This window comes from Pseudomonas gingeri, assembly GCF_013386165.1.
GTDB classification, from domain to species: domain Bacteria; phylum Pseudomonadota; class Gammaproteobacteria; order Pseudomonadales; family Pseudomonadaceae; genus Aquipseudomonas; species Aquipseudomonas gingeri_C.
Genome location: NZ_JACAOS010000001.1, coordinates 284467 through 341317 on the forward strand (window position 1 = coordinate 284467; position 56851 = coordinate 341317).

The following is a 56851-nucleotide window of genomic DNA, read 5'->3' on the forward strand; positions in this document are numbered from 1 at the left end:
CACCAGTTTCACGCCCTTGGCCTTGAGGGTTTGGCGCACGCCTTCGACCAGGGCGTAGTTGTCCTGCAGGTTCTGCTGCTCGCCGGCGATGGGGTTGAATTCCTCGTCGCTGTAGAGCCACTGGTCACGGCCCAGCACCACGCCGGGACGGCCTTCGTTGAACAGCTTGAAGTCCAGCGCGGCCCAGAGGTTGGTGCCCAGGCGCTTGATCGGGAATTCGCCGTCGTAACGGGTTTCCACCGCCTTGGTCCAGCGCCCGTCGAGCAGGGTCGCGTCGGGGTTGGTGCTGAAGCCGATGAAGCTACGCAGGGACCATAGCCCCAGCGCCAGCAAGGTGGCGAGGAACAGGGCGATGTAGAGGATGCGGAATGAGCGGGTCATGGTCGGCGGCCTCAGAACTGGAAGTAGAGGAACGGCGAAAAGCTTTGCGCCGAGAGTTTGAGAATCGAGGCGATAAACAGCAGCAGCACCAGGGCGCGCATCACATAACGCGGCCCGTTGGCGACCCAGTAGGCCGGTTGCACCTGGGCCTCATGGCCGACGCTGTAGCCGGGTTCGTGAATGCTGCTGGCGACTTCGCCAGGGGCGGCTTTGATCAGGCCGGGTGGGTTGAAGCGGGTGAGCGCTGCGCCCTGGGTCAGGTCCGGTTGCGCAGTGGCGGGGCCGTCTGCGGGCGTGGCTTTCGGTGCGGGCGGCTTGCTGTAGAAGTCCCGCAGGCCGAAGAACGCCAGGGTGGCGTAGGCCAGCACCAGGGTCGCCACTTGCAGGCCGGTGAGGCTGGCGCGGTTGAGTTCCGACAGCGACCACTCGCCGAAGCTGAACATGGCGCCGTACATGCGTGCGGCGACGTGGAGGTTTTCAGCGCGGAAGGTCACCCAGCCCATGATCACCAGGAGGAAGGTCAGGGCCCAGCGGATCGGGTTGAAGCGCCGTGGCGAGGTGTTGATGCCCAGGGCTTTTTCGATGGCCAGCCACACGCCGTGCCAGGCGCCCCAGACGATGTAGGTGAGGTTGGCACCGTGCCACAGGCCGCCGAGCAGCATGGTCAGGAACAGGTTGCGGTAGGTGATCAGCGTGCCTTTGCGGTTGCCGCCCAGGGTGATGTAGAGGTAGTCCCGCAGCCAGGTCGACAGGCTGATATGCCAGCGCCGCCAGAACTCGGTGATCGACTGGCTGATGTAGGGCTGCTTGAAGTTCTCCATGAAGCGGAAGCCCATCATCAGGCCCAGGCCGATGGCCATGTCGCTGTAGCCGGAGAAGTCGAAGTACAGCTGCGCGGTGTAGGCCAGGGCGCCGAGCCAGGCATCGCCGGTGGTCGGGTGTTGCAGGGCGAAGCAATGGTCGGCGACCACCGCCAGGGTGTCGGCGATAAAGACTTTCTTGATAAAGCCCTGCATGAACCGCGTGGCGCCCTCGGAGAATTTGTCGAGGGTGTGGGTGCGGTTGTTGAACTGGTCGGCGAGGTCGCGAAAGCGCAGCACGGGGCCGGCGATCAGGTGCGGGAAGATCGCCACGAAGGCCGCGAAGTCGATCAGGTTGCGGGTTGCCGGGGTGTCGCCACGGTAGACGTCGATGATGTAGCTGATGGACTCGAAGATGTAGAACGAGATGCCGATCGGCAGCAGCACGTGGGTCAGGATGAAGGGTTCGAGGCCGAACGAATGCATGATCGCATTGAGGCTGTCGACGCCGAAGTTGGCGTACTTGAAGTAGCCGAGGATGCCGAGGTCGATGGCCACGCCGAGCAGCAGCCAGCGTTGCGCGGGTTTGCTGCGCACGCCAGCGGCGCCGACCTTGAGGCCGATCCAGTAGTTCCACAGGGTGACGCCGGCGAACAGGGCCAGGAAGTCGACTCGCCACCAGGCGTAGAAGATGTAGCTGGCGATCAGCAGCAGCAGGTTGCGATAGCGTTGCCCGCTCAGGTAGTACAAGCCGAGAAAGATCGGCAGGAACAGGAACAGGAACACGTTGGATGAAAATACCATCCCGATCTCTCCTTGTTTCATCAACGGTCAAGGGCCAACGGCCCCCCCAAACCCCCCGTGAAGACTTGGGGGATGTATTGCCTTCAACAGCACTTATGGTTTTGCGACTGACACTGATTTGTGGCGAGGGGGCTTGCCCCCGTTCGGCTGCGAAGCGGCCGTAAAACCGTTCACACCGACCTGGCTGATACTCCGCGCCGTCTGGATCTAGGGGCGCTTCGCACCCCAACGGGGGCAAGCCCCCTCACCACAATGAGTTCGCGTTTACTCAGTACCGTTCTTGTTGCCCTTCTCATGCGCCGGGTCGTAGACCTTGGTCAGGTCGCCGCCCAGGCGAAAGGTCTTGAACGGCTGCATCGCATGCTTGTGTTCGATCACTTCCGGCGGGCAGGTGTAGAGCGTGCAGAAGGGCTCCAGCCAGGCGAATTTCGAGTCGACCTTGAGGTCGGTCATGTCCTGTTCCTTGCCGTTTTTGGCCTGGAACTCCGCGGGGTTCTTGACCCCGGCCAGCACCCGGTCACCCAGGCGTTTGAGCGCGCCATTGTTTTCCTGGCGCAGGTCGACGCCGTTGGCCAGGGCAAAGCTGGCGATCATCGCCAGGGGCGGCAATGCATAGTTGTGATAAGCCAAGGCCCGCTGCTGACGCTTGAGTTCGTTGGGCAGGAAGCCTTGCGCATCGACCTGGTTGGCGCCGACCTTGTATTCCTTCACCGCCCAGTCGAACAGGTCGCGACGGTCGGTGGCGACGGCGGTCGCCATCACCGACCAGGCCGCCCAGTACGAGTGGTTGTTGGTTCTTTCCAGCGGCAGGTTGTCCCAGTCGCTGATCACCTGGTCGGCCAGCTGGCTGAACCAGGCCTCGATCTGTTGCGCTTCCTTCTGGTGGGTCGCCAGCGGATGGGAGTCGGAGAACTTCAGGCGGATATAGGCCGAAGCCATGCTGCCCAACGCCCATTTGCGCATGGACTTGCCGGTGTGGTTGAAGTCCTTGGACATCAGCGCGTCGGCCTGGGCCCAGGCGGTCAGCCAGTTCAGGGTGCAGTTCAACTCTTCCGGGCGACCGTCACGCATGAACTGCATCACCCGCTTGCTGGTACCGCGCTCCATCTTGGTGATGTCGGAAGTGGTGTCGCGAAAGGCCTTTTCCGACTGCACGTTCAGGGTCGAGCGGGCCTTGTCGGAACCCTCGTATTTGCTGCGGAACTGCAACGAGCCGGTGTAGGGCGGGGGCATGGTGTCACAGCCATCGCTGTTGTCGCCGCTCTTGAACTTGTCGACGGCGGCCAGGTAACCCTGGGGCGGACGCAGCGGCGCAGCGGCCTGGACGGAACCGGCGAGCATCGCCAGGCCGAGCAGTGAAGGGGCAAGCAGTGTGCGCAGTTTCATCGGTAGGCTCCTCATAACCCGGCCTGTGCCACGTGGGGCTCGGCGCTGGGGAATACGTTGCGTTTGCAGATCTTCGCCTCGACTTGTTGCGGGGCGCCGCCGGCTTCCGGGCCCTGGACTTCGACGGCCAGCAGGTTCTGCTCGGCCCAGTCTTCGTCGGTGCGCAACTCAAAGGCGAAACGTCCATCCGTCTCGGAGGTTTGCGGTTTCTCGATCTTGATGTCCTCGTGGCGCCCGTTCATGTACCAGAGGGTGGCGTGCAGGGTTTTCACCGAGGTGTCGGCGAAGCGGATGTCGACCTGGTGTGCGCGGTTGCGCAGGTCGCGGTTGTTGCTGTTGACCAGCAGTTCGTTCTTGCCCGGTTTGACCGTGGTGCTGGCCGTCATGTCGGCGTTTTTGCCTTCGCAACCGTTGTCGAGTAGCGACATCATCTGCCGGTAGATGGTTTCCTGGTCCAGGCGATACAGCGGCGAGAATTCCCAGATGAGGATCTTCGGCGGGGTCTTCTGGAACGCTTCGCTGCCCAGGTACTGCAACATCGAACCTTCCAGGCCGCCGCCGGGGAAGGCGACGTTGAGGATGTCGGCACCGATGTACTGTTCCAGGAAGCCGGCGAAGTTGTAGTTCTTGCCGCTGTGGCTGGTGCCCACCAGGGTGATCTGCGGGTTGCCGGCATCGCCGAACAGGTCACCGTCCGCCGCTTCGCCCTTGGGCTCGGTGCTGAACTGTTCCATGTACTGGATCGCGTAGCTGGTGCCGCACAGTTGGCCGGCCATGTTGTGCAGGGTGCCGGTCTTGCCCATGCGTCCGGAGACCTTGGTCTCGAATTCACGCTGGGGAATCTCGGCAAAACCCGGGATCTTTTTCACGGTCTCGGCGACGATCTTCGCGGTGCGCTCGGCACCGTACGGGGTCCAGTGCTGGTCGCCGCGGAAGTAGAAATCGTGGGCCTGTTGCTCGTTGGTCAGCGGTGACAGATCAGGCACGTGGTAGCCCATTCTGGCGAAGCGTCCGAGCATGGCCTGGTAGTTGCCCAGGGCTTTTTCATAGTCGAACTTGGCGCGTTCGGCCGGGAACAGTTTGTTGCGGTCCACCAGGCCACGGGTCGGCTGGTAGACCACCACCAACTCGACGCCCCTGCTCTTGAAGGCATCGTGCAGTTGTTGCAGGCGTCGGTAGCCGGACGGTGTGGTGTCGAACTCGGTGCGCAGGTCTTCCTGGGTGCGGAACAGCCAGTCGCCCTGGGCCTGGACCAGGGTGGTGAAGTTCTGCTGGTAGCGGCTGACGTAGTTTTTCGCGTCATGGGCTGCCGGGCACAGGCTGCAGCAGGGCTCGGCGCTGAAGCTCGGCGCCTGGACTTCCTCGGCCTTGAGGCTGCCGCTGGCGGCGAAGATCGCCGCGGCGAGGCCCGACAGGCCGAGCAGTTTGATCAGATGTGGGTTCATAAAGGTTGTCCTCAATCCCGCAGGGGCGTCTGGCGTTCGACGGGGTCGATCAGCACGGCTTTCTGCTGGCGCACCAGCAGGTCGAGAATTTCATCCTGGCGATCGCCCAGAATCCCGGTGAAGCTGATGCCGCTGTTTTTCGCCGGGGCGAGCATCGACACGCGGTACAGCTCGATGCTCAACGGCGAGTCGATGGACAGCGGGCCGCTGCCGTTGCCGGCGAGTTCACCGCCGACCACGATCAGCGAGACCTCGGCATCAAAGGGGTCGAGCCTTATGTCGCGGTCGGTGTCGCTCAGGTCCTTGATGTGGCCGTAGACCCCGGTCAGGCCGTTGGCCATGGAGATGTTCTCGTACAGGCGGATATTCACGCTGTTGCGGATCCGGATGCCGTGGCGCCGGTTAGCCATGACCTTGTTGGCGTAGATCAGGTTGTCGGCGCTCTCGTAGAGGGTGATGCCGTCGGTGTGGTTCTGGTAGATCTCGTTGTAGGCGATCAGGTTGTTGACGCTGTTACGGTCGATCACCAGGCCCGAGAGGTGGTTGTCGTAGCTGCGGTTGTTGAAGATGAAGCTGTCGTTCACTTCCCGGGAAATGATGATGCCGTGCTTCTTCTTCGTCCCGTATACGCTGTTGTCGGCGATGATCAGCCGGTGCGAGCGGTCGTGGGGGTCGATGCCGTAGACGATGTTGTCGCGGTAGGTATTGCCCTTGAGGACGAAGTCGCGGGTCTCGTAGCAGTAGAAGCCGTACCACATGTCCGAGAACTCGGAACCGAGGATCCAGCCGGTCGGTTCGGGCCGCTTGAGCACCTGGGCCATGTTCGGCGTGTACTGGGAAATACTCACGCCATAGGACTTGCTGTTGGCATAACCGAAGCTGGCCATTTTGCTATTGACGATATAGGTCTCGGTGCCGCCCCAGGCCAGCAGGAACGGGCGGAATTCCTTGGGCGAGCGGAAGGTGGCGGGGCCGTTGTCGGCTTCGCGCCAGCCGGTCACCCGGGTGTCACGGATAAACAGCTGTCCGTCGTTGACCAGGAACGCACCGCCTTCCTGGGACAGGCGCAGTTCCTGGGTTTGCTGGTCGATTTCAAGGATGCCCTTGCGTCCGACCACGATCGGCAACCTGGCCAGGAACACCCCCGGCGAGGTTTCGCTGATGTACTGCTTGGGCAGCGTGCGGGTCAGTTCCTTGAGGTTGATATAGCCGTCGTCGATGAAGATCGCCTGGGGAATGCCGTGCTGGCGCACCACCCACTCGGCCATCTTGTTGTCGCCGCCGATAAAGTCCTTCAGGGCATCTTCCTGCATCATCCGCCGCACGCTGATCTTGCCCGGCTTGCTGCGCACGATCTTCGCCGCGACGGCCTCGGCGGTGTAGCCGCTCAGGTCCGGCAGTGTTGGTTTGTCCAGGTGCAGCGGCTCGGTCGGCGCGCTGCTGACGGTGTAGGTCTTGGCCTGTTGCAGTTCCTTGGCCAGGGTCGGTGCGTGCGCGGTTTTCGCGAGCGGCGCTTCAACGTTGGCAAAGGCCGCGCTGCTGGCCAGCAGCAGGGCGCCGGCCAATACGCTGAACGAGCCTTGCAGGGCGCTGTGGTTCATCTCGGTCACTCCCTTGGCGGTCGGCATCAGAAGCGCCAGATCACGTCGACAAACGCGCGGTGCATATAGGAATCGACGCTCTTGCCGTAGGCATCGCCGGGCTTGAACACGCCGCCGCGAAAGCGCACCAGCGCCGAAGGTTCGTCGATGGATTGGCTCAGGGCGGCGGGCAGCAGGCCCTGTTTGAAGTACTTGGTCAGCACCAGATCGACTTCCTGGCCCATGTCGGTCTTGCCATCTTGCAACGGCAGCGAGGTGCTGGAGAGCAGGGCGTCGGTGGCGTCGTCATAGGTGTTCTGCACGGCGTTGATGCCGTTGCTGCCGACGTCCTTGTGCCCGTCGACACGCCAGAACTTGTGGTAGATCAGGCTGGCGTCGTAGTCCTCGCGCAACTGCCAGGAGCCGAACAGGGTGGCGGTCTGCAGGTTGTTCAATTCACCGCGAAAGGCTTCGCCGAAACGGTGGGTCCGCGAACGGGTACCGGTGAAGTTCGAACGATTGCTTTCCAGGCCGTTCTGTTCGTAGTCGCCGCTGGCGCGGGCATAGGCGGCGCCGACCTGCCAGTTCGGGTCGAGGCGCAGGCGGATGCCCAGGTCGGTGGCCCAGCCGTTGATATGGCTGTTCTGCGTGGCTTGCGCCGGCTGGCTGCCGTCGGCGTTGAGCGGGTTGACGCTGTCGCGGTGGCCGCTCATGCCGGTCAGGCTGGCCCAGTAGTTGACGGTGTTGGTGTTTCTGAAGTTGTAGGCGTCGCTGTTGGCTTCGAGGCCGAGCCAGGTCAGGTCGCCGTTTTCCCGTTTGTCGAGCGGGTCGGCGGCGACACCGGGTGTCGGGTAGTCGAGCCTGCCGTCGTCGTGGGTGTGGTGGGCGCGCACGCCGACCCATTGCCCGGGCGTCCACTGGTAGGACGCGTCGGCGTAGACATGCAGGCGGTCCTTGTCCTTGGGCGCCAGTTCCGTGAGGTCGGTGCGGTACTCGCTGAAACGCTCGGCGGTGCCCAGGTTGGCCCGCAGCAGGGTGGTGTCGAAGGTCCAGTTCAGGGCTTCGATATTGGTGTCGCGCCATTGCCCGTCGTCATTGCGCAGGCGCTGGCGGCCGACCTTGAGGAGCTCGCCGGGGTAGGGCGTCAGGCCCTTGTAGCCGACCCAGAATTCGCGCAGGGCCAGGTAGCTCTTGTCCGGTTTGCGCGCGTCGTTGCTCGAGGTGTCCTGGCTGCTATCGGACTGTTGCAGGGTGTCGGTCTCGATGATGTCGGTGGCGGTCACCGCCTGGCCCATGGCGTAGGCGCTCCAGTTGCCGCGCTCGCCGTAGGCCCAGGGCCGCAGGTCCAGGCCGATGCCGTTGGCCTTGCCGCCGTTGAGGGTGCCGAGGTCGCGGTCGTCTTCGGATTGGCCAGTGATTTTCACTTCGAGGCCGAAGTTCTGGGTCTCGGTGATCGCCGCCAGGCTCGGGCAGGACCAGAGCAGGGCGCAGCTCAGGCCAATCCCGGCCTTCACGAAAGGATTGAGTGTCATAAGGTTTTTTCCTCGCGATCGCCTTCCTGCAAGACTTGTTGCAGGTCCAGCGGATTGCGGCTCAGGGTCCCGCGCAGGCGCTGCTCCTGTTGCAGCAGGCGCTGGGCGTCGGGGCGTTGGGCCGGCGGCAGTTGGGCGTCGAGTTGTTGGGCCAGCTCATTGGCCAGGGGCGTGTCCTGGACCTTGGCCAACTGACTGAAAACATAGGCGTTGAGCGGGTTGGGTCGGGTGCCACGGCCCTGGGAAAACAGTTGGGCGATGGCGAAGTCGGCGCTGTTCTGGCCATTGCGGGCGGCCTTGAGCAGGTGGTCGAGGGCCTTTTGCGAGTCGACCTGGCCGAGGTAGCCACGGCGATAGATTTGCCCCAGGTAGTAATCGGCGGCGACTTCCTGGCCGACGGCTTTCTGGAAATGTGCTTCGGCCTGTTTGGCGTCCGCCGGCACCCATTTGCCTTCGTAGTAGAGTTTGCCCAGCAGCAGCTCGGCGCGGGGCTGGTCGGCGGCGCGACCGTTGTCCAGGTATTCCATCATCTGCTTGACGTCGCCGAGGGCGGGGAAGTCGTAGAGCAGTTGCGCCAGGCTGACCCAGGATGCCGGGTAGCCGGGGGCGATCTGTTCGAGCAGCGCTTGCGCGGTCTTTTCATCCGGCTGGCCGAGGCTCGCGTCGCTGAGCACGCGGGCGACGCTGTCGACCCGTTGGGCCCCGACGGCGCCACGGCTGTAGGCGGCTTGCAGTTGCTTGAGCAGGGCGGCCTGTTGCTCTGGTTGGGCGCGCTTCTGGTAGACGGTGGCCAGTTCGACGTAGCAGATGTCGCTGCTGTTGAGTGCGGCCTTGCAGATTGTTTCCACCTCGTCGAGGTGCTGGTCGTAGGTGTTCTGGGTGCGGTAGAGCAGCACTTGGGCCAGGCCCGCTTCCGGGTAGCCGGCGCTGCGCCATTGGCTGATCTGCTGCTGGGCATTGACGTCGGGGAAGCTTTGCGGGAATTGCAGGTAGAGCATCGCCAGGGCGATCAGGGTGTTGCCTTCACCGTTGGCGAAGGCTTTTTTCAACAGGCCTTCGGCTTCGCGGTGCTCGGCCTCGCTGGCGCCGGGTTTGGCCACCAGCAAGCGGCCGAGGCGGGCCTGGGCACGGGGCGATGTGTCGGCGGCGGCGCGGTAGGTGGCTTCCGCCAGTTTGATTTGCGCCGGGTCGCGGCTTTCCACCTGGATATCGGCGAGACCGACTTGCGCCTCGGTATAGCCCAGGTCTGCCAGTTGGCGGTAGTTTTGCTCGGCCACGGTAGTGTCACCGCGCTTGAGGGCTTCGTTGGCCAGGCGTTGGTCGGGCAGGCCGGAGCAGCCGGCCAGGCTGATCGCCATGGCGAGGGTGCACAGCGTGATAGAGCGGTGGCCGGGCGATTTTTCGCGAGCAAGCTCGCTCCTACAGGGGACCGCGTCGTCGTTGCTGGCGCGTACGACAATCTCACCGTGTACGGCGCACTCGCGTTGCATTGCACGCTCACCGACGCACTCTCGGAATATGGCACGTTCGCTGTAGGAGCAAGCTTGCTCGCGATCGAGTGCAGGGCACTCGTAAGGAGGACGATTGTTCACTGGTATGTCCCCCGCTTACCGACCGGCAGCCATGGCTTTGTCGATCAGCCAATTCATGCTCGGCCCGCGGTCGCTGCTGACCTCCACCGGACGCCCGGCGAGGGTACTGTCGAGGGTTTCGTCCGGCTTGATCAGCACACGGATATCGGAAGACAAATCGGTGCTCTTCAGGCTGGTGCTGCTGACGATCTTGCCCTGGCGCGCATGCTCCTCGCCGGCGATCTGGAAGTTCACCCGGGTGCCCGGCCGCACATCGCCGAATTGGCGATAGGAGAAGCGCGCCTCGACATTCGCCTGGCTGTTACGCGGCACCAACTGGAAGATCACATCGCCCTTGCTGGCGTACTGCCCGTTGGCAACCAACTGCTGCGCCACCACGCAATCGCAAGGCGAGGTCAGGGTCCCGGTCATCTGCTTGCCGAACAGCTCCTCGACCTTGGCCGGCTCCAACTGGTTTTCGTCCAGATGGCCCTTGAGCACATCGAGCATGCTGGTGCTGAAGGTCGCCAGTGGGGCGCCCTTGGCGGCGACGCCGTCCTCCTTGATCAGGCTTTGCACGGTGCCGTCCCGGGGCATGGTGATGTTCATGCCCGGCACGCTGACCAGGCCGGCCTGGGCATGGCTGACGAAGTAAAGGCCGTACACCGATTTCAGGACAAAACCGAACGCCGCGAGGCCGACCACGAAGATGCCGAGGCTGAAGGTCACGGCCCGCAGGCGACCGAACGGACTCATGCCGTTGCCGTCGGCCTTCTTCTTGCGCGCCTTGGTGAAGTTGTCGCGCTGCAGGGTGGCAAGCACATCGCCCATGCCGACGATGTCACCGGACAGGTGCGAGGTGATCAGGTGGCGCAGGGTGGCGATGTCCTGCTGCTCCAGGTTCTGGAACTGGCAACCGACCCGGCCGCTCTGGCGATCATAGGCACGCACCTGCAACTCGACATCCATGGCCAGGCCGAGGTTGTCGATGACGAATTGCAGGCGGCCCTTGTACACCTCGCCGAGGTTCAGCGCCTGTTGCGGCGGGACGTTGAAGCTCAGGCCGCCGGCGGACAGGTCATCGACCCGCACCTCCAGGGGCTTGCTCTCGCTGCCGAAGAAACGCAGCTTGGCCGGGATTTTCACCCGCGCATGCTGACGCTGGGCTTCGGATTCGTGGACGACGTTGGCATTGACTTGAGAGTTCATGGGTAAGGCTCCATTCGCGGGTTCGGGTGGGCGAGTCAGACCATCGTCATCAGCACGGCGACAAAGATGCTGCCGGCGGAGAAGGTCATGGTCCGAGACGACCAGGTGTTGAACCAGCCTTGGAAGCTGGCGAGGTCGCGGCTCAGTTTGGTGTCCTGGCGGGTCCAGGATTGACGGTCGAGGCGGAAGAACACGTAGATCTTCATCAGCGCGCCGACGATCTGGTTGTAATAGAGAATCGCCGGGTAGGCCGGGCCGATGCTGTGCCCGGAACAGGCCAGCAGCAGTGTCAGGATCAGCCGGGTAATGCCGATCCACAGCAGGTAGGCGAGGATGAAGGCGATGCCGTATTTGAAGCTGGCGATCAGCGCCACGGTCAGCCCCAGCAGCGAGGTCCACATCGACACGCGCTGGTCGAACAGGACGATGCTGGTGAACAGGCCGAGGCGCCGGATCCCCAGGCCCAGGGCCCGGGAGTTCTGCCGCAGGTTGTTGCCGTACCAGCGGTACATCAGCTTGCGGCTGGATTTGATAAAGCTCTTTTCCGGCGGATGTTCCACGGTGTGGATCGCCGCATCGGGCACGTAGAAGGTGTCGTAGCCCAGGCGCATCAGGCTGAACCAGCTGGATTTATCGTCGCCGGTGAGGAACTTGAAGCGGCCCAGGCGCCAGTGTTGCAGCGAGTCGCTTTCGACGTCGGCGATAAAGTCCGGGTCGGTGACCACGCTGGCACGGAACACCGACATGCGCCCGGTCATGGTCAGCACGCGCTTGGACAGGGCCATGGAGCACATGTTGATATGGCGCTGGGCGAAGCGCAGCTTGTGCCATTCGCTCATGACATAGCCGCCGCGCACTTCACAGAATTCGTTGGTGGTCAGGCCGCCGACATTGCCAAACAGCTGGAACCAGGGCACGGTCTTGCGCACCACGCCTTCGCTGAGCACGGTGTCGCCATCGATCACGGCGACCACGGCGCGGTCGTCCGGCAGGTGGCGGGAGATGGCGCGGAAACCGTAGGCCAGGCCGTCGCGCTTGCCGGTACCGGCGATGCGCACGAAGTCGAGCTTGACCCGCTCCGGCGGGTTGAGCTTTTCCCAGAGGCTCTTGACCAGCAGTTCATCGGACATTTCCACCAGGGAACAGACCACGGTGGTGGGGAAGCCGCAGTCGATGGCTTCGCGGATCACCGAGCTGTAGACCTGGGCGGTGGTCAGCGCGTCGATGCGAAAACTGGTGACCATCAGGAACACCTGGGACGGGTCTGCGGCCTTGCCCAGCTTGCGCACCTTGCGGCGCAGGTGCGGGTAGACGATGTAGAGAAAAATCATCCCGCGCACGAAATGGGTGGCGCCCATGGAATAGCGCCAGATGCCCACGGCGCCGACCAGGAAGATGAAGTCCTTGGAGTCGGCGTCGAAGGTCGAGGTGGGCAGCAACAAGGCCAGGCCCATCAACACACTCAAGTAGAACAGCCAACCGGCGGCCTGAAGGAGGCCGTGTTTTAGCCTGTGCATAATCTGCATCCGTCTCTGTCTCGGGCGCGGTTGTCGGCGGGCCCGATGGTGTTAAGGCAGGCGTTGGGTGGCGTCCTTGCGGACGCCATCGCCAGCAAGCCGGCTCCTACAGTGGCTGCGTCAGGAGGAGGTGGTATGAACGACCTCCGACCTGTGGGAGCCGGCTTGCTGGCGATCAACCGCGCAGCGGTTGCTGTGGGGTTACCAACAAATCCCCTCGGTCCGGCCATTGGTGCTGGTGGCCTTGGACATGAAGCCGACCAGGTCGATGACCTGTTTGCCGTGGGGGGCGTTCTCGGCCAGGGCGCGGAAGCGCTCGTCCCGGTTGCCGAGGATGATCACGTCGCTGTTGTCGACGACCTCGTCGAAATCGGCGTTGAGCAGGGACGACACGTGGGGAATCTTCGACTCGATATAGTCCTTGTTCGCCCCGTGGACACGGGCGTACTCGACGTTCTTGTCGTAGATGCTCAGGTCGAAGCCCTTGCCGATCAGCATTTCCGCCAGTTCCACCAGCGGGCTTTCGCGCAGGTCGTCGGTCCCGGCCTTGAAGCTCAGGCCGAGCAGGGCGATGCGGCGTTTGTCATGGCTGGCGACGAGGTCGAAGGCGTTTTGCACCTGGCTTTCGTTGCTGCGCATCAGCGAGTTGAGCAGCGGTGAAGACACGTCCAGGGAGCCGGCGCGGTAGGTCAGAGCGCGCACGTCCTTGGGCAGGCAGGACCCGCCGAAGGCGAAGCCGGGGCGCATGTAGTACTGGGACAGGTTGAGGGTCTTGTCCTGGCAGACCACCTCCATCACTTCGCGGCCATCGACGCCGACGGCCTTGGCGATGTTGCCGATCTCGTTGGCGAAGGTCACTTTGGTCGCATGCCAGACGTTGCAGCTGTACTTGATCATCTCGGCGACTTCGATGTCCTTGCGGATGATCGGTGCGTCGAGTTCTTCGTAGAGCGCTTGCAGGATGTCGCCGGAGGCGCTGTCGAATTCGCCGATCACGGTCATCGGTGGGAAGTCGTAGTCCTTGATCGCGGTGCTCTCGCGCAGGAACTCGGGATTGACCGCGACCCCGAAGTCGACCCCGGCTTTTTTCCCCGAGCAGTCTTCGAGGATCGGGATCACCACGTTTTTCACGGTGCCCGGCAGTACCGTACTGCGCACGACGATGGTGTGGCGGGAGGTCTTGTCGCGCAGGACAAAACCGATTTCGCGGCACACCGATTCGATGTAGTTCAGCTCCAGGTCGCCGTTCTTCTTGCTCGGCGTACCGACGCAGAGCATCGACAGGTCGGTGGCGCGAATCGCTTCGGCGAAGTCGGTGGTGCCGCGCAGTCGGCCGGTGGCAATTCCCTGGGCCAACAGGGCTTCCAGGCCGGGTTCGACAATCGGCGATTTGCCGTTGTTGATCAGGTCGATCTTGTCCTGGGAAATATCGACGCCAACCACATCATGGCCCCGTGCAGACAGGCAACCGGCACAGACTGCACCGACGTAACCCAAACCGAATATGCTAATGCGCATTGCATTTACCTCTATTTTAATCACGCCATTAAATGGCCGAAGTTAATGTGGCAAGTAACCGTGGTGCGCTCGAAAGTTAGACTCAAAGCAGTCGAACCCCGGAGAGCAGGCATATAAGTGCCGAGTGGCTAAATAACTGCACTCAAGTTGTGCGCAACGTGGCCTTGTTATAGGGGGCGTGCCCTTGAATGTGGCCGGCCTTCTTTACGAAGACCCTTGCGAGCGCGTCTACAGCCCTGTCATGCCCAGGTTAGGGCCTTGTGGATCAACGGGTTGCAGAGCGCTCGCAAGTGCTTTGTCTGGGGGCCTGCCTTGGCTTTGTAGGGGATATTAATGGTGCGTATCTCCTGTCCTTGTTCATTGAGTTGAGACCGTGGGCTGCGGCTGTAAGTCGCTGATGGCAACTTAAACATGTCATCCCGCTTCCGTGTAAGTTATCTCTTACATTCCATGTGAGAATCGTTACCGGTGGTATGAGCAATACCTTAGAACATTAGTTCCTGTCCGTTCATCCTGTTTTCCCGGGTTTTTGGAAATTGAGAGAAAGATGGCACTGCTTTCATATTGATAGCACTTTCTGTTTCGCCCTTTAGTTATAGGGATTAAAAGTGCCGAGATGGTTGTTTGCCACTATGGGAAAAAATTTCGGGTGCCACTACTCAAAAAAATCTGAAATGTCGAGTGAAAGAATTTTCATGGTTGTTACAGGCGATTTATTGACGTCAAATAATTGGTTTTTTGGGTGTCGCGGGAAGGAGTATTGAGGTGGCTCGTCGGCGTTACACATTGCGTGTAGTGCACCGAGTGGGGGCAGGGTAACAGAGGTCTGCAACTTGGTGGCGAATGGGCTTGCCCTCATGCCAGTCAGTTAAGGCTGTTCATGCCGAGCGCGGTCTTGTGGCGAGCGGGCTTGCCCGCGCTGGGGTGCGAAGCTCCCCTAAAACCAGAGAATTCGTTCTGCCTGACACAGCGAGGTGTCCGGTTTTACGACTGCTGCGCAGCCGAGCGCGGGCAAGCCCGCTCGCCACAAGTCGGTGTTCGGGCCTTAGTCCGGCGCGTGATCGCGCAAGAACACCAGGTTGTCCGTCTTGGAGAGTTCAGCGCTGAACCGGTAGCCTTGTTCGTCGAACGTCTTCAATTGTTCCAGGTTCTGGATGCGTTCCCGAATCACGAACCGCGCCATCATCCCGCGAGCTTTTTTCGCGTAGAAACTGATGATCTTGTACTGGCCGTTCTTCTGGTCGCGGAATTCGGTATTGATGATCCGTGCGTTCAATGCCGAACGTTTGACCGCCGAGAAGTACTCGTTCGACGCCAGGTTCAGCAGCACGTCGTCGCCTTGTGCGGCCAGGGCTTCATTCAACCACTCGCTGATGCGCGTGCCCCAGAAAGCGTACAGGTCCTTGCCCCGGGCATTGGCTAACTTGGTGCCCATTTCCAGGCGATAGGGCTGCATCAGGTCCAGCGGGCGCAGCAGGCCATAGAGGCCGGAAAGCATGCGCAGGTGGGTCTGGGCGTAGTCGAAGTCGCTGTCGCCGAAGTCTTCGGCGTTGAGGCCGGTATAGACGTCGCCCTTGAACGCCAGCAGCGCCTGTTTGGCGTTGTCCGGGGTGAACGCCGGGTTCCAGCTGCCGAAACGCGCGGCGTTGAGGCCGCCGATCTTGTCGGAGACGTGCATCAGCTCACTGATCTGCGCCGGGCTGAGGGTGCGCAACTGCTCGATCAACTCCTGGGAGTGGTCCAGGTATTGCGGTTGGGTGAAACGCTGGGTCACCGCCGGTGTTTCGAAATCGAGGGTCTTGGCGGGGGAAATCACCATCAGCATGAAGTCGTCTCCTTTAATCGTCGGGGGATTCTAGGGGGTTGGGCGGTTTGACTCCACCTATGATGGCGATAGGGGCGGCACAGGATCGGCTATAGTGCGCGGCGGGTTCTGAAATGGAGGCACCCTTTTGCGCATCGTTCTTTTCTTCTCGGCCCTGCTGGCCTGTTTCGCGGCCGCTGCCGCGCCGAACGACCCCGCGACCCTGGATCGCAGCACCTGGCCCGAACAGCTGAGCAGCCCGGCACTGTTCGATGTCGCCTCGCGCGCGCAGATCCTGATGTTCGCCCATCTGCTGCTGGTCAGTGAACTGCTCGACGAGCCGGCCCTGAAAAAGCGCCTGGGGCTCAAGCAGATCAACATGACCTCGATCGACGCGGTGCGCCAGCGCATGTGGCAACGCCTGCTGGTCAGCTACAACGCCGCCCAGCAAAGCTGCGACGAGGATGCGTCCTTCTGCTTCTATGTGGTGGACATGGACAGCCTGCAAAAGGCCGCCGGCAAGTTCCGGGTCGCCGAGGACTCCTTTTATGTGCGCTGGGCTGAACCGGCCCGGACCTTCAACGAACGTTACCTGGACGAGCAACTGCGTCTGGCCGCGCTATTGCCGCAGACCAGCAGCGAAATCCAGCTGATGGGCGATCACGAGCGCAATGGCGAAGGTTTCAACGACCGGCTGTTCCTGCTGACCTTCGACGGCGGGCCGACGATGGCCCAGGGCAATACCGACGAACTGACCAACTACCTGCGTAAACAGAAGATGAGCGGCCTGTTCTTTGTCCTCGGCAATGCCATGCAGTTGCGCCTCGACAAGACCTCGATGCCGGCGGTGCGCGAGCTGTACCGCCAGCAATGCGTGGGCGTGGAAGGTTGGCAATATCGCTCCCACAGTCAGTGGCAGGACTGGGAGGACTCGATCCTGCGCAGTGTCGCGCTGGTGCAGAACGCCCTGCCGGAGAACTATGCCGCGCTGTTCCGTCCGCCTTACGGGCAGCGACGGGCCGACGGCGCGGCCTTTTTCAAGGCCCAGCACTTGCAGGTCGCCTTGTGGGACATCGATTCGGCGGATACCACCGGCAAACTCAGTGCCGAGCAGTCCGCCCAGCGGGTGATGACCTTGATGCTGCTCTGGCGGCGTGGCGTCATCGTGTTTCATGACACCCAGGACAAGGCGCGCATGGCATTACCCTGGCTGCTCAAGCAGACCGCCGAAAGCGGGATCGGCTGGAAGGAGTGCAAGGACGCGTTTCGTTAGAAGGGGGAAACCCCAAGTGCCCGTATTTGCTGGGTCGGGGAAAAATCAGTGGATGATTTCAGTACAGGCGGACTTCCGACTTTAACGGTGTGCGGGCCACTCGCCAAGGGCTATTCGTCAGCCTGAAAAATAAACTTCAAAAAAACGTCAAAGTGCTTTTTCCTGTCATGTCTTTTGCGGTATTACGGAGTCAGACCGCCGAAACCTGCAACACAGGTGGCGTCTTACAAGACCCTACTTGTGCACAGAGCGCCTGCCCCTTCTCAGGCGAATTCGGCGGTCACTTCGAGGCGCATCACCGTCAAGGTATTGCGTCGAATGGCTCCCACAAAGGTGACCGAGTATGGATGATCACGGACGCACTCCTTCTTCCAACCAGCCAATCCTTTACGTGCTCGATACCAACGTACTGATCCACGATCCAAACGCGTTACTCAATTTCGAAGAACACCACGTCGCCATCCCGATGACCGTGCTCGAGGAACTCGACAAGCTCAAGAGTGGTCATCACAGTGTCGCCTCCGAATGCCGGCAGGCGATCCGCCTGATCGACAAGACCCTGGGCGACGCCAGCCCCGAGGATGTCGAGCTGGGCGTGCCGATCCAGCGTGGCAAGAGCGGCCCCAAGGGCTTGCTGTCGATCCTGATGAGCAAGCGCAGCGAACCGAACCTGGTGCTGCCCGAACACCTGAACGACAACATCATCATCAATCAGTTGATCGATCTGCACGCGCGGGACAAGGACCTGCGCGTGGTCCTGGTGACCAAGGACATCAACATGCGCCTCAAGGCGCGCGCCTGCGGGATCGCGGCCGAGGACTACAGCACCGACCAACTGGTCGACGACGTGTCCCTGCTGCCCAACGGTTATCACGACGTACCCGGCTCGTTCTGGGACCGCGTCAGCAAGGTCGAGACCCGCCAGGACCATGGCCGCACCTGGCATCAGGTGCAACTGACCGACAATCTGCCGGCGGTGCACGTCAACGAATTCATCATCGATGAGCAGGGCTTCGTCGGCTGGGTCAAGGAGATCCGCGCCGATGTGCTGGTGATTCTCGATCTGCATCAGGAACCCCTGTTGCACCAGGAAGCCTGGGGCCTGAAACCGCGTGACATCTACCAGAGCCTGGCGCTGTTCGCCTTGCTCGATCCGGATATCCACCTGGTCAACCTGACCGGCGCCGCCGGTTCCGGGAAAACCATCCTGGCCCTGGCCGCTGCCATCGAGCAGACCATGGTCAGCAAGCGCTACCGGCGCATTATCGCGACCCGTAGCGTCCAGGGCCTGGATCAGGAAATCGGCTTCCTGCCCGGCACCGAGGCGGAGAAGATGGAGCCTTGGCTGGGGGCGATCACCGACAACCTCGAAGCCTTGCACATGGATGACGAAAGCACCCATGGCAGCGTCGACTACATCCTCAGCAAGGTGCCGTTGCAGTTCAAATCCCTGAACTACATCCGCGGTCGCAGCTTCCAGCAAAGCCTGATCCTGATCGACGAGTGTCAAAACCTTACGCCGCACCAGATGAAAACCATCATCACCCGTGCCGGCGCCGGTTCCAAAGTGGTGTGCCTGGGCAACCTGGCACAGATCGACACCCCTTACCTGTCCGCGACCAGCTCCGGGCTGACCTACCTGACCGAACGCTTCAAGGACTTCCCGAACGGCGTGCACATCACCCTGCAGGGCGTGCCACGTTCGATCCTGGCCGAATACGCCGAATCCCACCTGTAACTTATCCACAACCCGGGGCGGTCAAGCGGCCGCCCTTTTTATTGCCTATACAAATTCCCCGAGGCCACCACGTTCCCTGTAGGAGCTGGCTTGCCAGCGATGAGGCCGTCACGGGCGATGCAAGCTTCAAGGGCCCCATCGCCAGCAAGCCGGCTCCCACAATCAATACTTCACCAGACACAGATTCCGCGGTGGATGCGCAAACCTGACCCGCAGGTTTACAATCGACGCTCCTGATCAGGAGTATCGCTGTGCTGACTCATCTCGATTCCCAAGGTCGCGCCAATATGGTCGACGTCACCGACAAGGCCGTGACCTTCCGCGAGGCGGTGGCCCAGGCCCGCGTGCGCATGCTGCCCGAAACCCTGCGGATGATCGTCAGTGGCGGCCATCCCAAGGGCGATGTGTTCGCCGTGGCGCGGATCGCCGGTATCCAGGCGGCGAAGAAAACCTCCGACCTGATTCCCCTGTGCCATCCCCTGATGCTCACCAGCGTCAAGGTCGAGCTGAGCGCCGACGGCGAGGATGCCGTGCGCATCGTCGCGCGCTGCAAGCTGTCCGGGCAGACCGGGGTGGAGATGGAAGCGTTGACCGCGGCCAGTGTCGCGGCGCTGACGATCTATGACATGTGCAAGGCGGTGGACCGCGGCATGATCATCGAAAACGTCTGCCTGCTGGAAAAGCTCGGCGGCAAGAGCGGCCACTACCTGGCGGATGCGCCATGAAGATCGTGGTGAAGTTCTTTGCCCGCTACCGCGAGGCCATTGGGCTGGAGGAACTGACGGTGGAGGGGGATTTCGCCCGTATCGATGATGTCCGTCGATGCCTGCTCCTGCGCGAAGGCATGGAAGTCCTCGGCGAACAGAACCTGATGTGCGCGCGCAACGAGGATCTCTGTTCACTCGCCGAGCCACTGGCCGACGGCGATGAAGTGGCGTTTTTCCCCACGGTGACCGGAGGCTGAGATGGCGATTCGGGTGCAGGCGCAGGCGTTCGATCCAGGGGCGGAGGTCAATGCCTTGCACGCCGCCAACCTGGGGATCGGCGCGGTGGTGAGTTTTGTCGGCTACGTGCGTGATTTCAACGATGGACGGGAAGTGGCCGGGATGTTCCTCGAGCATTATCCGGGGATGACCGAAAAGGCCCTCGGCAAGATCGTCGCGCAAGCCCGGGAGCGCTGGCCGTTGCTCGGCCTGGAAGTGTTGCACCGGATCGGCGCCCTGGAACCGGGTGAGCCCATCGTGTTTGTCGGGGTGACCAGTGCCCATCGCCAGGCGGCGTTCGATGCCTGCAATTTTGTCATGGACTACCTGAAAACCCAGGCACCGTTCTGGAAAAAGGAAAACACCGCCGACGGCCCGCGCTGGGTCGAGGGTCGCGCCAGCGATCACGCAGCGGCAGAACGCTGGAAGTAGCGACTCCCCCTCAAACATTCATCTGCCCATGGCTTTCTGGCAGAGTGCACGCGTTTGTTCGTTGACGAATTGTACTTATAAGTCCACGATGGACTTATAAGTACAAAATAGCCTTTTCGTCTTCCTTCTACTGTCTTGCCACAACACCTCAAATAAAAGAGCGGGAGTTCCAGCATGAAGAAGTTCACCCTGATCAGCGGCCTGGCCTTGGGCCTACTGGCCAGCAGCAGTGCGTTTGCCGCCGAGCCAACCTTGCGTATCGGCATCGAGGCGGCCTACCCGCCCTTCGCCTCGAAAACTGCCGAAGGCACCATCGTCGGTTTTGACTACGACATCGGTAACGCCTTGTGTGCGCAGATGAAGGTCAAGTGCGAATGGATCGAGGGCGAGTTCGACGGTCTGATCCCGGCCTTGAAGGTCAAGAAAATCGACGCGGCGCTGTCGTCCATGACCATCACCGACGAGCGCAAGAAGTCGGTGGATTTCACCCACAAGTACTACTTCACTTCCTCGCGTCTGGTGATGAAGAAAGGCGCCGTGGTGGATGACCAGTACGCCAGTCTCAAGGGCAAGACCGTCGGTGTGCAGCGTTCCACCACCACTGACCGTTACGCCACGGAAGTCTTCGAGCCGTTGGGCATCAAGGTGATGCGCTACAGCAACAACGAAGAGATCTATATGGACCTGGCGTCCGGGCGCCTGGACGCGATCTTTGCCGACACCATCCCCCTGGACGATTTCCTCTCGATGCCCCGTGGCGCCGGTTACGCCTTTGTCGGGCCGGAGCTGAAAGATCCGAAGTACGTGGGCGAGGGTGCCGGGATTGCGGTGCGCAAGGGTAACGGCGAGCTGGTGAGCAAGTTGAACAAGGCCATCGACGGGCTGCGCGCGAGCGGCGAGTACCAGAAGATCGAGGGCAAGTACTTCAAGTCGGATATCTACGGCGACTGATGTCTGGAGTACTGACGTTACTCCGATAGTCTCAAGTCTGGTCGAGACTTGTGGCGAGCGGGCTTGCCCGCGCTCGGCTGCGAAGCAGTCGCAAAACCGCTAACCTCGGTGTGCCTGATACACCGAGGCCTCTGGTTTTAGGGCCGCTTCGCAGCCCAGCGCGGGCAAGCCCGCTCGCCACAGAACCGCGTTCGGCTTCAAACCTGATTGAGCCGTTCAGACCTCCGCCTTCAACTCCTTCAGGTGTTTGTACACCGTCGCCCGTCCCATATTCAGCACGTTGGCCACATAGTTGGCCGCGCTCTTGCCCTTGAACGCCCCTTCGGCATACAACGCCAGCACCAGTTCGCGTTTATGGTCGCGGGTCAGCAGGTTCAGGCCCAGCTGCCGCTGGCGCAGCCAACTGTGCAGGAAGGTGTTGATACGCTCCTGCCAGTCATCGCGAAACAACGCATCGGGTTGCGGGATCAATTTGTTCGGTGAGAGGAACAGGTCCAGCGCCGCTCTGGCGCTTTCGAACAGGGAAATATTCAGGTTGATGCACAGCACTGCCAGCGGTACGCCTTGGGCGTCGTGGAGTACGGTACTGACACTGCGAATCTTCTGGCCGTCCCAGTTGAGTTTTTCGTAAGGGCCGATATTGCGCTCGTTGATCCCTTCTTCGAGCATGTCCTCCAGTGCCGCGTCATCGCCGATCTCGCGCTTGGAGATGTTGTTGGCGATGTAGTCGATCCGCTGCGTGTGCAAGTCGTGCAGCACTACTTCGGCATGGGGGAAGAACAGGGTGGCGATGGCATCGGCAATCGCCCGGAAGTTATCCAGGGCGGGGGCCTGTTTGGCGGTCATGGTGATTCTCCAGGCAACTTCAGCGTCCTGGGGGGAGCCAAAGGACAACAGCTGGTGCGTTGAGCAGGCCACCTTGTAAGAAGGCGGCCTGATCGTCGCGCGGCAAATGGGTCACGCCCAGGTACGGGCGTGCTAAAGAGTGTGCCGCAATCAGCGCCAATCGTCACCCGAGACGGGCAGGGGAGAGCATGGCGGCCTCGAGTCCGAAGTGCGCCAGGTGCTCGGGCAAGGCCTGGCCGCGCACCAGTGCCGCGCTGGCCTGACCCATCGCCGGTGAGGTCTGGATGCCGTAGCCGCCTTGGGCCGCGACCCAGAACAGGCCGGGTACCTGGGTATCGAAACCCGAGACCAGGTTACCGTCGCTGACGAAACTGCGCAGGCCGGCCCAGGTGCGGGTCGGGCGGCGAATGCTCAGGGTGGTGGCTTCTTCGATCTGGTAGATGCCCATGGCGATGTCCAGTTCCTCGGACTGGACGTCGTGGGGCTCGACCGGGTCGGCGTTGGCCGGGGAGCCGAGGAACATGCCGGCATCGGGCTTCATGTAGAAAGATTCGTCGAGGCTCACCAGCATCGGCCAGTCATGGATCTCCAGGCCTTCGGGCGGCGCGAAGATAAAGGCGGCGCGGCGCTTGGGTTGCAGGCCGAGGGGGCGGGCGCCGGCCAGTTCGCCGATCTTGTCGGCCCAGGCGCCGGCGGCGTTGATCACCACCTTGGCGCTGAAGGTTTGCCCGGCGGTGCGGACTTGCCACAGGCCGTCGGCGTCGCGCTCAAGGCCGAGGACTTCGCAGTCGGTGTGGATTTCTCCCTGCTGGCGGCGGATACCGCGCAGGTAGCCCTGGTGCAGGGCGTCGGTGTCGATGTCGCTGGCGCTGGGGTCGTAGATCGCGCCGTGGACTTTTTCCCGACGCAGGATCGGCAGGCGGGCGCAGGCCTGGTTGGCGCTGAGCAGTTGGGTCTCGGGCACGCTGGCTTTGGCGCTGAGGTATTGCTGTTGCAGTTCGTCCGGGTCGCCGCTGAAGTCCACGGTCATTTCGCCCCGTGGCGTGAGCAGCGGGTGCTCGGCGAAACCGGGCGGCGGGGCGTCGAAGAAGGCCCGGCTGGCGAGGGTCAGGGCGCGGACCTGGGCGGTGCCGTAGGCGGCGGTGTAGAGGGCGGCGGAACGTCCGGTGGAGTGATAGCCGGGGTGCGATTCACGTTCGAGCACAATCACCCGGCCGTGCTGGGCCAGCCAGAAACCGGTGGAGGCGCCGGCAATGCCGCCGCCGATGATGATGAAGTCTGCCTGGTTCATTCAAGGCCTCCTGCAAGATGATAAAGCGCATTGGCCAGGGCGATGTCTTCCAGGCCCAAACCGATGGAACGGAAGAATACATGGCGTTCGTAGGTCGGCCGTGGCGTCTGTTCGCTCAGCAGCTCGGCCAGGTCGCCGTGGATCTGCCCGGCATCCCAGCCGTGCTGGCCGGCGGCGATCAGCATTTCCCCGGCCGCACCCGGCGTGGTCTGGCGATAGTCGCAGTAGACCTGCATGTCGCTCAAGGCCTGCGGCGGCACTTCATGGGCGCGCGGCGCGTTGGTGCTGATGGAGCTGATCAGCGCTGGCTTGCTCAACCGACTCGGGTCGATGACCGGGGTCGCCGATGAGGTGCAGAGCAGGATGACGTCGGCGTCCTCCAGGGCCTCTTCGAGGTGTTCGACGATCCGCAGGCGCGGCTCGATATCGGTCAGGCGCAGGCGTTTCTCGGCATTCACATTGGGCGAGTAAAGGCGGATGTCCTGCCAATCACGCAGGCCCTTGGCGTAGTGCAGGTGCGCCTGGGCCACCGGGCCGCTGCCAACGATCACCAGGCGTTTGGCGTCCAGCGGCGCCAGGGCATCCACGGCCACGGCGGTGGTTGCCGCGGTGCGTGCGGTGGTCAGTTCGCCGGCGTCGCAGAGCAGCAGCGGCTGGCCGCTGCGCATGGACATCAGCAGGGTCCAGGCGGTCACCAGCGGGCCTTGTTCACGGACGATATAGGGCGAGGTCTTGACGCCGTAGACCTGGTCGTCGGCCAGCACCCCCAGGTAGTTGATAAAGTCGCCGGCACCCTGGGGGAACTCCACCCACTGCTGGGCCGGTTGCACAGCCTGTCCGGCCGCCAGGTCGCGAAACAGCTTGCGCAGGATCTGCGGCACGTCGATCTGCTGCAGCAATCGATGCGCCTGCTGAGCGTCGATCACGTAGGGGGTGTGGCCGGACATGGAGTGCTCCCGAATAATTGTATTTAAACTTATTTGTCCATTATGGACTTTTAGTTTATTTCAGCAATCGTCGGGCGAAAAAAAACGCCACCCGGGTCACGGGCGACGTTTTCTTGTACGGCGTGTTTCGTCAGGCCGGGCGCTGGCGCACCACCGGTCGCAACAACTCGGTCGGTGGCATTTCACAGCTGATCTTGTGCCCCAGCAGGGTCTCGATCGCCGGCAACTGGTAGGAGTCATCTTCACCGGCGAAGCTGATGGACACGCCGTCGGCGCCTGCCCGTCCGGTCCGGCCGATGCGGTGGACGTAATCGTCCGGCACTTCCGGCAGGGTGAAGTTGATCACGTGGCTGATGCCGTCGATATGAATCCCGCGTCCGGCCACGTCGGTGGCCACCAGCACGCGAATCTTGCCTTCGCGGAAACCTTCCAGGGTCTTGATGCGCTTGTGCTGCGGCACGTCGCCAGACAATTGCGCGGCATTGACGCCGTCGCGCACCAGGCGTTCTTCGATGCGCCGGACTTCGTCCTTGCGGTTGGCGAAGACCATCACCCGCTCCCAGCCGTTATCGGTGACCAGGTTGTAGAGCAGCTTGTACTTGTCGGCACCGGCCACGGCGTAGACGTGCTGTTCGACGTTGGCGTTGGCCACGTTCTGGGATTCGATCTCGACGATGGACGGGTCGGTGGTCCATTGCTTGGCCAGGTTCATCACGTCTTCGGTGAAGGTGGCCGAGAACAGCAGGGTCTGGCGTTCGTTCTTGGGCGGGGTCTGGCGAATGATCTGACGGACCTGCGGGATAAAGCCCATGTCGAGCATACGGTCGGCTTCGTCCAGCACCATCACCTCGACCATGTCCAGGTGCACTTCACCGCGCTGGTTGAAGTCCAGCAGGCGGCCCGGTGTAGCCACCAGGATGTCGCAGTGACGGGCTTCGAGCAGCTTGAGTTGCTTGTCGAAGTCCATGCCACCGACGAACTGCATGACGTTGAGACCGGTGTACTTGGTCAGGTCGGCGGCGTCCTTGGCGATCTGCACCACCAGCTCGCGGGTCGGCGCAATGATCAGCGCCCGTGGCTCGCCCATGTAGCGCTCTTTCGGCGGCGGTGTCTGCAGCAGCTGGGTGATGATCGAGATCAGGAACGCGGCGGTCTTGCCGGTGCCGGTCTGGGCGCGACCGATGGCGTCCTTGCCCGCCAGGGTAAAGCCCAGGACCTGCGCCTGGATCGGCGTGCAATAAGGGAAACCGAGGTCCTGGATGGCGTGCATCAGCTCGGGGGACAGCTTGAAGTCGTGGAAGCGGGTCTTGCCTTCCTGTGGCTCGACGACGAAGTCCTCGAGTTTCCACGGTTTGACCGGTGGCTTCGGCGCGCGTTCACGGCGCGGTTGTGCCGCTTTCGGCTGTTCAGTGCGAGGCGTTTCAACCGCCGCTACTGGCTCTGCTGGGATGGCGGCCGGGGCTTTCGGTTTGGCGGCAGGCTCGGCGCGGTCCGCTGCGTGGCCGTGATGGCGGCTCTCGGAGCTGGGGACAGGGGCGCTGGAGCCTGGTGCGAGCTGCTCAGCCTCGCTTTTACCGAATATTTTTTTGAGTGCTTTGAGCACGGTCATCTCGTTAATTTGGTTAAGGAATGTACGCCGGCCAGTGTAATGCAAGAATCGGGCGCGGCGTAGTGCGTTACCGATATCAGCGCAAACGAGCGGCCAGCCAGATACCGATGTCCTGGATTTCCTCGGGTAACACTTCGTGGCCCATTGGGTATTCCTGCCATGTCACGGTGACATCAAGGCGTTTCAGGTGCTCGTAGGCGGTTCGGCCCATGGCGTTCTGCACCACCTCATCATAGTGACCATGCAGGCAGAGCGCCGGAATGCGCTGTTGGCTGGCCGAAAGTTGCAGCGTATCGCTGAAGGTCGGGGCGTAGGTCGAGAGCGCCAGCACGCCACCGAGGGCACCTTGCCACTTCAGATAGGCGGTGTGCAGCACCACGGCGCCGCCTTGGGAAAAGCCTGCCAGGAAGATCCGCGAAGGGTCGATACCCGCGGCCCGCTGGGCTTCCAGCAGTTCGATGACGGTCGCGGCGGACTCTTCAAGCTCTTCGAAGCTGATCGAACGCGCCGGGCTCATGGCCTTGATGTCGTACCAGCTGGGCATGGCGTAGCCGCCATTGATGGTCACGGCGCGGGTCGGCGCCTGGGGCAGGACGAAGCGCGTGCTCGTCAGGCTCTCCTGCAGCGCCTCGGCCACCGGCAGGAAGTCATAACGGTCGGCGCCCAGGCCGTGAAGCCAGATAACACAGGCGTCTGCGGTCTTGGCGGGGTGAATGATCAGCGGTTCGGTCATGTGTGCTCCATTAGTGTGCGTGCGCTCCAGATGTGTGCGCGGTGATGGTGCGTAAAGAGTGGATTCGTTAATAATATGTCGCGTATTTGACTGTTTTTCTATTGACCTGTGGCTGAAACGCTTTAGCCGCCACTATGGTACGGGCTTTGCTATGGGAGAACCGAGTGAATGCATTCACCCCTGGCGGTAACACTATCAGTCTACCGCTGGCCGTGGGATAGCAAATGAATCCGCCCAGGCGGGTTCTGATTCACGTTCGCCGAGGGCCGGCAGGGCTTTAGCGAATCTGGAAAGGGCTGAGGCCCGTTCGGCCAATTTGGTGGGCGGTGAGTTTTACAGACGGGAGACTTTCTCCTACTAAACTCATAGCTCAAGTCTTTAGCCGCTTGACCCAAAAAAAAGCCAGCACGGGTTAACAACGCCTCATAAGGGTGCGGCTAGACTCTAGCTCCGACACAACAAGAGCAACTGGAGGTTTGAATGAAGATGTTGAAATCCACCCTGGCAGTCGTGACTGCAGCCGCCGTACTGGGCGTTAGCGGTTTCGCACAAGCGGGCGCTACCCTGGATGCCGTACAGAAGAAGGGTTTTGTTCAGTGTGGCGTGAGTGACGGCTTGCCGGGCTTCTCGGTGCCTGATGCTTCCGGCAAGATCGTCGGTATCGATGCTGACGTCTGCCGTGCCGTGGCCGCTGCCGTATTCGGCGACGCGACCAAGGTCAAGTTCAGCCAGTTGAACGCCAAGGAGCGCTTCACCGCGCTGCAATCCGGCGAAATCGACATCCTGTCGCGTAACACCACCATGACCAGCTCCCGTGACGCTGGCATGGGCCTGATCTTCCCAGGCTTCATCACTTACTACGATGGCGTCGGCTTCCTGGCCAACACCAAACTGGGCGTGAAAAGTGCCAAGGAACTGGATGGCGCGACCATCTGCATCCAGGCCGGTACCACCACCGAGCTGAACGTGTCCGACTACTTCCGCGCCAATGGCCTGAAGTACACCCCGATCACCTTCGACACCTCCGACGAAAGCGCCAAGTCGCTGGAATCCGGTCGTTGCGACGTACTGACTTCGGACAAATCCCAGCTGTTCGCCCAGCGCAGCAAGCTGGCTTCGCCGAAAGACTACGTGGTTCTGCCAGAAACCATCTCCAAGGAGCCTCTGGGCCCAGTGGTGCGTAACGGCGACGAAGAGTGGACCAAGATCGTTCGTTGGGTTGGCTACGCGCTGCTCAATGCCGAAGAAGCCGGTATCACTTCGAAAAACGTCCTGGAAGAAGCCAAGTCGACCAAGAACCCGGACGTTGCTCGTCTGCTGGGCGCCGACGGCGAATACGGCAAGGACCTGAAGCTGCCGAAGGACTGGGTCGTCAAGATCGTTTCGCAAGTCGGTAACTACGGTGAGATCTTCGAGAAAAACCTCGGCAAGAGCACTCCCCTGGAAATCGACCGCGGTCTGAACGCTCTGTGGACCAAGGGCGGGATTCAATACGCACCTCCTGTGCGCTGATTGACCTATCGCCCGGCAGGCCAACTGCCGGGCGATGTTCTTGTTCCGTTTTTCCTGGGGCACTTCATGCAAAATAAAATCGGCGCACCCAAGCAGAGACTCAGTCTCAGCGACCCCAAAGTGCGTGCGTGGCTATTTCAGATCATCACGATTGTCGCGGTGGTCACGTTGGGCTGGTACCTGTTTCACAATACCCAGACCAACCTGCAACACCGAGGCATTACCTCGGGTTTCGAATTTCTTGAGCGCAGTGCCGGTTTCGGCATCGCCCAGCACCTGATCGACTACACCGAATCGGACAGCTATGCCCGGGTGTTTGTCATCGGTCTGCTCAACACCCTGCTGGTGACGGTGATCGGCGTCATCCTGGCGACCCTGCTGGGGTTCATCATCGGCGTCTCGCGACTGTCGTCGAACTGGGTGATCAACAAGCTGGCCACCGTCTACATCGAGGTGTTCCGTAACATCCCGCCGTTGCTGCAGATCCTGTTCTGGTACTTCGCGGTGTTCCTGACCATGCCGGGACCGCGCAACAGCCATAACTTCGGTGACATGTTCTTCGTCAGCAGCCGTGGCCTGAACATGCCGGCGGCGATTGCTTCCGGCGGCTTCTGGCCGTTCGTGATCAGCATCGTGCTGGCCATCGTCGCCACCGTGCTGATGAGCCGTTGGGCGACCAAGCGCTTCGAAGAAACCGGCGTGCCGTTCCACAAGTTCTGGGTTGGCCTGGCGTTGATGCTGGTGATCCCGGCATTGTGTGCGCTGATCTTCGGTGCCCCCGTGCATTGGGAAATGCCCACGCTGCAAGGGTTCAACTTTGTCGGCGGTTGGGTACTGATCCCCGAGTTGCTGGCCTTGACCCTGGCCCTGACGGTGTACACCGCGGCGTTTATCGCCGAGATCGTGCGCTCGGGCATCAAGTCGGTCAGCCATGGCCAGACCGAAGCCGCGCGCTCCCTGGGCCTGCGTAACGGTCCGACGCTGCGCAAGGTGATCATCCCGCAAGCCCTGCGCGTGATCATTCCGCCGCTGACCAGCCAATACCTGAACCTGGCGAAAAACTCGTCCCTGGCCGCCGGTATCGGTTACCCGGAAATGGTTTCGTTGTTTGCCGGTACGGTGCTGAACCAGACCGGGCAGGCCATTGAAGTCATTGCCATCACCATGAGCGTGTACCTGGCGATCAGTATCAGCATTTCCCTGCTGATGAACTGGTACAACAAGCGCATTGCGCTGATCGAGCGGTGAGGAAACGCCCATGAGTTCGCATACTTTCAAACCCGACATGCCACCGCCGAGCAACAGCATCGGTGTGGTGGCGTGGATGCGCGCCAACATGTTCTCCAGCTGGCTCAACACGCTGCTGACCCTGTTCGCCTTCTACCTGATCTACCTGATCGTCCCGCCGCTGTTGCACTGGGCCATCCTGGACGCCAACTGGGTCGGTACCACCCGCGCCGACTGCACCAAGAGCGGTGCCTGCTGGGTGTTTATCGAGCAGCGCTTCGGCCAGTTCATGTATGGCTACTACCCGCCCGTGATGCGCTGGCGCGTGGACCTGACCGTGTTGCTGGCGATCATCGGTGTCGCGCCGCTGTTCATCCCGCGCGTCCCACGCAAGGCGATCTACGGGCTGAGCTTCCTGGTGCTGTACCCGATCATTGCCTTCACCCTGTTGCGCGGTGGTTACCTGGGCTTGCCGAGCGTCGCCACCACTGAATGGGGCGGCTTGATGCTGACCCTGGTCATCGCCACCGTCGGTATCGCCGGGGCCTTGCCGCTGGGGATCATGCTGGCGCTGGGACGGCGTTCGAACATGCCGGCGGTGAAGGTGGTCTGCGTGACCTTCATCGAGTTCTGGCGTGGCGTGCCGTTGATCACCGTACTGTTCATGTCCTCGGTGATGCTGCCGTTGTTCCTGCCTGAAGGCATGAACTTCGACAAACTGCTGCGAGCACTGATCGGCGTGATCCTGTTCCAGTCGGCCTATGTGGCTGAAGTGGTCCGTGGTGGTCTGCAAGCCATTCCCAAGGGCCAGTACGAAGCGGCTGCCGCGATGGGCCTGGGCTACTGGCGCGCGATGGGCCTGGTGATTCTGCCGCAAGCCTTGAAGCTGGTGATCCCGGGGATCGTGAACACCGTGATTGCGCTGTTCAAGGATACGAGCCTGGTGATCATCATCGGCCTGTTCGACTTGCTCAACAGCGTCAAGCAAGCCGCCGCCGACCCGAAATGGCTGGGTATGGCCACCGAAGGCTACGTGTTCGCCGCCCTGGTGTTCTGGATTTTCTGTTTTGGTATGTCCCGCTATTCCATGCATTTGGAACGCAAGCTGGACACAGGCCACAAGCGTTAGGAGTTTTGTCATGAGTGAAGCGATCAAACAGCCTGTGAGCCCTGAAGGCATTATTCAGATGCAGGGCGTGAACAAGTGGTACGGCCAGTTCCACGTGTTGAAAGACATCAACCTGAACGTCAAGCAGGGTGAGCGTATCGTCCTCTGCGGCCCGTCGGGTTCGGGCAAGTCGACCACCATCCGCTGCCTCAACCGTCTGGAAGAGCACCAGCAGGGTCGCATCGTGGTTGATGGCGTGGAACTGACCAACGACCTCAAGCAGATCGAAGCGATCCGTCGTGAAGTCGGCATGGTGTTCCAGCACTTCAACCTGTTCCCGCACCTGACCATTCTGCAGAACTGCACCCTGGCGCCGATGTGGGTACGCAAGATGCCCAAGCGCCAGGCGGAAGAAATCGCCATGCATTACCTGCAGCGCGTGCGTATCCCGGAGCAGGCCCACAAGTTCCCGGGCCAGTTGTCCGGTGGTCAGCAGCAGCGTGTGGCGATTGCCCGTGCCTTGTGCATGAAGCCGAAAATCATGCTGTTCGACGAACCGACTTCGGCACTCGACCCGGAAATGGTGAAAGAGGTTCTGGACACCATGATCGGCCTGGCTGAAGACGGCATGACCATGCTCTGCGTAACCCACGAAATGGGCTTTGCCCGCACCGTGGCCAACCGCGTGATCTTCATGGACAAGGGCGAAATCGTCGAACAGGCCGCGCCGAACGACTTCTTCGACAACCCGCAGAACGAGCGGACCAAGCTGTTCCTGAGCCAGATCCTGCATTGATCGGCTGACGTTGAATGAAAAACCCGGACCTGGTCCGGGTTTTTTTTTGCCTGTTCCTGCAGGGGGGGCAGGCTTAAACGATTGCCTGTTCATTGATCTTTTTGATGTCGTCGACCAGTTCGGGGTAGCGATCCAGCAGGCGCATCAGCACGAACAACGGTTTTGGCGGCTCGATCTCGGCTCTTTCGTATCGGGAGAAGGCGTTGTGCCCGCCGCCCGACAGCAGTTCCACCGCCTTGCGCTGAGTGAAGTGCAGTTTGCGGCGGATACGCTTCATTTCTTCGGCGATCCGTTGTCGGTGCGCATAAACCAGATGGTCACTGGCTTGCGAGTACCGGTGGGCACTTGGGTGATCGAACTCGATCTCCGAACAGTTTTCACACTGCCAGCCTGAGAGTCCCGGCACCAGTGCTCTCGACTCCTTGAAGTCGACTTCAAAGTCCCGGCCTTCAAAAGGCTGCATACCATTGCTTGCGCCACAACTGACGCAGTCTTGTCGTTTCATGATTCTTTCTCCTTGAAATCAAAACTACCCTTAAAGGGTGATTTCGAGATAGACAGTGTCTTCCCTGCTGTTTGTAGGAATCGTTGACGCTTGAGGTCATCTGCCGATTTGGAGTAGTCTTTGCCAATTCATCCTATGACTGGATGTTAGGGCGATTTCCATGTCTCAAAGTATTCCTCTGATCAAACGCTCTCTGGTCGACCAGGCCCTGGAGCAATTGCGCGAACGCATTACCCGCGGCACCTGGGTGGTGGGCGAGCGGTTGCCCACCGAGCCGGAGCTGGCCGCGGAGCTGGGTATCAGCCGCAACACCATGCGTGAAGCCCTGCGGGTGCTGGCGTTTTCCGGGTTGATCGAGATTCGTCAGGGCGACGGCAGCTATTTGCGGGCGACCATCGATCCACTGGCGACCATGCAGGCGCTATCGCGCTGCTCCCTCGACCAGGCCCGCGAGACGCGGCACAGTTTTGAGGTCGAAGCTGTCGGCCTGGCGGCGCTGCGGCGGACCGAGGAAGACCTCAAGGGTTTGCGCGAGGCCCTGCATCTCAGCGGCGACCACTATCACGGCGATCTCGACAGCTTCATCAGCTGCGACCTGGTGTTTCACCAGCGCCTGATCGACGCCGCGCACAACCCGATGCTCAGCGAGCTGTACCGCTATTTTTCCAGCGTGATCGCCGGCGCCCTGCGCCAGACCCTGGATATCACGCCCCGTCGCCAATCGGTGTTCGACCTGCACGTCGCCCTGCTCGAAGCCGTGGAGCAACAAGATGCCGAGCGCGCCAAGGCCTTGTGCCGGACCTTGATCAATGAACCCTGAAGCCGAGAATCCCATGTCCCGTCCTACCGTAGAAAGCAGCGCTGCCTCGCCGCCGGTCGAACTCGACCGGCTGCTGATCGACGCCGAGGCCGATGACGACCTGGTCCAGCACAACCCGCCGGTCGTGCTCCGGCCCTGGCTGTTGCTGCTGGGCCTGGTGCTGGTGGCATTGAACCTGCGCCCGGCGTTGTCGAGCATGGCGCCCTTGCTCGGCGAGGTGTCCCGCAGCCTCGGTTTGTCGGCGGCCAAGGCCGGCCTGTTGACCACGCTGCCGGTGCTTTGCCTCGGTCTGGCGGCGCCCCTGGCGCCAATGTTGGCCCGGCGTTTTGGCAGTGAGCGGGTGGTGCTGGGCATCCTGCTGACCCTGGCCGGCGGGATCATCCTGCGCAGTTCCCTGGGCGAGTTCGGCCTGTTTGCCGGCAGCGTGGTGGCCGGCGCGAGCATCGGCGTGATCGGGGTGCTGTTGCCCGGCATCGTCAAACGCGACTTTGCAAAGCAGGCCGGGACCATGACCGGCGTCTACACCATGGCCCTGTGCCTGGGCGCGGCGTTGGCGGCGGGGGCCACGGTGCCCTTGAGCCAGCACTTTGCCGGGAGCTGGTCGATCGGCCTGGGGTTCTGGGTGGTGCCCGCGCTGGTGGCGGCGATTTTCTGGATGCCGCAGGTGCGGCAGAAACACGGGGCCCATCATGTGGCCTACCGCGTGCGCGGCTTGCTCAAGGATCGGCTGGCCTGGCAGGTGACCTTGTACATGGGTCTGCAATCGTCCCTGGCCTATATCGTCTTCGGCTGGTTGCCCTCGGTGCTGATCGGCCGCGGCCTGAGTGCCACCCAGGCGGGGATCGTGTTGTCCGGATCGATTCTGGTGCAACTGATCAGTTCATTGGCGACGCCCTGGCTGGCGACGCGGGGCAAGGATCAGCGGCTGGCGATTATCGTGGTCATGGTGCTGACCTTGGGCGGCCTGTTCGGTTGCCTGTATGCGCCGCTCGAAGGGCTCTGGGGTTGGGCAATCCTGCTTGGTCTGGGGCAGGGCGGGACCTTCAGCCTGGCGCTGACCCTGATTGTGTTGCGCTCGCGCGATGCCCATGTGGCGGCGAATCTGTCGGGCATGGCCCAGGGCATCGGCTATACCCTGGCGTCCATGGGGCCGTTTGCGGTTGGGCTGGTGCATGACCTCACCGGTGGCTGGGCTGCGCTGGGTTGGATCTTTGCCGTGATCGGTTTGGGGGCCATTGTCTTCGGGCTCGGTGCCGGTCGAGCGGGTTATGTGCAGGTCACCAGCGAAAAACTCTGAAGCACCCCACACTCCCGGTATTCGGATCGCGAATGCCGATAGTCAGCCGGGCATTTGCAGACTATCGTGCAGGCGATCCCTTTACCTGCACGGAGCCCGCCCATGAGTGATGTCCACAGCGCGTTGATTACTGAGTTCTATAAAGCTTTCCAGCGGCTGGATGCCGAGGCCATGAGCGCCTGCTACACCGAGGATGTGGTGTTCAGTGATCCGGCGTTCGGCGAGCTGCGTGGCCGCGATGCCGGCGATATGTGGCGCATGCTGACCACCCGGGCCAAGGACTTCTCCCTGACCTTCGACAACGTCCGTGCCGACGAGCGCAGTGGCGGCGCCCATTGGGTTGCGACCTACCTGTTCAGCCAGACCGGCAATACCGTGGTCAACGATATCCATGCGCGTTTTGTGTTTCGCGACGGCAAGATCTGCGAGCACCATGACAGCTTTGACCTGTGGCGCTGGTCGCGTCAGGCGTTGGGCACCAAGGGCCTGCTGCTGGGCTGGACGCCGTTGGTCAGGAACGCCGTGCGTGCCCAGGCTCTGAAAGGCTTGAAGGCCTTCCAGGCCAGCCGCTAGGTTCTGCTAAGATCGCGGCCTGGTTACCGATCAAGCCCTTTGCCACGTGAATATCAGCGAAACCCTCAGTACCGAGACCGAGCCGGCAGTGCCTGTGGTCAAACCCTGGTTTGTCTATCTGGTGCGGGCGGCCAACGGCTCCTTGTATTGCGGGATCAGCGATGACCCGCAACGGCGTTTCGCCTCGCATCAAAGTGGCAAGGGTGCGCGCTTCTTCCATTCCAGCCCGGCGGTTGCGCTGGTGTATGTGGAGGCCTGCCGCGACAAGGGCGATGCCCTGCGCCAGGAGCGTCTGATCAAAAAATTGCGCAAGAGTGCCAAGGAAACCCTGGCGGCGGGGTTTAGTCTGGAGGCGTTTGCGGCCGGGCGGACGTGATTCAGGGCGCGGGCAATTGATACCGCTGATAGGACAACATCAGGCTGGCCGGGTAGGCCGCTAACGATTTGCAGGCTAAGCTTCGGGTTCTTATTTGCCCGGCGGACTCCAGCATGTCTGAGTTAATTCTTCACCACTACCCGACCTCTCCCTTTGCCGAAAAGGCCCGCCTGTTGCTGGGTTTCAAAGGGTTGTCGTGGCGCTCGGTCTATATCTCGCCGGTCATGCCCAAGCCCGACCTGACGGCGCTGACCGGTGGCTATCGGAAAACCCCGGTGCTGCAGATCGGTGCCGATATCTACTGTGACACCGCCTTGATCGCCCGCCGCCTGGAGCAGGAAAAGGCTGCGCCGCGGTTGTTCCCCGAGGGCCGGGAACTGGTCGCTGCGGCCTTTGCTGCCTGGGCCGACTCGGTGGTGTTCAGCCATGCGGTCAGCCTGGTGTTCCAGCCCGAGTCGGTGGCGGTGCGTTTTGCCCGCTTGTCCCCGGAGCAGATCAAGGGCTTCATGATCGATCGCGCCGGCCTGTTCAGCGGTGGTTCGGCGACCAAGGTCCCGTTGGAGATCGCCAAGCACCAGTGGCCGGTGCTCATGGCGCGGTTGGAGCAGCAACTGCAACACGAGGAAGGCGACTTCCTGTTCGGTGAACCGTCCATTGCCGATATCGCCATGGCCCATCCACTGTGGTTCCTCAAGGCGACGCCAGTGACCGCACCGTTGGTGGACGCGTATCCGGCGGTGGCCGCCTGGTTCGCCCGGGTCATGGCGTTCGGGCACGGCGCTGCGAGTGAAATGACCGCCGAGGAGGCCTTGCAGGTGGCACGTGAGTCGACGCCGGCCGCGCTGCCGAATGAGGCGTTTACTGACCCGAACGGCTTTGTGGCTGGCCAGTCGGTGGTCGTCGCGGCGACTGACTATGGCGTCGATCCGGTAGCGGGTGAGTTGGTGTTTGTCGGCAGCGAAGAAGTGATTGTGCGTCGCGAGGATGAGCGCGGGGGCTTGGTGCATGTGCACTTCCCACGGCTCGGCTTCAGGATCGAAGCGCGCTAAGCCCTGCGGCGCCTGTTCGGACGCTATCGCCAGCAAGCCGGCTCCCACAGTCTTTCGGCGTATACAAAATCTGTGGTCGGCCTGGGCCCTGCGAACAGGATCAATCAGTTGCACCGAACCATAGAATCTCCCACGGGGGCTTCGGCAAGACGATACTTTTGTGGTCTGGCGCGATTCTGTGGGAGCCGGCTTGCTGGCGATGGCGGCAGTGAGCCTGGCATCGCCCTCACCGATCGACGCCGGATCGATTACTTCAGCGCCGCAAGGATCGCGTCCGGCTCATACCCGCGAATCAATGTGCCGTTCACGTCCAGCATCGGAATCCCGCCGCCGCCCAGGGCCTGATAGGCCTTGCGCGCCGCGGCGTCTTTCTCGATATCGAATTCCTGATAGGGAATGCCTTTCTGGTCGAGAAAACGCCGGGTCTGCTTGCAGTAGCCGCACCAGTCGGTGGCATAGAGCACCACCCGGGCCTTGGCCCGGGTCTGCTCCGAGACCATCTGCCCCGGATTGAACACCCGCTCGATCTTGCCCCAGTTCTGATAGACCACCACCACCAGCAGGATCAGCAGGACCTTCTTCAGCATGCCGTTGAGCATGACTCAGTCCTTGCGCCGCTTGAGCTGATCGGTCAACTGGGTCGGCAAACCCTTGATGATCAAGGTCCCGGCTTCTTCGTCATACTCGATCTTCGAACCCAGCAAGTGCGCCTCGAAGCTGATGGACAGGCCTTCGGCGCGGCCGGTGAAGCGACGGAACTGATTCAGGGTGCGTTTATCGGCCGGAATCTCCGGCGAAAGGCCGTAGTCCTTGTTGCGGATATGTTCGTAGAACGCCCGTGGACGGTCCTCGTCAATCAGTCCGGAAAGCTCTTCCAGGCCCATGGGCTCACCCATTTTTGCCTGGCTGCTGGCGTAGTCCACCAGGGTCTTGGTCTTTTCCCGGGCATCGTCCTCGGGCAGGTCTTCGCTTTCGACGAAGTCGCTGAAGGCTTTGAGCAGGGTGCGGGTCTCGCCCGGACCATCGACCCCTTCCTGGCAGCCGATAAAGTCGCGGAAATATTCCGAAACCTTTTTCCCGTTCTTGCCTTTGATAAAGGAAATGTACTGTTTCGACTGCTTGTTGTTCTGCCATTCGGACACGTTGATCCGTGCCGCCAGGTGCAACTGGCCCAGGTCCAGGTGGCGCGAGGGGGTCACGTCGAGCTCGGCGTTCACCGCCACGCCTTCGCTGTGGTGCAGCAGGGCGATCGCCAGGTAGTCGGTCATGCCTTGCTGGTAGTGCGCAAACAGCACGTGGCCGCCCACCGAGAGGTTGGACTCTTCCATCAGCTTTTGCAGATGTTCAACGGCAATCCGGCTGAACGCGGTGAAGTCCTTGCCGCCGTCCAGGTATTCCTTCAGCCAGCCGCTGAACGGGTGCGCGCCGGACTCGGCATGGAAAAAGCCCCAGGCTTTGCCTTGCTTGGCGTTGTAGCTTTCGTTGAGGTCGGCAAGCATGTGCTCGATGGCCTGGGATTCGGCCAGTTCGGAGTCACGGGCATGCAGGACCGCAGGGCTGCCGTCGGGTTTTTTGTCGATCAGGTGGACGATGCAATGACGGATCGGCATAGGTATCTCGGCTGATTTGTCAGGGGGAGGGCGGGCTCCCCGGAAAAGCGCCCAGTGTACCGCACCCACGGGCTGAATCCGCCTTTGCACGGTCGTTCTGGCGGTATGAGCGGTTTCAGACAGCTTTTTTTTCGAAAACGAGCGCAAAAGCTGACCAAATGGCTAGGTAGAGGCGGATATTTCCCCGTCTCTGTGCTAGTTTTGCCCGGTCTTGCGCTCAGTAACGGCGCAAAGCGTGCATTCAGCAGGTGTCACGTCGAACCAAACCCCAATTTTGCTATCTACATCTGCGATCCGTCGTGGCTTGTCAGCGGGGGGTACAAGGCTGGCTCGATGGCTGACACTGCACTCTGCAATCCAAATGAATTTGATAGGGAAGGAACATCTCAATGGCTATTACCAAAGACCAACTGATCGCCGATATCGCCGAAGCTATCGACGCGCCGAAAACCACCGCGCGTGCCGCTCTGGACCAACTGGCCCAGATCGTTGCTGATCAATTGGAAAACGGCGGCGAAATCACTCTGCCAGGCGTTGGCAAACTGAAAGTGACCGAGCGTCCTGCCCGTACCGGCCGTAACCCGTCGACTGGCGCTGCCATCGAAATCCCTGCCAAGAAAGTGATCAAGCTGGTTGTGGCCAAGGTTCTGACCGACGCTGTAAACAAGTAAGACGCATTAAAACCGTGCTCTGGAGCGATCCGGGCACGGTTTTTTTTCGCCTGTAGGTTGGGGTGGCCCGGCTACTGCGGTGCGGCGGTGAGGCCGACCTGGTCGGTCAGTGCCGCACGCAGTGCCTCCAGTGTGTCGAATGAGCGGCCTGCGATCACGGGCCATCGATCACTTGCCAGGGTGAAACCCCGGGTGTCCTGGGTGATTGACGTCTCGATCACCAGGCCCAGTCTGGAGCAATGCGTCAGCTGGATCCGGCCGTCCGGCAGGGTATCGAGGAAAAAGTGCCCGGCCACCACCGGCAGCCGGTGGGGCAGGATCCGCGGGGGCGGGGGGGCGACCAATGGCCTGTCCTGGGGCAGGACCGCCACCATGCCACGCCGATTGATCAGCGCCGACGACAGTTCAGCGAGGCTGGCAAAGCGTTCAGCGTGCAGGTTTGGCCACTGGCTGCGTTCGAGAGAGAAGTGATTGTCCCGGGTTTTGACAATCGGGCTGAACAGCGCTTTTTCACCTTCTCGATGGACCAGTTGAGGGGACTGGCTTTCGGGGTGGATGTAGATGAAGAAGTCGCCTTCCTTACGCAAGCGTTTGTAGGGTGGCACACCGATATAGACCGCCAGGTCGGATTGGACCTGAAATGGCTCACCGTCCTCGAATTGGCCTCTTTTCCCCGGATCCGCGGCGATACTGATCGAGGCGCCGTCCTCGATATCCTCGACCCTGATCCCGGGCACAGCCTCCAGTTCCACGAGCCCAGGGATGCCCTTGCGTGTATTGATATGAGCATCGCCCACCAGCGCGATCCATTTGCCACCTTCCAGGTTGGGGGCGTCGGCCTTTATCACCCGATCGGCGTAGTAGTTCATCACCGGGATACGGTGCAGTGCATTTTCGCGAGTGTTCATCTCATAGCTGGCGGTACAGTCGATGGCCCGTATGCTGACGCCATGGGCCCGTGCCGTGCTCACCAGATTGAGAAAGCTATAGGTGCCAGAAGGGTCGGTCTTGGCGTTTAAGTCGAGGATTTCAAGGTAGTCTTTCAGCGGTGCTGGCATCACTGCGCTGCGCTGATAGGTATCCAGCTCGAACTGTTCGAAATCGGTTCTCAGATGTTCCAGGTACAGGGTTTTCACGCCGTGGCGAACCAGGGCGCCCATATTGTCGATCAGCAGTTGCTTTGGACCTATCGCGGAGTGAGTTTCAGCCAGCACCAGTCCTGGGTGATGGGAGTAAACCCGTGCGAAGAGCTGCTCGGCCGAGGTGGCGAGCATCACTCCGGGGTCCAGGGCGGGGCGGGTTGGCAGTTTGACCTGGCTGAAGAATGCCGCCGCTTCGCGGATAAGCAGGTCCTGGCGTTCTATGAACACGCTTTTGGACGCGAGGATTGCATAGCTTTGATGGGAACTCATATAGCCGCGTGCCAAGCCGCGCTTACTACGTCTTAGTACTTCTATATTGGCCTTGTGTGTCGCTGGAATCAGATAACGCTCAAGTGTTGCCGTAGCGGTTTCAGTGCTCCATTTCGCGCTCCCCGGGATTCGGTAGAGCACGGGGCCGGACGGCAGCAATTCGCTCCTGAGTTTTGCGCGAAAGGCGCCGACACTCGCATCGTATTCGACCTGCACTATCCAGTCGGTGTGGCCTTCGAGTTCGACGAACCTCTGCTGCTTGTAAAGGCGCAATCCGTTGGCATCGGCCGGCGCCAGTTGGCTGGGCGCGACTCTTGAATAGCGCTGTAGCGCGTCTGGCCGAATAGCCGGCGCGAGACTGGCCGACGCGGGGAGATCCGTCACGCTGACCGGAGCGGCGGGGCGGCTAGGAAGGGGCCCGGTTGCGGTGTCGCCACCTGTGGAGGGCGGGGCATGACTCGGAATGCGCAGGCTGGTGGCGAGGCTGGGTGTGTCGTGTGGTTGTCGGAAGGGCGCTTTTCCATGGGAGTGAGCGCTGGGCGGGCCAGATGACTTGGGTGGCTTGGGTGACATGGTGTGCTGCTCCTGGGGAATCGAGGAGAAATATTCCCAGGGCCTTGTGAGGGGAGGCTGGCGGATCCAGCCATGGGTGAAGCGGTTTTTTCCCTCGGCCAGCCCTGACGTTTATGTACAGGGCTAGCTTCGATGATCGTTTACAGGGCGAATAGCCGCATAAATTGACTGGCTTCTGGTGTTTTTCGCCAGATGCCTATCGGATCGGATAACGGGGTGTTGGTGAAACGGCAGGGCGTGTCAGCCAGTGTTATCCCAGGGTTATCTGCGCCGCGCCCCAGTGTTGCTGCGCCCAGGCCTGTTGCTGCACCTTGCTGTGGAACGTCCAGGCGACAAAGCGGCTCTGTTTCTGACCCTGGGACATCTCCACCACCTTGCTCTCCAGGACGCCGGCCTTCTTCAGTGCCGCTTCGATGGTCGGCAGGTTCGAGGCCTTCGAGACCAGTGTGCTGAACCACAGCACCTGGCTCGACAACGGCTGGCTTTCGCTGATCAGCTGGGTCACGAAGCGTGCTTCGCCGCCTTCACACCACAATTCCGAGGCCTGGCCGCCGAAGTTCAGCACCGGCAGTTTGCGCTTGGGGTCGGCCTTGCCCAGGGCGCGCCATTTGCGCCGGCTGCCGTTTTGCGCTTCGTCCAGGGAGGCGTGAAACGGCGGATTGCACAGGGTCAGGTCAAAATGCTCGGTGCTTTCCAGCAGGCCGCTGAGGATCTGCTTCGGATTACCTTGCAGGCGCAGGCTGATGGCCTTGTTCAGGCCGTTGGACTGGACGATGGCCTTGGCTGCGGCCAGCGCCGTCTTGTCGATGTCAGAGCCGAGAAACTGCCAGCGATAGTCGCTGTGGCCGATCAACGGGTAGATGCAGTTGGCGCCGACGCCGATATCCAGCACGCGCACGGCGGCACCCCGGGGGATCACGCCTGCATTGCCGTCGGCCAGCAGGTCGGCGAGGAAGTGCACGTAGTCGGCCCGGCCTGGTACTGGCGGGCAGAGGAAGTCCGCCGGGATGTCCCAGTGGGCGATGCCGTAGAAGGACTTGAGCAGGGCGCGGTTGAACACGCGCACGGCAGCCGGGTCGGCGAAGTCGATGCTTTCCTTGCCATAGGGGTTGAGGACCACGAACTTGCCCAGTTCGGGGCTGCTCTTGATCAACTGGGGGAAGTCGTAGCGACCCTGATGGCGGTTGCGCGGGTGCAGACTGGCTTTTTCCCGGGGTTCGACGGCCTTGGCCGGGGTGGCTGGCGTGGGTTTCTTGCGGGGTGCTTTGGGTTTGCTGGGGGCATTCATGGGCAGTGTCGATTCGGGCAAGGCTTGAAGTGAGGGCATTGTCCCACATCCCACCTCACAGGGACTCAACTGGAATGATCAGCGCGTCGGCGGAGTAGGTATCACGATAAGAGACGCGGGCTGGCCGGTTTTTTCTTGATGTGCATATCGTTTGGGTGTAGTGGTTGTAGCCAGCCGATGTTGCCGTATTGGATAGTCGTCAATATTCAGGAACTTGGCCATATCGCTGACCCATGACGCAGTGTGATGTCGGTATTTGGCATCCCACCTTGAGCAGGTGTAGTCACTACGCTCACAACAAGGGTTTGGGAGACTTCATCATGTTTGACGACTTTACCTCGTTCGAAAACAACAACTGGAATGGTTGGAAGACTGGATCCGGAACAGTAGAACGTGGAGTGCTGGAGACTGAGAGGGGAAATACCTATTGGGCTGGCCTGGTGGACATGGGGACCCCCACTCAATTTGAGCCCGCTATCAAGAAAGTATTCGACATCGAACTCAGCAACAAGTCCTACTCCGTGGAATACCAGTTCCGTATCAGGACGGCGCCAGAGCTCAATCAGCATTTCCTGATCGCCGTCACTGTCCCAAGGCATCAAGACTTCCGGCTCAACACGTACGTGGAGCATGAGACGCCGATCAACCAATGGGTGGATTCAAAGTCCGGCTCCTCGCTCTTTTTCTCCGGTTCGAAGGAGATCTGGATCGGCCTGTGGCGCAGTCCAGGCAGCATCAATCCGCCGCAGTGGGCAATCGAGTTTGACAATATCCGTGTAAGGGAACGTTAGTTCCGGTGCCGTGGGCAACCCATAAAAAAACCGATGCCGGTACCTGCATCGGTTTTTTTATGGTTGCGGCCAAGCGTCAAGCGCCGAAGTTCAACTGATCGCTATCGGCTCTTTAATGCCAGTCCTACAGGCTGGCAATCCGCGCATGCTGCTCGGCCAGCTTGCCCAGGGCCTGCTCGGCCTCGGCCAGCTTGGCGCGTTCCTTCTCGATGACTTCGGCCGGAGCCTTGTCGACGAACGCGGCATTCGACAGCTTGCCGCCGACCCGCTGCACTTCACCTTGCAGACGCTGGATTTCCTTGTCCAGGCGCGCCAGTTCGGCGCCCTTGTCGATCAGCCCGGCCATCGGCACCAGCACTTCCATCTCGCCGACCAACGCGGTGGCGGACAGCGGTGCTTCGTCGCCGGCCGCCAGCACGGTGATCGATTCGAGCTTGGCCAGCTTTTTCAGCAACTGCTCGTTCTCGCTCAGGCGACGCTGGTCCAGGACATTGACGTTCTTCAGGAACAACGCCAATGGCTTGCCCGGGCCGATATTCATCTCGGCGCGGATGTTGCGCACGCCAAGCATCAGGCCCTTGAGCCATTCGATATCGTCTTCGGCAGCCGCGTCGATACGGGTTTCGTTCGCCACCGGCCATGGTTGCAGCATGATGGTCTTGCCTTCAGCCCCGACCAGCGGCGCCAGGCGCTGCCAGATTTCTTCGGTGATGAACGGCATGAACGGATGCGCCAGGCGCAGAGCCACTTCCAGGACGCGCACCAGGGTGCGACGGGTGCCGCGCTGGCGTTCGACCGGCGCGTTCTCGTCCCACAGCACCGGCTTGGACAGTTCCAGGTACCAGTCGCAATACTGGTTCCAGATGAACTCGTACAAGGCCTGGGCGGCCAGGTCGAAACGGAACTGGTCGAGCTGGCGGGTCACTTCGGCTTCGGTGCGCTGCAACTGCGAGATGATCCAGCGATCCGCCAGGGACAGCTCGTAGGCTTCACCGTTCTGGCCACAGTCGTCGCCCTTGTCCAGCACGTAGCGCGCGGCGTTCCAGATCTTGTTGCAGAAGTTGCGATAGCCTTCGACGCGACCCATGTCGAACTTGATGTCGCGACCGGTGGAGGCCAGCGAGCAGAACGTGAAGCGCAGGGCATCGGTGCCGTAGCTGGCGATACCTTCGGCGAACTCGGCGCGAGTCTGCTTCTCGATGGCTTTCTGCAGCTTGGGCTGCATCAGGCCGGTGGTCCGCTTCTGGACCAGCTCTTCGAGTTCGATGCCGTCGATGATATCCAGCGGGTCAAGGACGTTGCCCTTGGACTTGGACATCTTCTGGCCCTGGCCGTCACGGACCAGACCGTGCACGTACACCGTCTTGAACGGAACCTGTGGCGTGCCGTTCTCGTCCTTCACCAAATGCATGGTGAGCATGATCATCCGGGCAACCCAGAAGAAAATGATGTCGAAACCGGTCACCAGCACGTCGGTGGAGTGGAATTTTTTCAGGAACTCCGTCTGCTCCGGCCAGCCCAGGGTGGAGAAGGTCCACAGGCCCGAGCTGAACCAGGTGTCGAGGACGTCGTTGTCCTGTTGCAGCGCCACGTCCGGGCCGAGGTTGTGCTTGGCCCGTACTTCGGCTTCGTCGCGGCCGACATAGACCTTGCCCGACTCGTCGTACCAGGCCGGAATCCGGTGGCCCCACCACAGCTGGCGGCTGATGCACCAGTCCTGGATATCGCGCATCCAGGAGAAGTACATGTTTTCGTACTGCTTGGGCACGAAGGCGATGCGGCCGTCTTCCACGGCAGCGATGGCCGGCTCGGCCAATGGCTTGGTGGAGACATACCACTGGTCGGTCAGCCACGGCTCGATGATGGTCCCGGAGCGGTCGCCCTTCGGCACTTTCAGGCTGTGGTCGTCGACGCTGACCAGCAGGCCGGCGGCGTCGAAGGCAGCCACGATCTGCTTGCGCGCTTCGAAACGGTCGAGACCGGCGTATTGCGCCGGGATCTTGCCGTCGATGCTGTCGTTCAGCGTGCCGTCGAGGTTGAACACCTGGCAGGCTGGCAGCACGGCGGCGTTCTTGTCGAAGATGTTCAGCAGCGGCAGGTTGTGGCGCTTGCCGACTTCGTAGTCGTTGAAATCGTGGGCCGGGGTGATTTTCACGCAGCCGGTGCCGAATTCAGGATCGCAGTAGTCGTCGGCGATGATCGGGATGCGACGGCCGACCAGCGGCAGCTCGACAAATTTGCCGATCAGGGCTTTATAGCGTTCGTCTTCCGGGTTTACCGCCACGGCCGAGTCGCCGAGCATGGTCTCCGGGCGGGTGGTGGCGACGATCAGGTAATCCAGGCCGTCGGCGGTCTTGGCGCCGTCAGCCAGTGGATAACGCAGGTTCCAGAGGAAACCTTTCTCGTCGTGGTTTTCCACTTCGAGATCGGAAATCGCCGTGTGCAGCTTGGTGTCCCAGTTGACCAGGCGCTTGCCGCGATAGATCAGACCATCTTCGTGCAGGCGCACGAAGGCTTCCTTCACCGCTTCCGAGAGGCCGTCGTCCATGGTGAAGCGCTCACGGCTCCAGTCCACGGACGAGCCCAGGCGACGGATCTGCCGGCTGATATTGCCGCCGGACTGATCCTTCCATTCCCAGACCTTTTCCAGGAACTTCTCGCGGCCCAGGTCATGGCGATTCTGGCCCTGGGCTTCGAGTTGGCGCTCCACCAGCATCTGGGTGGCGATCCCGGCGTGGTCGGTGCCCGGCTGCCACAGGGTGTTGCGACCCTGCATGCGACGGAAACGGATCAGGGCGTCCATGATCGCGTTATTGAAACCGTGGCCCATGTGCAGGCTGCCGGTGACGTTCGGCGGCGGGATCATGATGGTGTAGGAGTCGCCGGCGCCTTGCGGGGCGAAGTAATTCTCGGACTCCCAGGTCTGGTACCAGGAAGTTTCAATGGCGTGCGGCTGGTAGGTCTTATCCATGCGCGGCGGGACCCTTAGGCATTAATTCAGGAAAGCCGATAAGTATAGGGGAGAGGGGCAGCTTCAAGCTACAAGCTGCGAGCTACAAGCGGACGGGTGTCGCCTTTTCTTGCCGCTTCAAGCTTGCGGCTTGTCGCTGCCCTTTGTCACTGCAGCGAGCAGCCGCTCCATCCGTGCGTCCAGGCGGCGTTTGATCTCGGTTTCGATATGCGGGGCGAAGTCGTCGATCACGTCCTGCATGATCAATTGCGCGGCGGCGCGCAGTTCGCTGTCCAGGTGCAGCAAGGCGTCCTGGTTCCTGGCTTTGGCCGGTTCCGCAGCCACGGCCACGGGTGCGGGTATCGGCGCGACCACGGGCGCAGCGACCACCTCGGGTTTCACCTCGGCCTTGGTCTTGCTGCCCACCATGTCGAACAGCATGGGGATCTGTCCTTCGCTGGCGACGGTTTCGGTCAGCAGGGGCGGTTGCAGGGTATCGTCGCCCAGCAGCTTGCGGATCGATTCGAGCTCGTCGAGCAAGGGTGCAGCTTTTTGTGGTTGTTTTGGAGTGTCCATCGGGGTGCTCAAAGTCGCTGTAGGCGGTGATCTTGCAGAGGATAGCCCTGTTCGCGGTAGAAGCGGAAACTCTCCCGCGCCGCTTGACGTATCGCCGGGTCTTCCACCACCACTTCGGCCACGCGGGCAAAGCGCGAAGCAAAGGGTGGCACCTTCATATCCAGGTTCACCAGCAGGTCCTGGTGAGCGCCGGGGTCTTCACCCAAACCCAGCACCACGCTGCCTTCCGGCTCGTTTTCCGCCGGGCCGTGGGGAATGAAGCTTTCACCCTTGAACTGCCACAGGCGGGCGTCCAGATCATCGCGCTGGGCACTGTCGCTGCAATGCAGGTAGACCTTGTGGCCCAGGCGCCAGGCCTTTTCGGTCAGCTTGCAGGCAAAGTCCAGGCGCGCCGAAGGGTCCGCACTGGGAAGGATATAGAAGTCGACTTGGGTCATAGGGGATTCCGGGTTCCGGGCGACGTTGTTGAACGACGTCGCCCGGCAGGCTCAGGTTCAGGCCTTGGCGCGGTCCAGCAGGTACTGGGTCAGCAGGGGCACCGGACGGCCAGTGGCGCCCTTGTCCTTGCCGCCGCTGGTCCAGGCGGTGCCGGCGATGTCCAGGTGGGCCCAGTTGAACTGTTTGGCGAAGCGCGACAGGAAGCACGCGGCGGTGATGGTCCCGCCTTTCGGCCCGCCGATGTTGGCGATGTCGGCGAACGGGCTGTCCAGTTGTTCCTGGTACTCATCGAACAGCGGCAGTTGCCAGGCGCGGTCGTCGGCTTGACGGCCGGCGCTGAGCAGTTGCTCGATCAGTTCGTCGTTATTGCCCAGCAGGCCCGAAGTGTGGGCGCCGAGGGCGACGACGCAAGCGCCGGTCAGGGTGGCGATGTCGATTACCGCCTGGGGCTTGAAGCGTTCGGCGTAGGTCAGTGCGTCACACAGCACCAGGCGGCCTTCGGCGTCGGTGTTGAGGATTTCCACGGTCTGGCCGCTCATGGTGGTGACGATGTCGCCCGGACGGGTCGCGCCGCCGCTCGGCATGTTCTCGGCACAGGCCAGGATGCACACCAGGTTGATCGGCAGTTGCAGGGCGAGCACGGCGTGCAGGGTGCCGAACACGCTGGCGGCGCCGCCCATGTCGTATTTCATCTCGTCCATGCCCGGGCCAGGCTTGAGGCTGATGCCGCCGGTGTCGAAGGTGATGCCCTTGCCGACCAGGGCAAACGGCTTCTCGGACTTCTTGCCGCCGTTGTATTGCATGACGATCAGGCGTGGCGGCTGGTCGCTGCCCTGGCCGACGGCGTAGAACGAGCCCATGCCCAGTTCCTTGATCTTCTTCTCGTCAAGGATCTCGACCTTCAGGCCTTTGTTCGCCTTGCCGAGGTCCTTCGCCTGTTCGGCGAGGTAGCTCGGGTGGCAGATGTTCGGTGGCAGGTTGCCCAGGTCGCGGGTGAAGGCCATGCCGCCGGCGATGGCGCGGGCGTGGCTGACGGCGCGTTCGACTTCGGCTTGCGCGGCCTTGATGGTCACCAGGGTGATTTTCTTCAGGGCGCGGGGTTCGGCTTTCTGGCTCTTGAACTGGTCGAAGTTGTATTCGCCGTCCAGCAGGCTTTCGGCCAGCAGGCGGGTCTTGCCGTAGCTGTCGCGACCCTTGACCACGACTTCGTCGAGGGCCAGCACGGCGTCGTTGCCGCCCAGGCCCTTGAGGGTGGCGAGGATCGAGGCAACGGCTTTGCGGAACGGGCGGTCGCCGAGTTCGGCGTCCTTGCCCACGCCCACCAGCAGCACGCGTTCGGCCTTGAGGTTGGGCAGGCTGTGCAGCAGCAGGCTCTGGCCGACTTTGCCGGCCAGGTCGCCGCGCTTGAGGATGGCGCTGATGGCGCCGCCGCTGAGTTCATCGATCTTGCTGGCGGTGGTGCCGAGCTTGCGGCCTTCGCCGACGGCGAGCACCAGGGTGGCGGTTTTCAACGTTTCTGGGCTGACGCTTTTTACAACCAGTTCCATGTCCGGGTCCCTGAATATTAAGGTCGAAGGGCGCAGAGACAGCTCTGCACCGGGGCGGGGCGACGCAATGGCGTGGCCTCCGGCAAAGGCCGCAGTTTGAACCTCGGCGCTGGCCGGGGGCAAGTCCCAATACGGATCGGTTATGGCCCGACGGGGCGCCATCTATAAGTGCGCAGTGACAGCCGGGAGCAATCACAGGATAATGCGCCTCTTTTTGGACGGCTCGCTGCGGCGGGCCCTCTGTCGGTGCCTGTGTTCGCTTTGTTCGGCCACCTTAGCCTGACAACCCTGGAGTGTCTGGTTTGATTGTTTTTCGTTATCTGTCCCGCGAAGTCTTGATCACCTTGAGCGCGGTCAGCGCCGTGCTGCTGGTCATTACCATGAGCGGACGCTTCGTCAAATTCCTGGCCCAGGCCGCCTCGGGCCAATTGGACCCGGGCTCGCTGTTCCTGATCATGGGCTTTCGCCTGCCCGGCTTCCTCCAGCTGATCCTGCCACTGGGCCTGTTCCTCGGGATCCTGCTGGCCTACGGCCGGCTCTATCTCGAAAGCGAAATGACTGTGCTGTCCGCCACCGGCATGAGCCAGCAGCGCCTGCTGGGCATGACCATGGCACCGGCGCTGCTGGTGGCCTTGCTCGTCGCCTGGATCAGCCTGAGCCTGGCCCCCAAGGGTGCCCTGCAATTCCAGTTGCTGCTCAACCAGCAGGACGCCATGACCGAGTTCGACACCCTGGTGCCCGGCCGTTTCCAGGAGCTCAACGATGGCTCGCGGGTCACCTATACCGAACGCCTGTCCGATGATCGGGCGAACCTGGGCGGTGTGTTCATCTCGGAAAAACGCTTTGGCGTGAACAAGAAGGACCGTGGCATTTCCGTGCTGGTGGCCGAGAAGGGCCGCCAGGAAGTGCGTCAGGACGGCAACCGCTACCTGATCCTCGAAAACGGCTATCGCTACGACGGCAGCCCTGGCATGGCCGATTACCGGGCGATCAAGTACGAAACCTATGGCGTCATGCTGCCCAAGCCCGAGATCAGCGAAGAAGTCACCGACCGTGATGCGATGATGACCTCGACCCTGTTCGGCAACCCGGACCTGAAAGCGGTCGCCGAGCTGCAATGGCGCCTTTCGCTGCCCCTGCTGGTGTTTATCGTGACCCTGATGGCCGTGCCGCTGTCGCGGGTCAACCCTCGCCAGGGCCGTTTCCTCAAGCTGCTGCCGGCGATCCTTCTTTATATGGCCTACCTGACCATGCTGATTTCGGCCCGTGGTTCGCTGGAGAAAGGCAATCTGTCTCCGGCCTTGGGCATGTGGTGGGTGCACGGCCTGTTCCTGGCCATCGGCCTGTCGCTGCTGTATTGGGAGCCCCTGCGTTTGAAACTGGCGAGTCGTCGCACTGTGAAGGAGATGGCTCGTGGTTAAGCTCGATCGCTACATCGGTAGCAGTGTGTTCATGGCGATCCTCGCCGTGCTGGGGATCATCCTCGGGCTGGCCTCGCTGTTTGCCTTTATCGATGAGATGGGCAACATTTCCGATACCTATACCTTGGCCGATGTGTTGAGTTTTGTGGTGCTTACCGCGCCGCGCCGGGTCTACGACATGTTGCCGATGGCCGGTCTGATCGGTTGCCTGATCGGCCTCGGCAGCCTGGCCAGCAACAGTGAGTTGACCATCATGCGTGCGGCGGGCGTGTCCGTTGGGCGTATCGTCTGGGCGGTGATGAAGCCGATGCTGCTGCTGATGCTGATCGGCGTGCTGGTCGGCGAGTACGTCGCCCCGGCCACCGAGAGCAAGGCCCAGGCGGCCAAGGCCCTGGCCCAAGGCTCGGGGGATGCGCAGAGTTCGCGCAACGGCCTGTGGCACCGCCAGGGTGACGAGTTCATCCATATCAACGCCGTGCAACCCAACGGCCTGCTGTATGGCGTGACTCGCTATCACTTCGACAGCGAGCGCCACATGCTCTCGTCGAGCTTTGCCAAGAAAGCCCACTTCGACAAGGACTTCTGGGCGCTGACGGATGTCACCACCACCTATTTCCGTGACGGCCACACTGAAGTGATCAACGTGCCGGAAGAGCGCTGGGACGTGGCCTTGAGCCCGAACCTGCTGAGTACCGTGGTGATGGTGCCCGAGGCCCTGTCGATCAGCGGCCTGTGGAGCTACATCCACTACCTGGCGGACCAGGGCCTGGCGAACGGTCGCTACTGGCTGGCGTTCTGGGTCAAGGTCCTGCAACCGCTGGTGACTGCGGCACTGGTTCTGATGGCGATTTCCTTCATCTTCGGCCCGCTGCGTTCGGTTACCCTGGGGCAGCGGGTGTTCACCGGCGTGCTGGTGGGCTTCACTTTCCGCATCGCCCAGGACTTGCTGGGGCCGTCGAGCCTGGTGTTCGGCTTCCCGCCCCTGCTGGCGGTGGTAGTGCCGGCGGCGATCTGCGCGGTGGCCGGTTTCTGGCTGTTGCGACGGGCCGGATGATGAAGCGATTGAGCGCTGATTGATCCAGGAAAAAGCCTCTGTCCAGTGACCGAGGCTTTTTTGTCTGTGCCGCCGGGCCTGTTCACGTGACGCCTTGGTCGCGCATCAGGTACAATTCCCGGCTATTTTTCGGCGGGCAGTCTGCCTGCAACCTTTTTGAGTGTTGATCCGTGAGTGATTTGAGTCATATCCGCAATTTCTCCATCATCGCCCACATTGACCATGGCAAGTCGACTCTGGCCGATCGCTTCATCCAGATGTGCGGCGGCCTTGCCGAGCGCGAGATGGAAGCGCAGGTGCTGGATTCCATGGACCTCGAGCGCGAGCGCGGGATCACCATCAAGGCCCATAGCGTCACCCTGTACTACACGGCTCGCGACGGCATCACCTATCAGCTGAACTTCATTGATACCCCGGGCCACGTCGACTTCACCTACGAAGTCAGCCGTTCCCTGGCGGCCTGTGAAGGTGCCTTGCTGGTGGTGGACGCCGGCCAGGGCGTTGAAGCCCAGTCCGTTGCCAACTGCTACACCGCGATCGAGCAGGGCCTGGAAGTCATGCCGGTGCTGAACAAGATCGACCTGCCCCAGGCCGATCCGGACCGCGTGAAGGAAGAGATCGAGAAAATCATCGGTATCGATGCCACCGACGCCGTCACCTGCAGTGCCAAGACCGGCCTGGGTGTCGACGAAGTGCTCGAGCGCCTGGTGACCACCATTCCCGCGCCGACCGGCAATATCGAAGATCCGCTGCAAGCGCTGATCATCGACTCCTGGTTCGACAACTACCTGGGCGTCGTGTCCCTGGTGCGCGTGCGCCACGGCCGCGTGAAGAAGGGCGACAAGATCCTGGTCAAGTCCACCGGCAAGATGCACCTGGTGGACAGCGTTGGTGTGTTCAACCCGAAACATACCGCCACCGTCGACCTGAAAGCCGGCGAAGTGGGCTTTATCATCGCCGGTATCAAGGACATCCACGGTGCGCCGGTGGGTGACACCCTGACCCTGAGCACCACCCCTGACGTCGACGTGCTGCCGGGTTTCAAACGTATCCAGCCGCAGGTCTACGCCGGTCTGTTCCCGGTCAGTTCCGACGATTTCGAAGATTTCCGCGAAGCCCTGCAAAAGCTCACGCTGAACGACTCCTCGCTGCAGTACACCCCGGAAAGCTCCGATGCCCTGGGCTTCGGCTTCCGTTGCGGGTTCCTCGGCATGCTGCACATGGAGATCATCCAGGAGCGCCTGGAGCGCGAGTACGACCTGGACCTGATCACCACTGCACCGACGGTAATCTTCGAGTTGGTGCTGAAAAACGGCGAAACCATCTACGTCGACAACCCGTCCAAGCTGCCGGACCTGTCGGCCATCGAGGATATGCGCGAGCCGATCGTCCGGGCGAACATTCTTGTGCCGCAGGAGCACCTGGGCAACGTCATTACCCTGTGTATCGAGAAGCGCGGCATTCAGCACGACATGCTGTTCCTCGGTTCGCAGGTGCAAGTGACCTACGATTTGCCGATGAACGAAGTGGTCCTGGACTTCTTTGACCGTCTCAAATCCACCAGTCGCGGCTATGCTTCGCTGGACTACCATTTTGATCGTTACCAGTCGGCCAACCTGGTCAAGCTGGATGTCCTGATCAACGGTGAAAAGGTCGACGCCCTGGCGTTGATCGTGCATCGTGATAACGCGCATTACAAAGGTCGTGCGTTGACCGAGAAGATGAAAGAACTGATTCCTCGTCAGATGTTCGACGTTGCCATCCAGGCCGCCATTGGCGGGCAGATCGTGGCGCGGACAACCGTCAAGGCCCTCAGAAAGAACGTACTGGCCAAATGCTATGGCGGTGACGTCAGCCGTAAGCGCAAGCTGTTGGAAAAGCAAAAGGCCGGTAAGAAACGCATGAAGCAAGTAGGTAACGTGGAAATTCCACAGGAAGCCTTCCTTGCAGTGCTCAGGTTGGATAGTTAGGTCCTATGTCACTAAATTTCCCGCTGTTGCTGGTCATCGCCGTCGCCGTCTGTGGTGTCTTGGCGTTGTTCGATCTGGTCTTTCTGGCGCCTCGTCGGCGTTCCGCTATCGCTGCCTATCAGGGCAGCGTGACGCAGCCCGATGGCGATGTGGTCGAAAAACTGAGCAAGGAGCCTTTGCTGGTTGAATACGGCAAATCCTTCTTCCCGGTGTTGTTTATCGTGCTGGTGCTGCGTTCGTTCCTGGTGGAACCGTTCCAGATTCCGTCCGGCTCGATGAAGCCGACCCTGGATGTCGGTGACTTCATCCTGGTGAACAAGTTTTCCTACGGGATTCGTTTGCCGGTGATCGACATGAAGGTCATCAAGGTCGGTGACCCGCAGCGCGGCGATGTGATGGTGTTCCGTTACCCGAGCGACCCCAACGTCAACTACATCAAGCGTGTAGTCGGCCTGCCGGGCGACGTGGTGCGCTACACCGCGGACAAGAAGCTGTTCGTCAACGGCCAGCCGGTGGCTGAGCAATTGGTCGGCGCCGAGCCGGGCATGCTCGGCAGCGCGGAGCTCTACAAAGAGCAACTGGGCGCCGCCGAGCACCTGATCCGCAAGGAAATGGGCCGTTACCGCGCGCCGCCTGATCATGAGTGGACCGTCCCGGCGGGCCATTACTTCATGATGGGCGACAACCGCGACAACTCCAACGACAGCCGCTACTGGGATGATCCGAACATTCCCAAGGAGCTGCTGGGCATGGTTCCCGACGAGAACATCGTCGGCAAGGCCTTCGCGGTCTGGATGAGCTGGCCCGAACCGAAACTCAGCCACTTCCCGAATTTTTCCCGGGTCGGTCTGATCAAGTAACCAAACCCGGCGCTGTGAACACAGCGCCGAGTGCTTTTTCAGGTGCCGCAGGACCATGAAGATGACGTCTGCTCGCTCGCAAAAAGGCCTGTCGTTTTTTGGCTGGTTGCTGACCCTGGCTTTAGTCGCCTTTGCCGCCAGCGTGGCGTTGAAGGTGGTCCCGCATTACCTCGACTACCTGTCGATGAAGAGAATCATCATGTCGGTGGAAACCGACAAGGCGGCGGATATCACCACCGTCAACGACTTTTATACCCATGTTACCCGCGGCATGCAGGTCAACAGTATTCAGGATTTGGATTTGGACAAGGTGTTAAGCGTGACGTTGGAGAACAACCGGTTCCTCGCGCACTTGAAATATGAGCAGCGTGATCCGCTGATCCAGAACATCGATCTGGTGGTCAAGTTCGACCACGAATTCAGCGTGGCCAAACCGTGAGCGTTTCTTTAAACCGTCTCGAGCGCCAGCTCGGCTATACCTTCAAGGATCAGGAGCTGATGCTCCTGGCCCTGACCCACCGCAGTTTTGCCGGGCGCAACAACGAACGCCTGGAATTCCTCGGTGATGCCATTCTCAACTTCGTGGCCGGTGAGGCGCTGTTCGAGCGTTTTCCCCAGGCCCGCGAAGGCCAGTTGTCGCGTTTGCGCGCGCGTCTGGTGAAAGGTGAAACACTGGCGGTACTGGCTCGGGGGTTCGAGTTGGGCGATTACCTGCGCCTGGGTTCCGGCGAATTGAAAAGCGGTGGTTTTCGCCGTGAGTCGATTCTCGCCGATGCCCTGGAAGCCCTGATCGGCGCCATTTACCTGGATGCCGGCATGGAAGCCGCGCGGGACCGGGTGTTGGCCTGGCTGACCTCGGAGTTCGACAGCCTGACGCTGGTGGACACCAACAAGGACCCCAAGACCCGGCTGCAGGAGTTTCTCCAGTCCCGGGCCTGCGACCTGCCGCGTTACGAAGTGGTGGATATCCAGGGTGAGCCGCACTGCCGGACGTTCTTCGTCGAGTGCGAGATCACCCTATTGAATGAAAAAAGCCGAGGTCAGGGTGTGAGCCGTCGTATTGCCGAACAGGTAGCGGCGGCATCGGCACTGATTGCCCTGGGCGTGGAGAATGGTAATGACTGATTCAACGGCAACACGCTGCGGCTACGTCGCCATCGTCGGCCGGCCGAACGTGGGCAAGTCCACGCTGCTGAACCATATTCTCGGGCAGAAACTGGCGATCACCTCGCGCAAGCCCCAGACCACTCGCCACAACATGCTCGGGATCAAGACCGAAGGCGCCGTGCAGGCGATCTACGTGGACACCCCGGGCATGCACAAGGGCGGCGAAAAGGCCCTGAACCGTTACATGAACAAGACTGCTTCGGCGGCGTTGAAAGACGTCGACGTGGTGATCTTCGTGGTGGATCGGACCCGCTGGACCGATGAGGACCAGATGGTCCTGGAGCGCATCCAGTACGTTGAAGGCCCGGTGATCGTGGCCTTGAACAAGACCGACCGGATCGAGGACAAGGCCGAGCTGATGCCGCACCTGAGCTGGTTGCAGGAGCAGTTGCCGAAGGCGCAGATCGTGCCGATCTCGGCGCAGCACGGGCACAACCTTGAGCACCTGGAAAGTCTGATCGCCTCGCACCTGCCGGAAAACGATCACTTTTTCCCGGAAGACCAGATCACCGACCGTAGCAGCCGTTTCCTGGCCGCGGAACTGGTGCGTGAGAAAATCATGCGTCAGATGGGCGCCGAGCTGCCGTACCAGATCACCGTGGAAATCGAAGAGTTCAAGCAGCAGGGCAAGACCCTGCATATCCATGCGTTGATCCTCGTCGAGCGTGATGGCCAGAAGAAGATCATCATTGGCGACAAGGGCGAGCGTATCAAGCGCATCGGTACCGAGGCGCGCAAGGATATGGAACTGCTGTTCGATTCGAAGATCATGCTCAACCTGTGGGTCAAGGTGAAGGGTGGCTGGTCCGATGACGAGCGTGCATTGCGTTCGTTGGGTTACGGCGACCTGTAACCCGAGGGGTCCCGCGCGCGGGCTTGTTGTGGCGAGCGGGCTTGCCCGCGCTGGGCTGCGAAGCGGCCCTAAAACCAGCGATCGCGGTGTGTCAGGTAGAACGCGGTGATCGGTTTTGCGACTGCTTCGCAGTCGAGCGCGGGCAAGCCCGCTCGCCACAATTAAGCCGTCGCATCCTTCAGAGACATTTATACGCCGATGTCCGCTAACCCACCTCCCAGCCAACCGGCCTACGTCCTGCACTCCCGTGCCTATCGCGAAAACAGCGCGCTGGTGGACTTCATCACTCCGCAGGGTCGCCTTCGCGCCGTGCTGCGCAGTGCGCGGGGCAAGGCCGGCACCCTGGCGCGGCCCTTCGTCCCCCTGGAAGTCGAGTTTCGCGGTCGCAGCGAGCTGAAGAACGTCGGCCGGATGGAAAGCGCGGGTGTCTCCACCTGGCTGGTGGGCGAGGCCCTGTTCAGCGGTCTCTACCTCAATGAGCTGTTGATCCGCCTGCTCCCCGCCGAAGACCCACACCCCGCGGTCTTCGACCACTACGCCGCGACCCTGCTGGCCCTGGCCGAAGGCCGAGCCCTCGAACCCTTGCTGCGCTCCTTTGAATGGCGGCTGTTGGACGACCTCGGCTACGGCTTTTCCCTGGACCTGGACATTCACGGCGAACCCGTGGCGGCGGACGGCTTGTACCGCCTGCAAGTCGACGCGGGCCTGGAGCGGGTCTACCTGTTGCAACCGGGCTTGTTCCAGGGCACCGAGCTGCTGGCCATGGCCCAGGCCGACTGGACGGCGGTGGGTGCGCTGTCGGCGGCCAAGCGCCTGATGCGCCAGGCCCTGGCAGTGCATCTGGGCGGCAAGCCGCTGGTCAGTCGCGAGTTGTTTCGCAAGTCCTGAGCAGGGGGCGGGCCGACTCATGGGGGTCAGGACCTCGACGCCGACTGCTGCTTCTGTGACGGCTCAACGCCCCGGTCATAACCCTCCACATGCGCATTCGCCTCACAGAACGGGCCGTAAAGGCCACGGCTGACGTGTATGCTGTGCGTCGAATCTTCCACTCTTCAGGAGTCTTTCCGTGAGCACCAGCACTCGTATCCTTCTCGGCGTGAACATCGACCACGTCGCCACCCTGCGTCAGGCCCGGGGCACACGTTATCCCGATCCGGTCAAGGCTGCGCTGGATGCCGAAGAGGCGGGCGCCGACGGCATTACCGTGCACCTGCGTGAAGACCGCCGACATATCCAGGAGCGCGATGTGCTGCTGCTCAAGGACGTGTTGCAGACGCGGATGAACTTCGAGATGGGCGTGACCGAGGAGATGATGGCGTTTGCCGAGCGCATTCGTCCGGCGCATATCTGCCTGGTCCCGGAAACCCGTCAGGAACTGACCACTGAAGGTGGCCTGGACGTGGCGGGGCAGGAAGAGCGGATCAAGGCGGCGGTGGAGCGTTTGAGCAAGATCGGCAGCGAAGTGTCGCTGTTCATCGATGCTGACGAGCGGCAGATCGCCGCGGCCAAGCGTGTCGGGGCACCGGCTATCGAATTGCACACCGGGCGTTATGCCGATGCCCATACCCCGGCTGAAGTGGCCGAAGAGCTGAAGCGGATCGCCGATGGCGTGGCGTTTGGCGTGGCCCAGGGCTTGATCGTCAATGCCGGGCATGGCCTGCATTACCACAACGTTGAAGCCGTGGCGGCGATCCCGGGGATCAACGAGCTGAACATCGGTCATGCGCTGGTGGCGCACGCGCTGTTCGTCGGGTTCAAGGGCGCGGTGTCGGAGATGAAGGCGCTGATCCTGGCGGCTGCGCCGAAGGCCTGATATCCCCCGGGAATCCCCAATCCGGTCGACGCTCGATTGCTCGCGATGACGTCCGTAAAGACGATACGAGGCTCAAGGGCCTCATCGCTGGCAAGCCAGCTCCTACAAAGACCTCGGCAGCACGATATTTTTGGGTGAGACGCGGTCCTGTAGGAGCCGGCTTGCTGGCGATGGCGTCCGCAAAACACTGCAAGGCTCAAAGGCCTCATCGCTGGCAAGCCAGCTCCTACAAAGACCTCGGCAG

General features: G+C 61.6%; 51 protein-coding genes (1 of these 51 cut by a window edge). 26 read left to right on the forward strand and 25 right to left on the reverse strand.

What is annotated here, in order from left to right:
- From HX866_RS01185 to yaaA, 11 genes are all read right to left on the reverse strand, one after another.
- On the reverse strand, nt 1–381 hold the beginning of the coding sequence (locus tag HX866_RS01185) for an alginate O-acetyltransferase (RefSeq protein ID WP_177126580.1). Its footprint begins 798 nt before the window's first position; the window shows 381 of its 1179 coding nt (coding positions 1–381); it begins with the start codon at nt 379–381; the stop codon falls past the left edge of the window.
- An 11-nt stretch (nt 382–392) separates the two neighbouring features.
- Nucleotides 393–1985, reverse strand: coding sequence for an MBOAT family O-acyltransferase (locus HX866_RS01190; protein ID WP_177137787.1), 1593 nt, complete (start codon nt 1983–1985; stop codon nt 393–395).
- A 264-nt stretch (nt 1986–2249) separates the two neighbouring features.
- Nucleotides 2250–3371, reverse strand: a complete 1122-nt coding sequence (locus HX866_RS01195; RefSeq protein WP_371318821.1) for a mannuronate-specific alginate lyase — start codon at nt 3369–3371, stop codon at nt 2250–2252.
- 11 nt (nt 3372–3382) lie between these two features.
- A complete protein-coding gene (locus HX866_RS01200; protein WP_177093112.1) occupies nt 3383–4816 on the reverse strand; it encodes an alginate O-acetyltransferase in 1434 nt (477 codons plus the stop codon).
- An 11-nt stretch (nt 4817–4827) separates the two neighbouring features.
- A complete protein-coding gene (gene algG, locus HX866_RS01205; RefSeq protein ID WP_256344791.1) occupies nt 4828–6444 on the reverse strand; it encodes a mannuronan 5-epimerase AlgG in 1617 nt (538 codons plus the stop codon).
- On the reverse strand, nt 6444–7928 hold the full coding sequence (locus HX866_RS01210; RefSeq protein WP_177093111.1) for an alginate export family protein: 1485 nt from the start codon (nt 7926–7928) through the stop codon (nt 6444–6446). Before HX866_RS01210 ends, algG begins: the two co-directional genes overlap by 1 nt.
- Entirely contained in the window at nt 7925–9286 is a 1362-nt protein-coding gene (gene algK / locus HX866_RS01215; protein WP_177093367.1) for an alginate biosynthesis TPR repeat lipoprotein AlgK, read from the reverse strand. Before algK ends, HX866_RS01210 begins: the two co-directional genes overlap by 4 nt.
- 249 nt (nt 9287–9535) lie before the next feature.
- On the reverse strand, nt 9536–10708 hold the full coding sequence (locus HX866_RS01220; protein WP_177093110.1) for an alginate biosynthesis protein Alg44: 1173 nt from the start codon (nt 10706–10708) through the stop codon (nt 9536–9538).
- Between the two features lie 35 nt (nt 10709–10743).
- Nucleotides 10744–12225, reverse strand: a complete 1482-nt coding sequence (alg8, locus tag HX866_RS01225) for a mannuronan synthase (protein ID WP_371319206.1) — start codon at nt 12223–12225, stop codon at nt 10744–10746.
- Nucleotides 12226–12426: 201 nt separating this feature from the next.
- Nucleotides 12427–13743, reverse strand: a complete 1317-nt coding sequence (locus tag HX866_RS01230; protein ID WP_177093109.1) for a nucleotide sugar dehydrogenase — start codon at nt 13741–13743, stop codon at nt 12427–12429.
- Nucleotides 13744–14788: 1045 nt separating this feature from the next.
- Complete coding sequence (gene yaaA / locus HX866_RS01235; RefSeq protein ID WP_177126767.1) at nt 14789–15568, reverse strand: peroxide stress protein YaaA; 780 nt, start codon at nt 15566–15568, stop codon at nt 14789–14791.
- A gap of 127 nt (nt 15569–15695) precedes the next feature.
- Here yaaA and HX866_RS01240 point away from each other — a divergent pair, with 127 nt between their 5' ends.
- From HX866_RS01240 to HX866_RS01265, 6 genes are all read left to right on the forward strand, one after another.
- On the forward strand, nt 15696–16820 hold the full coding sequence (locus tag HX866_RS01240; RefSeq protein ID WP_177137788.1) for a polysaccharide deacetylase family protein: 1125 nt from the start codon (nt 15696–15698) through the stop codon (nt 16818–16820).
- A gap of 343 nt (nt 16821–17163) precedes the next feature.
- Nucleotides 17164–18558, forward strand: coding sequence for a PhoH family protein (locus HX866_RS01245; RefSeq protein WP_177093106.1), 1395 nt, complete (start codon nt 17164–17166; stop codon nt 18556–18558).
- A 251-nt stretch (nt 18559–18809) separates the two neighbouring features.
- Nucleotides 18810–19283: a cyclic pyranopterin monophosphate synthase MoaC gene (gene moaC, locus HX866_RS01250; protein WP_177093105.1), complete on the forward strand. Its 474-nt coding sequence runs from the start codon at nt 18810–18812 to the stop codon at nt 19281–19283.
- Nucleotides 19280–19522, forward strand: a complete 243-nt coding sequence (locus HX866_RS01255; protein ID WP_177105845.1) for a MoaD/ThiS family protein — start codon at nt 19280–19282, stop codon at nt 19520–19522. Before moaC ends, HX866_RS01255 begins: the two co-directional genes overlap by 4 nt.
- A gap of 1 nt (nt 19523) precedes the next feature.
- Nucleotides 19524–19973, forward strand: a complete 450-nt coding sequence (moaE, locus tag HX866_RS01260; protein WP_177093103.1) for a molybdopterin synthase catalytic subunit MoaE — start codon at nt 19524–19526, stop codon at nt 19971–19973.
- 174 nt (nt 19974–20147) lie between these two features.
- A complete protein-coding gene (locus HX866_RS01265; RefSeq protein WP_177093102.1) occupies nt 20148–20924 on the forward strand; it encodes an ABC transporter substrate-binding protein in 777 nt (258 codons plus the stop codon).
- Between the two features lie 216 nt (nt 20925–21140).
- Here the strand turns inward: HX866_RS01265 and HX866_RS01270 are convergent, their stop codons facing one another.
- From HX866_RS01270 to HX866_RS01290, 5 genes are all read right to left on the reverse strand, one after another.
- Nucleotides 21141–21770, reverse strand: coding sequence for a helix-turn-helix transcriptional regulator (locus HX866_RS01270; RefSeq protein WP_177093101.1), 630 nt, complete (start codon nt 21768–21770; stop codon nt 21141–21143).
- Between the two features lie 163 nt (nt 21771–21933).
- On the reverse strand, nt 21934–23061 hold the full coding sequence (locus HX866_RS01275; protein WP_177137789.1) for an NAD(P)/FAD-dependent oxidoreductase: 1128 nt from the start codon (nt 23059–23061) through the stop codon (nt 21934–21936).
- Nucleotides 23058–24008, reverse strand: coding sequence for an ornithine cyclodeaminase family protein (locus tag HX866_RS01280; protein ID WP_177137790.1), 951 nt, complete (start codon nt 24006–24008; stop codon nt 23058–23060). The genes HX866_RS01275 and HX866_RS01280 overlap by 4 nt, the downstream gene beginning before the upstream one ends.
- 130 nt (nt 24009–24138) lie before the next feature.
- Nucleotides 24139–25617, reverse strand: a complete 1479-nt coding sequence (gene rhlB, locus HX866_RS01285) for an ATP-dependent RNA helicase RhlB (protein ID WP_177093098.1) — start codon at nt 25615–25617, stop codon at nt 24139–24141.
- A 76-nt stretch (nt 25618–25693) separates the two neighbouring features.
- Nucleotides 25694–26350 (reverse strand): alpha/beta hydrolase, encoded by a 657-nt coding sequence (locus HX866_RS01290; RefSeq protein WP_177105849.1) that lies wholly within the window; start codon nt 26348–26350, stop codon nt 25694–25696.
- A gap of 480 nt (nt 26351–26830) precedes the next feature.
- Between HX866_RS01290 and HX866_RS01295 the strand changes: the two genes are divergently transcribed.
- From HX866_RS01295 to HX866_RS01310, 4 genes are all read left to right on the forward strand, one after another.
- On the forward strand, nt 26831–27862 hold the full coding sequence (locus HX866_RS01295; RefSeq protein ID WP_177093096.1) for an amino acid ABC transporter substrate-binding protein: 1032 nt from the start codon (nt 26831–26833) through the stop codon (nt 27860–27862).
- A gap of 66 nt (nt 27863–27928) precedes the next feature.
- Nucleotides 27929–29110: an amino acid ABC transporter permease gene (locus HX866_RS01300; protein WP_177093095.1), complete on the forward strand. Its 1182-nt coding sequence runs from the start codon at nt 27929–27931 to the stop codon at nt 29108–29110.
- Between the two features lie 10 nt (nt 29111–29120).
- Entirely contained in the window at nt 29121–30218 is a 1098-nt protein-coding gene (locus tag HX866_RS01305; RefSeq protein WP_177093094.1) for an amino acid ABC transporter permease, read from the forward strand.
- Nucleotides 30219–30228: 10 nt separating this feature from the next.
- On the forward strand, nt 30229–30993 hold the full coding sequence (locus HX866_RS01310; protein WP_177093093.1) for an amino acid ABC transporter ATP-binding protein: 765 nt from the start codon (nt 30229–30231) through the stop codon (nt 30991–30993).
- Between the two features lie 73 nt (nt 30994–31066).
- Here the strand turns inward: HX866_RS01310 and HX866_RS01315 are convergent, their stop codons facing one another.
- Nucleotides 31067–31498 carry a type II toxin-antitoxin system MqsA family antitoxin gene (locus HX866_RS01315; RefSeq protein ID WP_177125834.1) on the reverse strand — a complete coding sequence of 144 codons (432 nt, stop codon included), beginning with the start codon at nt 31496–31498 and terminating at the stop codon, nt 31067–31069.
- A gap of 160 nt (nt 31499–31658) precedes the next feature.
- On the opposite strand from HX866_RS01315, the gene HX866_RS01320 reads away from it, so the two are divergent.
- The 5 genes from HX866_RS01320 (at nt 31659) to HX866_RS01340 (ending at nt 35613) form a co-directional block, all read left to right on the forward strand.
- Nucleotides 31659–32318, forward strand: a complete 660-nt coding sequence (locus HX866_RS01320; RefSeq protein WP_177105852.1) for a FadR/GntR family transcriptional regulator — start codon at nt 31659–31661, stop codon at nt 32316–32318.
- A complete protein-coding gene (locus tag HX866_RS01325; protein WP_177125833.1) occupies nt 32308–33615 on the forward strand; it encodes a CynX/NimT family MFS transporter in 1308 nt (435 codons plus the stop codon). The genes HX866_RS01320 and HX866_RS01325 overlap by 11 nt, the downstream gene beginning before the upstream one ends.
- A 102-nt stretch (nt 33616–33717) precedes the next feature.
- The gene (locus HX866_RS01330) at nt 33718–34188 is read left to right on the forward strand and encodes a nuclear transport factor 2 family protein (RefSeq protein ID WP_177093089.1); all 471 of its coding nucleotides are present in this window, start codon (nt 33718–33720) and stop codon (nt 34186–34188) included.
- A 46-nt stretch (nt 34189–34234) separates the two neighbouring features.
- Entirely contained in the window at nt 34235–34564 is a 330-nt protein-coding gene (locus HX866_RS01335; RefSeq protein WP_177137791.1) for a GIY-YIG nuclease family protein, read from the forward strand.
- Nucleotides 34565–34677: 113 nt separating this feature from the next.
- Nucleotides 34678–35613 carry a glutathione S-transferase family protein gene (locus HX866_RS01340; protein WP_177137792.1) on the forward strand — a complete coding sequence of 312 codons (936 nt, stop codon included), beginning with the start codon at nt 34678–34680 and terminating at the stop codon, nt 35611–35613.
- 248 nt (nt 35614–35861) lie between these two features.
- Here HX866_RS01340 and HX866_RS01345 read toward each other — a convergent pair whose 3' ends face one another.
- Both HX866_RS01345 and yejK read right to left on the reverse strand, forming a co-directional pair.
- Complete coding sequence (locus HX866_RS01345) at nt 35862–36212, reverse strand: glutaredoxin family protein (protein ID WP_177137793.1); 351 nt, start codon at nt 36210–36212, stop codon at nt 35862–35864.
- 3 nt (nt 36213–36215) lie between these two features.
- Nucleotides 36216–37223 (reverse strand): nucleoid-associated protein YejK, encoded by a 1008-nt coding sequence (gene yejK, locus HX866_RS01350; protein WP_100941832.1) that lies wholly within the window; start codon nt 37221–37223, stop codon nt 36216–36218.
- A gap of 389 nt (nt 37224–37612) precedes the next feature.
- Here yejK and HX866_RS01355 point away from each other — a divergent pair, with 389 nt between their 5' ends.
- Nucleotides 37613–37894 carry an HU family DNA-binding protein gene (locus HX866_RS01355; protein ID WP_040064476.1) on the forward strand — a complete coding sequence of 94 codons (282 nt, stop codon included), beginning with the start codon at nt 37613–37615 and terminating at the stop codon, nt 37892–37894.
- A 71-nt stretch (nt 37895–37965) separates the two neighbouring features.
- On the opposite strand, the gene HX866_RS01360 is transcribed toward HX866_RS01355, so the two are convergent.
- Together HX866_RS01360 and rlmF are read right to left on the reverse strand one after the other, a co-directional pair.
- A complete protein-coding gene (locus HX866_RS01360) occupies nt 37966–39306 on the reverse strand; it encodes a membrane-targeted effector domain-containing toxin (protein WP_177137794.1) in 1341 nt (446 codons plus the stop codon).
- A gap of 823 nt (nt 39307–40129) precedes the next feature.
- Entirely contained in the window at nt 40130–41167 is a 1038-nt protein-coding gene (rlmF, locus tag HX866_RS01365) for a 23S rRNA (adenine(1618)-N(6))-methyltransferase RlmF (protein ID WP_177138067.1), read from the reverse strand.
- Between the two features lie 320 nt (nt 41168–41487).
- On the opposite strand from rlmF, the gene HX866_RS01370 reads away from it, so the two are divergent.
- Complete coding sequence (locus tag HX866_RS01370) at nt 41488–41958, forward strand: hypothetical protein (protein WP_177093084.1); 471 nt, start codon at nt 41488–41490, stop codon at nt 41956–41958.
- 124 nt (nt 41959–42082) lie between these two features.
- Here HX866_RS01370 and HX866_RS01375 read toward each other — a convergent pair whose 3' ends face one another.
- The 4 genes from HX866_RS01375 to HX866_RS01390 form a co-directional block, all read right to left on the reverse strand.
- Nucleotides 42083–44929, reverse strand: a complete 2847-nt coding sequence (locus tag HX866_RS01375) for a valine--tRNA ligase (protein ID WP_177137804.1) — start codon at nt 44927–44929, stop codon at nt 42083–42085.
- Between the two features lie 117 nt (nt 44930–45046).
- A complete protein-coding gene (locus HX866_RS01380) occupies nt 45047–45484 on the reverse strand; it encodes a DNA polymerase III subunit chi (RefSeq protein ID WP_177093082.1) in 438 nt (145 codons plus the stop codon).
- A gap of 8 nt (nt 45485–45492) precedes the next feature.
- Entirely contained in the window at nt 45493–45921 is a 429-nt protein-coding gene (locus tag HX866_RS01385) for a DNA polymerase III subunit chi (protein ID WP_177093081.1), read from the reverse strand.
- A 57-nt stretch (nt 45922–45978) separates the two neighbouring features.
- A complete protein-coding gene (locus tag HX866_RS01390) occupies nt 45979–47469 on the reverse strand; it encodes a leucyl aminopeptidase (RefSeq protein WP_177137805.1) in 1491 nt (496 codons plus the stop codon).
- A gap of 302 nt (nt 47470–47771) precedes the next feature.
- On the opposite strand from HX866_RS01390, the gene lptF reads away from it, so the two are divergent.
- From lptF to pdxJ, 9 genes are all read left to right on the forward strand, one after another.
- Complete coding sequence (gene lptF, locus HX866_RS01395; protein ID WP_177093079.1) at nt 47772–48890, forward strand: LPS export ABC transporter permease LptF; 1119 nt, start codon at nt 47772–47774, stop codon at nt 48888–48890.
- Nucleotides 48883–49944 (forward strand): LPS export ABC transporter permease LptG, encoded by a 1062-nt coding sequence (gene lptG / locus HX866_RS01400; RefSeq protein WP_177093078.1) that lies wholly within the window; start codon nt 48883–48885, stop codon nt 49942–49944. Before lptF ends, lptG begins: the two co-directional genes overlap by 8 nt.
- A 170-nt stretch (nt 49945–50114) precedes the next feature.
- On the forward strand, nt 50115–51914 hold the full coding sequence (gene lepA, locus HX866_RS01405; protein ID WP_177093077.1) for a translation elongation factor 4: 1800 nt from the start codon (nt 50115–50117) through the stop codon (nt 51912–51914).
- A 5-nt stretch (nt 51915–51919) separates the two neighbouring features.
- Entirely contained in the window at nt 51920–52774 is an 855-nt protein-coding gene (gene lepB / locus HX866_RS01410; protein WP_177093076.1) for a signal peptidase I, read from the forward strand.
- 61 nt (nt 52775–52835) lie between these two features.
- A complete protein-coding gene (locus HX866_RS01415) occupies nt 52836–53213 on the forward strand; it encodes a DUF4845 domain-containing protein (protein WP_177093075.1) in 378 nt (125 codons plus the stop codon).
- Nucleotides 53210–53899 carry a ribonuclease III gene (gene rnc / locus HX866_RS01420; protein ID WP_177093074.1) on the forward strand — a complete coding sequence of 230 codons (690 nt, stop codon included), beginning with the start codon at nt 53210–53212 and terminating at the stop codon, nt 53897–53899. Before HX866_RS01415 ends, rnc begins: the two co-directional genes overlap by 4 nt.
- Entirely contained in the window at nt 53892–54794 is a 903-nt protein-coding gene (gene era, locus HX866_RS01425) for a GTPase Era (protein ID WP_177093073.1), read from the forward strand. Before rnc ends, era begins: the two co-directional genes overlap by 8 nt.
- A 198-nt stretch (nt 54795–54992) precedes the next feature.
- Nucleotides 54993–55682: a DNA repair protein RecO gene (recO, locus tag HX866_RS01430; protein ID WP_177126469.1), complete on the forward strand. Its 690-nt coding sequence runs from the start codon at nt 54993–54995 to the stop codon at nt 55680–55682.
- A 178-nt stretch (nt 55683–55860) separates the two neighbouring features.
- Nucleotides 55861–56607 carry a pyridoxine 5'-phosphate synthase gene (gene pdxJ / locus HX866_RS01435; RefSeq protein WP_177093071.1) on the forward strand — a complete coding sequence of 249 codons (747 nt, stop codon included), beginning with the start codon at nt 55861–55863 and terminating at the stop codon, nt 56605–56607.
- The last annotated feature ends 244 nt before the right edge of the window (nt 56608–56851 follow it).

Excerpts from the sequence above, each read along its gene's own strand:
- HX866_RS01200 (WP_177093112.1), bottom strand. The coding sequence starts at position 4,816 with ATGAACCCACATCTGATCAAACTGCTCGGCCTGTCGGGCCTCGCCGCG.
- rlmF (WP_177138067.1), bottom strand. The coding sequence starts at position 41,167 with ATGAATGCCCCCAGCAAACCCAAAGCACCCCGCAAGAAACCCACGCCA.
- HX866_RS01360 (WP_177137794.1), bottom strand. The coding sequence starts at position 39,306 with ATGAGTTCCCATCAAAGCTATGCAATCCTCGCGTCCAAAAGCGTGTTC.
- HX866_RS01300 (WP_177093095.1), top strand. The coding sequence starts at position 27,929 with ATGCAAAATAAAATCGGCGCACCCAAGCAGAGACTCAGTCTCAGCGAC.
- HX866_RS01290 (WP_177105849.1), bottom strand. The coding sequence starts at position 26,350 with ATGACCGAACCGCTGATCATTCACCCCGCCAAGACCGCAGACGCCTGT.
- alg8 (WP_371319206.1), bottom strand. The coding sequence starts at position 12,225 with ATGCACAGGCTAAAACACGGCCTCCTTCAGGCCGCCGGTTGGCTGTTC.
- HX866_RS01415 (WP_177093075.1), top strand. The coding sequence starts at position 52,836 with ATGACGTCTGCTCGCTCGCAAAAAGGCCTGTCGTTTTTTGGCTGGTTG.
- HX866_RS01310 (WP_177093093.1), top strand. The coding sequence starts at position 30,229 with ATGAGTGAAGCGATCAAACAGCCTGTGAGCCCTGAAGGCATTATTCAG.
- yejK (WP_100941832.1), bottom strand. The coding sequence starts at position 37,223 with ATGCCGATCCGTCATTGCATCGTCCACCTGATCGACAAAAAACCCGAC.
- HX866_RS01230 (WP_177093109.1), bottom strand. The coding sequence starts at position 13,743 with ATGCGCATTAGCATATTCGGTTTGGGTTACGTCGGTGCAGTCTGTGCC.
- algG (WP_256344791.1), bottom strand. The coding sequence starts at position 6,444 with ATGCCGACCGCCAAGGGAGTGACCGAGATGAACCACAGCGCCCTGCAA.
- HX866_RS01345 (WP_177137793.1), bottom strand. The coding sequence starts at position 36,212 with ATGCTCAACGGCATGCTGAAGAAGGTCCTGCTGATCCTGCTGGTGGTG.
- HX866_RS01370 (WP_177093084.1), top strand. The coding sequence starts at position 41,488 with ATGTTTGACGACTTTACCTCGTTCGAAAACAACAACTGGAATGGTTGG.
- lepB (WP_177093076.1), top strand. The coding sequence starts at position 51,920 with ATGTCACTAAATTTCCCGCTGTTGCTGGTCATCGCCGTCGCCGTCTGT.
- HX866_RS01245 (WP_177093106.1), top strand. The coding sequence starts at position 17,164 with ATGGATGATCACGGACGCACTCCTTCTTCCAACCAGCCAATCCTTTAC.
- HX866_RS01195 (WP_371318821.1), bottom strand. The coding sequence starts at position 3,371 with ATGAAACTGCGCACACTGCTTGCCCCTTCACTGCTCGGCCTGGCGATG.
- HX866_RS01390 (WP_177137805.1), bottom strand. The coding sequence starts at position 47,469 with ATGGAACTGGTTGTAAAAAGCGTCAGCCCAGAAACGTTGAAAACCGCC.
- rhlB (WP_177093098.1), bottom strand. The coding sequence starts at position 25,617 with ATGACCGTGCTCAAAGCACTCAAAAAAATATTCGGTAAAAGCGAGGCT.
- HX866_RS01355 (WP_040064476.1), top strand. The coding sequence starts at position 37,613 with ATGGCTATTACCAAAGACCAACTGATCGCCGATATCGCCGAAGCTATC.
- HX866_RS01380 (WP_177093082.1), bottom strand. The coding sequence starts at position 45,484 with ATGGACACTCCAAAACAACCACAAAAAGCTGCACCCTTGCTCGACGAG.
- HX866_RS01305 (WP_177093094.1), top strand. The coding sequence starts at position 29,121 with ATGAGTTCGCATACTTTCAAACCCGACATGCCACCGCCGAGCAACAGC.
- HX866_RS01325 (WP_177125833.1), top strand. The coding sequence starts at position 32,308 with ATGAACCCTGAAGCCGAGAATCCCATGTCCCGTCCTACCGTAGAAAGC.
- HX866_RS01375 (WP_177137804.1), bottom strand. The coding sequence starts at position 44,929 with ATGGATAAGACCTACCAGCCGCACGCCATTGAAACTTCCTGGTACCAG.
- HX866_RS01295 (WP_177093096.1), top strand. The coding sequence starts at position 26,831 with ATGAAGATGTTGAAATCCACCCTGGCAGTCGTGACTGCAGCCGCCGTA.
- HX866_RS01255 (WP_177105845.1), top strand. The coding sequence starts at position 19,280 with ATGAAGATCGTGGTGAAGTTCTTTGCCCGCTACCGCGAGGCCATTGGG.
- HX866_RS01340 (WP_177137792.1), top strand. The coding sequence starts at position 34,678 with ATGTCTGAGTTAATTCTTCACCACTACCCGACCTCTCCCTTTGCCGAA.
- HX866_RS01265 (WP_177093102.1), top strand. The coding sequence starts at position 20,148 with ATGAAGAAGTTCACCCTGATCAGCGGCCTGGCCTTGGGCCTACTGGCC.
- moaE (WP_177093103.1), top strand. The coding sequence starts at position 19,524 with ATGGCGATTCGGGTGCAGGCGCAGGCGTTCGATCCAGGGGCGGAGGTC.
- HX866_RS01320 (WP_177105852.1), top strand. The coding sequence starts at position 31,659 with ATGTCTCAAAGTATTCCTCTGATCAAACGCTCTCTGGTCGACCAGGCC.
- era (WP_177093073.1), top strand. The coding sequence starts at position 53,892 with ATGACTGATTCAACGGCAACACGCTGCGGCTACGTCGCCATCGTCGGC.
- HX866_RS01315 (WP_177125834.1), bottom strand. The coding sequence starts at position 31,498 with ATGAAACGACAAGACTGCGTCAGTTGTGGCGCAAGCAATGGTATGCAG.
- HX866_RS01220 (WP_177093110.1), bottom strand. The coding sequence starts at position 10,708 with ATGAACTCTCAAGTCAATGCCAACGTCGTCCACGAATCCGAAGCCCAG.
- HX866_RS01280 (WP_177137790.1), bottom strand. The coding sequence starts at position 24,008 with ATGTCCGGCCACACCCCCTACGTGATCGACGCTCAGCAGGCGCATCGA.
- HX866_RS01275 (WP_177137789.1), bottom strand. The coding sequence starts at position 23,061 with ATGAACCAGGCAGACTTCATCATCATCGGCGGCGGCATTGCCGGCGCC.
- HX866_RS01190 (WP_177137787.1), bottom strand. The coding sequence starts at position 1,985 with ATGGTATTTTCATCCAACGTGTTCCTGTTCCTGTTCCTGCCGATCTTT.
- yaaA (WP_177126767.1), bottom strand. The coding sequence starts at position 15,568 with ATGCTGATGGTGATTTCCCCCGCCAAGACCCTCGATTTCGAAACACCG.
- HX866_RS01385 (WP_177093081.1), bottom strand. The coding sequence starts at position 45,921 with ATGACCCAAGTCGACTTCTATATCCTTCCCAGTGCGGACCCTTCGGCG.
- HX866_RS01330 (WP_177093089.1), top strand. The coding sequence starts at position 33,718 with ATGAGTGATGTCCACAGCGCGTTGATTACTGAGTTCTATAAAGCTTTC.
- algK (WP_177093367.1), bottom strand. The coding sequence starts at position 9,286 with ATGGCGATCAGCCTGGCCGGCTGCTCCGGCCTGCCCGACCAACGCCTG.
- HX866_RS01270 (WP_177093101.1), bottom strand. The coding sequence starts at position 21,770 with ATGACCGCCAAACAGGCCCCCGCCCTGGATAACTTCCGGGCGATTGCC.
- recO (WP_177126469.1), top strand. The coding sequence starts at position 54,993 with ATGTCCGCTAACCCACCTCCCAGCCAACCGGCCTACGTCCTGCACTCC.
- HX866_RS01210 (WP_177093111.1), bottom strand. The coding sequence starts at position 7,928 with ATGACACTCAATCCTTTCGTGAAGGCCGGGATTGGCCTGAGCTGCGCC.